Raw genomic sequence first — 57671 nt, forward strand, 5'->3', positions numbered from 1 at the left:
TAAAAACCGGCGTAGTGCCGCCACGCACTTGGCGCATACGCTCAATCAACGCAGGGAACAGGATTTGCTCAGCACCACGCCCCTGATGTGCAGGAACGGTTAATTTATAACCAAAAAAATGTTCAACCGCTTTACACAGATTGTAATAGTTGCGGCTACCTGCATAAGATTCGTCACCCAACATCAAGCCAGCCCACTGGTTATCGCTCATGGCGCCTGTACCAGAGTCAGTCAGCAGATCGATGTACACATCATCACTACGTAATAAGAAAGGGTTCAAACCAGCTTCCGCCAAAGCCTCTTCCCGGTCGGCCAAGGTTGTCATTTTGATCGGCTCAACCATCTTGATACGGAATGGTTCAGGAATACGCTTCATCGTTATTTTCCTTATAAGTCCTGACAGCGGGAACTAAATCTTGGACCTTAGTCACACCGCACACTGTTTTAACGCGGGTATAGTACAGAGGAAGGGGGAAATAGGCGAATGAGGAGCTCGCCATCACGGAAAACTATTCTTGTAGCCGGCTATCAGGCATAAATTATGTTCATTTTATATACCCGATACCGCCAGCTCTTTTCTGAATTAGCTCAAAGCAAATTCAATTTCCACGAGAACAGCTGCTAGCTTTAAAGCGCTTCCCCTTCTGCCCCACGGTTTGAGTTAGCCCCCAATTCCAGTAAACCCAAAACCCCAGTATAATTCAGCTTGGCAATAAGCTACATTAAAAGAGTCATACTTTCTGCTTCCAAGCTATATAAATCTATACTTTGTCTAACAAACAAACCTCTTTTTTTTCGTAAAATTATCAAAAAAAAATATTCAGCGTTCATAATCCAAGTTCATATTGAGTAAAATCCTTATCATTAATATCATTTAGGCTATTACAGTCAAAGAAAATAACCGCAAAATAAAAACCGGATTATCTAAAACTTTAAAATGGAGCGCCCGACTAGAGCATACCCATTGATCGACATGGGGTATCATCCTGCCAGTTATCTTGCTGCTAAAAAATGATAAATTCTAAGGAGAGTTTTAGATGTCCCCGAAAACTATTGGATTTTATGAGGAACTCTAAGGATAGAATAAGACAGAAGCGCAATAGCATTAAATATAATCGGAAATAATCTTCTGTAAAAGCCACCAAGATAACTAAAAAAGGAAATTATCGACTAGTTGAGAAAACAGCCTTCATCCCGCTCCTATCAACTGCCTATTTACCCTCGATCTATATTCTTGCATTCACCTCAATCTTAATTCCCACTGGATCAAAAAACACCAGCTGCCGCATATCTCGCCCCGGGATATCCATTTGCTTACTGTCGACTCCCAAAGAGTCCAACTTGGCCTTAATAGGTTGAAGATCATCCGTATGGAAAGCTACATGATCAAGATGCGGCTTAGCCGGTTGTTCACTAGCAACCTCTCCCTCAATCAAATGGAGAATAGGTTTCCCATTCCCATATAACCAAAACCCCTTACGATTGAAGTTCGGGCGCTCACCCTCGATCAGACCGAGAACCTCGGTATAGAAATCCCGCACGCGGATCAATTGCTCCATAGGTGCGGTAATGTTGAAGTGATCCAATTGCATAACGCTTCCCTGTATTAACCAGCTGACTGAAAAGCGGCGCAAAAATGCACCGCTTTGCTATGCGAGCCCCAATTCCGAAGGGTGTACTACCGGCCAATTAGGAGGCTCTACACAATCCCTTTTTGGCGCAGAGCACCAATCTGGTCTTCGTCTTTACCTAAGAAGTCCCTCAGAACTCCTTCAGTATGCTCACCCAATACGGGGGGGGCTTGCCGATAGTCGAGGGCAGTCTCAGAAAAGATAACCGGGTTACGCACGGTTTTTACCTTACCGGCTTCCGGATGATCCTGCTCAATCACCATGCCACGGGCTTGAACCTGAGGGTCGGTAAAGACCTCTTCCAATGTATTAATCGGTCCACAAGGTACATGATCATCGCTGAGTTTTTCGAGCCACCAGGCAGAGCTTTGCTGGCGAGTCGCCTCCTCTATTTGCGGTATCAGTTCCTCACGGGCAATCACTCGCGCAGAGTTGGTGGCATAGGCAGGATTATCTGCTAGCTGCTCAATGCCAGCGATCGTACAGAAGCGTTTGAACTGATCGTCGTTGCCTACCGCCAACATAAAATAGCCGTCTTTTGAGGGTACTGCTTGGTAAGGCACGATATTGGGGTGGCCAGTGCCCTGCCGCTCCGGGCTTTTACCAGAGGTGAGATAGTTTTGCGCTTGGTTGGCAAGCCAGGCCACCTGGGTATCCAATAAGGCCAAATCGATATGCTGTCCCACTCCGGTCTGTTGGCGATGCACCACCGCCGCTAGCACGGAGGACACGGCATACATACCAGTCATCAGGTCGGCAACCGCCACCCCCACTTTTTGCGGACCGGCACCAGGCTGGCCTTCCGGCACTCCGGTAATGCTCATCAGGCCACCCATACCCTGGATCATGGCATCATAACCAGCACGATTTTTGTAGGGGCCAGTCTGGCCGAAGCCGGTGATGGAGCAATAAATGACACCAGGGTTAATTTCCTTGATGGATTCATAATCCAGACCGTACTTTTTAAGTCCGCCAACTTTGTAGTTTTCCAGCAGGATATCGCAACGTGCTGCCATTTGCTTAATCAGCTCCTGGCCCTCTTCCGTGGTGATATCCACTGTGACGGATTTTTTGCCACGATTGGCGCTCAGGTAGTAAGCCGCATCGGCAGTATCATTACCCTGCCCATCTTTCAGGTAGGGAGGGCCCCAGTGACGGGTATCATCCCCTCGTTCAGGGCGCTCCACCTTGATCACTTCTGCGCCAAAATCGGCGAAAACCTGCCCCGCCCAGGGCCCAGCAAGAATCCGACTGAGATCAAGTACCTTTAAATGCGCGAGCGGACCTGCCATAACTTCCTCGTTTCGCTAATACAGGGAATAAACCGGAAAAATTTTTGCGGCAGCCTAACAGATATTTAACGCCCACGCCCAACTTGGAAGCTGGCAAAATTCGCCGTACACTGAGGTGCGCAATAAAAATAAGGAGGCGCAGCATGGCCGCTATAGAAGCCCAAAAATTTGGATCTTTTCGCGACTTTTATCCTTTCTACTTACAAGAACATAGCAATCTCACTTGCAGAAGGCTTCATTTCCTGGGCACCACCCTGGTTTTTGCAACCGTGATTGCAGCAATCATTTCCGCTAACCCTATGTGGTTCGCGGCTACCCCCATTGCAGGTTATGGATTTGCCTGGATCGGACATTTCTTTTTTGAGCACAACCGTCCAGCCACTTTTAAGTATCCCTTTTACAGCTTTTTGGGAGACTTTGTGATGTTTAAGGACATGCTCCTGGGCCGTATTGAGCGCTGACCTACGCTTATTTTTTGTCCGCCGACAAGCCATATTTACGCAGCTTGTTGGCTACAGCGGTGTGGGAGATTCCCAGTTCTTTGGCAAGCCTTCGTGTTGAAGGACGCCCGGCAATCAGCTCTCTGAGCAATGCTCGCTCCATGTGCTCCATCATTTCCTTATAGCTGAGTCCTCGCCCCCAGTCTTTCCAAGGCAACTGGGCTTGCACGGTCAAATCCGGCAAATGCGGCAAGGCGATGCTGTCCATACCGTGCCTCCGGCAATTCCCAGCAGCAGCCACAAAGTAATCACGTAATCCGTTGAAGTTATCCGGCCAGTCGTGGCGGCAAATCAAGTTCTCGACTTCTTGATCCAAAGCCAAGTCCGCCCCGTCCGGGCACTCCTGTCGCAGAAGTGTCTTGGCAAAACGTGAGATGGCGGGGCGCATATTACGTAGCGGCGGCAAAGTTATAGAAAGCGAAGAGAATAATTGAGCCAGGGCAGGATGCAGGGTTTTAGGGGTACAACAGGTGGCCACCAACCGAATGGAAGGAGGCAGAGAGCGCAGACGGCGCAAGAGTAAAACTTGTGCCTCACTGCTCAAACGATGAAGATCCTCAAGGATCAGAGTTCCACTGGAACGTAAGTGCAACGGGACTTCCATCCGGCCTTCTTGGGGGACAACCCGGTAGCAATCTGCTCGGGCAGCAGCTGGGGAGAGGTAATGTACCGCACCCGCAAAAGTGCTCTTGCCAGTACCCCGCTCGCCGGTGATCAATAACGGGGAGGCCAGCTCAGCAATATCTTGCAACTGCAGGCAACTGTCTCTGCGCAGGTCGAAATCCCATAAGGCCACAGGCCTGGGCAGCTCAGCATTAAACACACTCCTATCCCAGGATTGCATGCGCAATACTGCCCCCGCGAGGGAATCTACATCACTGGGACTATCCAACGCTAAAGGCGACCAGTCCACTCGAAAATTTTGCCCACGCACCACTACTGGCAGACCAAAGCGGGGAACGGCAAAATCCCTCAACAGCTCTGCCACCTGCATTAATGGAAGAAAGCGCTGTAACTGCAAACCAGGCACCTTATCCAGGCTTACGCCGAAAGCTCGTGCCGCTGCCAGATTTGCAGCCACCACCCTGCCCTCACGGTCCACACTCAAAACCGGGTCGGTCACATGTTGAAGCAGTGTATCAAGCTCAAAATAACGCCTTTCTAATGGCAGCAGTGAGATGCGGCGAACTCTCTGCACCCCTGGAACCCTGTAGAGGGACTTCTCTATGGTCTGGTACTGAGTGCCAAGCATCCCCGGCGCGAGCAGATACACCTTGTCGCCACTATCACCACCGAGCTCCCCAGAGGTAACGTTTATACGATATTCGCCGAATATTTGCATAATTTCATGCAAAATGCCGACTCGATTAGCACAAGTTATTTCAATCCTCACCGGTCCACCTGTAAAGATAACTTTACAAGAAGTGTAAATTGACTGCCACAAGCGGCGCAATACAGCCCTCTCCACTCTCCCCTCCAGGCATCTGCCTGACTAAAAATAGAGGAGAGACATAACAACAAGGTTCAGCGGCAGGGCCAGGCTTACCCGGTACTTATTGGGGACTGGTGGACCGCAGGAGACGAGCGCATGAAAAAAGAAGCAGCCAAGAAGGGCACCAAGTACGTAGCACGCGAACCCAATGAGCAGGGTTTTATCGAATATACGGATCTGGAACACCAGACCTGGCAGCGCCTGATAGAGCGCCAGTTGGAAGTACTGCCCGGTCGCGCCTGCGATGAATATATGCACGGCTTGGATCTCCTGGACCTTCCCCGCGATCGCATCCCCCAACTGGAGGAAGTTTCCAGCGTTTTACGCCGTGAAACTGGCTGGGAAGTGGCTCGGGTTCCCGCTTTGATCGGTTTTGAAACATTCTTTGGTCTGCTCGCCGACCGCAAATTCCCGGTAGCTACCTTTATTCGCACTCCGGAGGAGTTTGACTACCTGCAGGAGCCGGATATCTTCCATGAGATTTTCGGCCACTGCGCCATGCTCACCAATCCCGCATTCGCCAATTTCACTGAGAAATACGGGCAACTTGGGCTACAAGCCACTCCCAAAGAGCGCGCGTACTTAGCCCGTCTCTATTGGTTCACCGTAGAATTTGGACTACTCAATACCAAAGATGGCCTGCGGATTTACGGTGGCGGCATCCTGTCCTCCCCAAAAGAAACACTGTACGCGTTGAGTAATCAACCAGAGCGTTACGACTTCTCTGCGATTGATGCTCTGCGCACACCTTACCGGATCGACATCGTACAGCCGATTTATTACGTACTGGATGGCTTGCAACAGTTACAGGACCTCACAGAAATTGACCTGATGTCCAAGGTACGCGAAGCCATAGAGCTTGGCCTGTTCGAACCGCGCTTCCCGCCAAAAGACGCCGCCTAAGCACTACTTTACCGGGCTGTAAACTGCAGCCCGGTAAAGCCCTCCCCGCCCCGTTATTTCCTGCATATGGAAAATTTACTCAAACCACTCTCATAAACATTGCACTTGGGGAAAATTCCACTACCGGCACAATCGGCCTGAGCCTATCGTTACAGCAGGTTGTGTAGTGGGAGGCCAACTACCTTTCAGCTCTGCCTACACCCGGAACGCCAAACTAACATTCGGGGCGGCATGCCAGCGGACGGCTTTAAAAATCCGTGCAAGGACACAGAACCCCGTAGTTTTGGGAGCGCTGTAGCACTATGTCCTCACTTGACGCGATTGATAGACAACTTCTTGCTATCCTCCAATCCGACGTCAGCCTTTCAATTGAGGAGCTGGCGGAGCGTGTTGGTCTAACCAAAACCCCCTGCTGGCGCCGGGTGCAAAAGCTGGAGAAAAGCGGCATTATCCGCCGCAAAGTTGCATTGTTGAATGCGGAGATCCTGGGCCTACCTGTCTCGGTATTCGCCCAGGTAAAGACTGACCAGCACACACCGGAGTGGGCGGATGCTTTTGCCGAGCATGTGGCCCAACTGCCAGAGGTGGTAGACTGCTACCGAATGGCCGGTGATTACGATTACCTGCTCAGGGTAGTCGTCAGTGATATCGCCGCTTACGACCGCTTCTATAAGGAGCTGATCAGGCGTGTAGGTATCAGTGATATTATTTCGAACTTTGCCCTGGAGCAGATTAAGAGCACTACTGAACTGCCGATCCCTGCGGAAAACAAGGATTAATACACGGGAGATAATCGGCGAACACTACCGGCTGTCCACACAACTATGGATAATGATGGAATCTCGCTCACTCGCAAGGATGACATGTGGCGGACAGCTCTCTCTTCCAGTCTTTCTTTCTAATTTTTAGTGGCGCGGCGATATTCGCCACCCTGGCTCTCTTCGGCCGCCAGCCGCTATTGGTCGCCTATATCGCCCTGGGTGTACTGCTCGGGCCCTCCGGGCTTGCAGTGATTGATAACCTGCGTCTGCTTTCTGATATGTCCAGCGTGGGCATTATATTTTTGCTGTTCCTGCTTGGATTAGACATGCAGCCACAGGCCCTGATCTCAGTACTGCGCAAAGCTACCTTCGTTGGAATTGTGAGTTGCGCAATCTTTCTCGGACTGGGCTTTTGTATCGGTGAGCTATTTGGTTTTACCACCACAGAGAGCTGGGTAATCGGCATGGCCCTGATGTTTTCCAGCACCATTATCGGTATCAAGCTACTGCCCACAACAGTACTGCACCATAAACACTTGGGTGAGTTGATGGTGGGGCTGCTACTTTTCCAGGATTTTGTCGCCATCGTCTGCTTAATGATCCTGCTCAGCGACAGCACCGGGGATATGCATCTGGGACAAATTGCACTCTCTTTTGGCTCACTGCCTCTGATGGTGCTATTCGCCTGGGTAGTTGTGAAATATCTTTTACTACCGCTGTTCAGCCGTTTCGATCGATTCCACGAGTATATTTTCCTGATGGCCCTGGGCTGGTGCATGGGGATGGCTGAGCTGGGGGAGTCACTAGGGTTATCGCGAGAAATTGGTGCCTTTATTGCCGGTATTACTCTTGCTGCCAGCCGGATTTCCCAATATATCGCCCTAAACCTGAAACCATTACGGGACTTCTTTCTAATCCTATTCTTTTTCAGCCTTGGGGCTCAATTCAAACTGGCCATGCTGCCGGAAATCCTGGTGCCGGCAATAGTCACTGCTACGGTAGTTTTATTGGCAAAACCGGTGATTTTCCGCTATTTGCTGGGCAACCAGAGCGAGCTTAAAGTTCTGGCCTGGGATATTGGCTTCCGCCTGGGGCAAATCAGCGAGTTTTCCCTACTCATCGCCTTACTTGCCTATAGCCAGAACCTAATCGGCAGCGCTGCCTCTCACTTAATTCAGGCTACGGCAATTATTACCTTCCTGGTTTCCTCTTATATCGTGGTGATGAATTTTCCCAATCCCATCGCAATCAAAGACGAGCTGCGCAGGGATTAACCTTGAGCAGCTGGCTTGTATTTAATTTCCGGCTCGAGCAGTGCCAGTAAATGACTCAAGGGCGTTTTTCAGGGCGCTAAATAGACGGGGGATGTCTTTCCCAAACATCAGGTACAAGCAGGGCACCAATAAAAGTGAAATGGCCGTAGCTGCAAGGATTCCATAGCCCAGGGAAATGGCCATTGGAATCATAAATTTCGCCTGTACCGAGGTTTCAAAAATCATCGGCATTAAGCCACAGAAAGTGGTTACCGTGGTTAAAACAATCGGTCGGAAACGGCGCGCTGCCGCACGCTTGATTGCAGTCTCAACATCAACGCCTTCCTCTCGCAGGCGATTACTGTACTCGATCATTACCAGGGTATCGTTAATCACAACACCAGCAAGAGCGACCATCCCCAACAAGCTCACCATGCTCATGCCATACCCCATGACCAAGTGCCCCAGGATTGCACCAATAACCCCAAAGGGAATCGCCACCATCACAATTAATGGCTGCATATAGCTTTTCAAGGGAATTGCCAGCAACAGATAAAGCACAGCCATAGCCAGCAGGAATGTCAGGCCAAGGGAAGCGAGCCCTTCGCGCTCATCCGCCTGACGCCCTTCGTACGAAATAGTAAGACCGGGAAATTCTGCTTGCAGCTGCGGAATAACACTGCGATCCAGCTCATTGATGACCAATGCCGCCTGATCGCTGGGCTCTACATTGGCAGAGGCAGTCAGCACCCGGCGCCCAGCACGACGGTTAATAGTTGCATAAGCGCGCCCCTTATCGATAACCACGAGATCCGTAAGAGGCATCCATAGGCCGCTGCCCGCGCGAATCATAATGTTATTGACGTCATCCATACTGACACGCTCGCTCTCCGGCAAACGCACCATGACCTTGACCTGATCTCGGCCGCGCTGTTGCCGCAGCGCCTCATCACCATAGAGAGCCGCACGTATCTGCCGGCCAATCTCCTCAGCCGACAAGCCCAGACTCTTGGCGGTTTCAGTAAGCGTCAGGTCAAGCTGGGTTTTTCCCAGGGTAACGCCCGCATCGATATCGCTGACATTGGGAAATTTTGCCAGCTCGGCACCCAATCGCGCCGCCGCCTGATCCAGGACTGCTGTATCGATATGGCGCAGCTCAACCGTGAGAGAAGAACCTGCGCCGGGCCCTCCCCGATCGGAGGCCGTAGTCGCACTTAAAGCTCCGGCAATTACACCAACTTCTTTCCGCCAGGCACGGACAAACTCACCGGTGGAAAATTCTCGCTGATCCGATGGCACGAAGAAAAAGTCCACCTGGACTGAGTCATCTCCCATCAAACCGCGATTACCGAGAAATACAGCGTCGCGATCGTATTGCTCCAGAACCTTGTTGCCACCGGCAATAATCTGGGATCTGGCTTTCTCTAGCTGGTGTTGCGCTGTTCCCGTGGGGAAAGTCACCGCAAAGCGACCGGAATCCCGCTCTACCCTGGGCATCAACGTAAAGCCCATACGACCACTGGCGGCATAGCCACCAACTACCAGCAGCGTGGAAATGGCAATAGCGATAGTGGTGTATCGGTGTCGCACACAGGCTTCAAGCAACGGGCGGAATCGCTCCTGTACAAATCGATCCAGGCCACGAGCCAATCTCTCCTGGCGGGCTGCAAAACGTTGCGCCCGCGGACTTTTATAGCCTCGGCGCGAATGGGCCAGATGCGCGGGAAGAATAAACAGTGCTTCAACCCAGGAGATAATAAATACCGATCCCACAACGAAGGGAATAACGCCAAAGATTTTGCCCATAAATCCAGGCAGCGCCATCAACGGGATAAAAGCGACAATATTGGTGAGGATGGCGAATGTCAGGGGAACGGCCACCTGCCTGGCACCAGCAATTGCCGCCTGTAAATTGCTATAACCCTTCTGGCGCCACTCGTGAATATTTTCGCCGGCAATAATTGCATCATCCACCACAATACCCAGGGCGATGATAAAGGCGAACATACTCACCATACTGATAGAAATATCCAACCCGGGCAGGAAAAGCAACGCGCCGAGGAAACTAATTGGAATACCCAGTGTTACCCAGAAAGCCAGGCGCAATTCCAGGAAAGCCCCAAGTACAACAAAAACCAGCAACAAACCGATAAAGCCGTTTTTTAGTAACAGCGATAAGCGCTCCTTAAAAATCTCGGAATCATCATCGCGGATAGTGAGGCTCACTCCCTGCGGCAACGACGCCCGAACCTCATCAATAACTTCCCTTGCAGCATCGCTCACACTCAGTGGAGTCTGGTCTCCCACCCGATAAATTTTGATACCAACGGCCGGCTCACCGTTAAACACCATATTGCGGGCCTCATCCTCGAGGGCATCGCTGACAGTAGCGATATCACGCAAATAAACCGCGCCACCGCCACCACCCTGGGTAACAACAATATCGCCAAATTCCCGCGCCCAATCACGCCGTTCGGTAACCCGCACCAGAATTTCACCGGCATCGGTTTTAACACTACCGGTGGGAATATCCACTGCAGCGTTTTGAACAATTGTGGCCACCTGGGCCAGGGTCAGGTCATAGCGGCGCAGGTCGTCACGGCGTATTTCCACCGCCACTTCCAAATCGCGGACGCCCTGGGCCTCCAGCTGGGTTATGCCACTGTGGGCCTCCAATTTGTCATATACCTGCATGGCAAGTGCGCGCAGGCTCCGCTCATCCAGGTTGCCATGGAGGACCAGATCCAATACATCGCGCTTGCGTTCGGCCAGGTTCACCTGGGGCCGCTCAATATCGGCGGGAAATGTCGTTACCGAATCGATCGCCTGTTGGATATTTTGATAGACAAGATTGGCGTCGGCATCACCTTCCAGCTCCAGGTTGAGTACGGCAGAGCCTTCCCGGGCACTGCCACGCATCTCCTTAATACCCACCAAGCCCTGCACCGCCTGCTCGGCCGCTACCAGCACCCCGCGTTCAACTTCCTCCGGACTGGCGCCAGGATAAGAAATGGAAACGCTGACCAAGTCCAAACTGAATTCAGGAAAAACCTCTTTCTTGACGATCACGGAAAATATCAGCCCGCCGACAAGAAACACCAGCATCAGCAAATTTGCGGTGACATGATTTCGCGCCATCCAGGCGATGGCGCCCGTTTTGGTATCGATATCTCCGTCTTCCACTCTCAGCTCATTCATTCGCGCCTCCGCCACGAGGGCCTTTTCTAGTGGAATTTTCGGCTGAGGCCGCTGCATCTGCCGGTGGCAGGCGGGACAGGTTAATCTCTCCAGCGATCCGCACGGGCATTCCCTCGGTCACTGTAATCAGGCGCGTAGTCACCAGAGTTTCACCGCCACTGAGACCTTTCTCCAGTACTGCGTAATCCCCGCTGGTATAAGCCACTTCAACCGGCAAAACCGCAGTGCGGTTATTCCGCACTACCCATACGTTATCGCCGTCCTGTAGTGCGCTTAATGGAATCCGCACACGCTCCTGCGCACTTTGGGAAACAATCTCGACCCGCGCGAGATCATTCAGTAACAACTGGGGCTGCGATGGGTCCTGAACAGATAGCGGGTCGTCTAATTCCACCAACACACTGGCAAGCCTGCCCTGCTCTTCCAACACTGGAATCACGCGAACGAATTCACCACGACGATAAATACCTGCGGGCCATTGGCTGCCATAAATACGCACTTCAATATCACTGCTATTCAGGCGATACAGCTGAGAGGCTGGCACTTCCACAGCAATCTGGAAGCGATCGGCACTGGCCAGGCTATAAAGCGTATCCCCGGGAGATACCCGATCACCCACATCCACACTGCGACTCACTACAAGTGCATCGAAAGGCGCTCGGACCTGAGTGAGACGGAGGTTGCGCTGGGCAAGTGCGACATCGGCCTCTGCAGCCTCCACGCCAGCCTCGGCAGCGGCCTGCTGGGGTTCACGTAGCACCAGTGCGCGGTCGGCATCTGAGAGAGTTGTGCCAAGCAGCTCATATTCCTCCAAAGCCACCTGCTGCTGGCCACGCTCCTGCTGGAGTTCCGCTCGGCTTTTGGCAAGGGTACTTTGAGCAGTTTTTAGCGCCAGCTGATAGGGTTCCTGCTCTATACGAAGCAGCACCTTACCTTTTGGCAGAACCGCACCTGGCCCCAGATCGTAATCAAGCCATTCAACCTGTCCATCCACCTGCGGTTCCAGCTCCGCCTGTTCGCGCGCCGCCACTGTTCCCAGGGCACTCAGGGTAAAAGAAAAATGCCCCTGCTCTGCCAGGGCAACATCCACCGCCGGTGCTGACACCTTGCGCTCACCACGTCCCACGGTGGGTTTCTCACGGATCAACCAGCTGGAAAGCAAAAATGCCAAAACCAGCAAAACTACAGGCATCAGCAAGCGCCAATTGAATTTATTCAGCATTAAGAATTTCCCTCCAGGTACAGCTCCAGATCCACTGGCTCAGGTACGGGGAGGTCCTCCTGAGGAAGCCCCCCGGAAAGTGCGCGGTAAAGTGTCACTCGGTTTTCAATCAACTGGCGTTCAGCGGAAAGCACCTCACGCGCCAGATTTTGGTAATCGGTCGTCGCAGTTAGAACATTGAGGAAGTCCACAGTGCCATTGATATAGGCGCGACTGCGCCGCTGGGCAATCAATTCCGACAGGCGCTCACGCTCCCGCAGGTGCCCAAGCTCCTGTTCAATGGCGCGCTCGCGAATTAAGGCCTGTTCAACTTCTGATAGCGCTTCATTCACCGTACTGCGATACAGCGCCCAGCTCTCCTGCAAGACCGCACCCTGCTGATCTCGCTTGGAAGCCAGTGCCCCACCATCAAAAATGATACCCTCAATAGACGCGGCAATCGCAATCAGCCAGTTCTCGGTAATATCGCTTATCAGACTGGTGCCATTACTGGCGACAGCGGACAAACTGAGCACAGGAAGCCGATCCGCCCAGGACTGGTCCGCCAAGTGGTAATCCTGAAGCAGGTTGCGCTGGGCCTCACGCACATCCGGGCGGCGCAACAATAACTGGGAGGGAATACCGGTATCCGGCAGTCCTGGCAATACAGGCAAGCTTGCCACCTCTTGGATATAGCCTTCCAATTGGGGCTCATTGGTCCCAAGCAGAGCAGCTAACTGTACCTTGAGCGTTTCGATATCGGATTCGGTCTGTTCCAGTTCCTGCTCAGACCCCTGAACAAGCTGGCGTTGCTGCAACACATCGGCAGCATCTGTGACACCGCGACCAAATCGCAACTCCAATACCTTCAAACTCTTGCGATTGGTCTCAAGTTGCTGCTCCAGCAAATCGCGCTGCCCCCACTGCTCGCGCAGCTGTAACCAGGTAGCAGACACTTCAGAAGCCAAACTGAGAGCCGCAGTCTGAAGGTTTTGTTCCTGTGCCAGGAAGCCCGCCTCAGCAGCACTGGCACCGGAGCGTACGCGCCCCCACAAATCCACTTCATAACTGGCAGCGATACGGGTGCTCCAGCTGTTGCCCTCGTTAGACGGGTCAGTAAATTCCCCGGATGAATAGCGCTGCTCGGTATTTTCCACCTGGGCGGTCACACTGGGCCAGAATCCCGAGCGCGCTCCCCGGGCCGCGGCGGCAGCTTGCTCAAGGCGCCAGTAACTGGCCTGCAGGCTCGGATTGTCCTGCAGGGCCAAGTGAACCAGTTGATCTAATTGGGGGTCATTAAAACTACGCCACCAGCGCGATTCCGGAGCCACACTGCCGGAAGCACCAAAAGTTTGCGGCAGCCCTAAAATTTCCTGCGATTGAGGGGGTTCGACAGGTTGCGAAGAACAGCTGGCAAGCAAGGGAATACAAATTGCCAAAACGCGGTAAAAGCACAAGGAATATCACCGAAAAAGAGTTTTAAGCCATTAAAAGTAGAGATTTATTGCGTGCATTATCTCCCCGAAAAAATGCCCGGCAAGGCGTTTTACTCTTGTTTACAAACCGCGGGGAAAATCCTGTGAAATTTTGCCGTCCGTAAGAGTGCCCCAACGCAACTACTTAGGTATGATGCGCCACACTAAACTGAATGGTCACCGGGATTTGCCGCGGGATTCTTCGATAGTCCCCATGACAATCGGTGTTGGCCAGGCATCCATTAAGCCTGACCAGCTGGACATCCGGTGCAGATTAATAACGGAAGTAGAAGAGACAAGCCATGAGTAAACATCAGCCCCTCGCCCATTGGGACGACATTTTGCTGCTGGACCAGCAGCTGACCGACGAAGAGCGTATGGTGCGCGACGCCGCGCGCGAGTACTGCCAGGACAAGCTGATGCCCAGAGTCCTCGAGGCAAACCGCCACGAAATCTTTGACCGGGAAATCATGAGCGAAATGGGTCAACTTGGTCTGCTCGGTTCCACGATCGAGGGCTACGGCTGTGCCGGTCTCAACTACGTTTCCTACGGCCTGGTAGCGCGCGAAGTAGAGCGCGTGGACTCCGGTTACCGCTCCGCCATGAGCGTACAGTCCAGCCTGGTTATGCACCCCATCTACGCCTATGGCAGCGAAGAGCAAAAGCAAAAGTACCTGCCCAAGCTGGCCACCGGTGAATGGGTTGGCTGCTTTGGCCTGACCGAGCCGGATGCAGGCTCCGATCCCGGCGGCATGAAAACCCGCGCCAAGAAGGTTGACGGCGGCTACCGCCTGAGCGGTTCCAAGATGTGGATCACCAACAGCCCGATTGCCGATGTATTCGTAGTCTGGGCAAAAGACGATGAAGACATCATCCGCGGCTTCGTACTGGAAAAAGGTATGGAAGGCCTGTCGGCTCCTAAAATCGAAGGCAAGTTCTCCCTGCGGGCCTCCATCACTGGTGAAATCGTGATGGATAATGTTTTTGTACCGGAAGAAAACAAATTCCCGGAAATCGGCGGCCTGCGCGGCCCCTTCGGCTGTCTGAACCGCGCCCGTTACGGTATTTCCTGGGGCGCCATGGGTGCCGGTGAGTTCTGCTGGCACGCCGCTCGCCAGTACGGCCTGGATCGTAAACAGTTCAACCGTCCGCTGGCTCAAACCCAACTGTTCCAGAAGAAACTGGCAGACATGCAAACTGAGATCACCCTGGGCTTGCAGGCCTCCCTGCGCGTTGGCCGCATCATGGACGAGAATAAGCAATTCGACCCCACCATGATCTCCCTGGTGAAGCGCAACAACTGTGGCAAGGCCCTGGAAATCGCCCGTATCTCCCGCGATATGCACGGCGGCAATGGTATCTCCGACGAGTTCCACGTAATTCGCCACGTGATGAACCTGGAAGCGGTAAACACCTACGAGGGCACCCACGACGTACACGCCCTGATCCTCGGTCGCGCCCAGACCGGGCTACAGGCTTTCGTTTAAGGCCCGCATACAGGCGCCCCCCAGCACTTGCCGGCGGGTGCGCCAATACCCGTTTCTCTGCTCTTTCCCGCTTTTTAGCTCGGTATCTCAATATTCGATTTCAATACGGTTCTCTCTGCGTACCAGTTGATTCTGTCACACACTGTCGACCCCTCTCTCCCCATGCCAAATAAGGAGTGCTATTCTCCCCTGCTTTGCGAGTCTGTGGATTTAAAGACACTATGGATCAACTGCTGCATTGGTTCGACCTGATCGGCATAGCGGTATTTGCCTTCAGCGGAGTGCTTGCCGCGGGACACAAACAAATGGACCTGTTCGGCGCCGTAGTACTCGCCTGCGTCACCTCGACGGGTGGAGGCACCATCCGCGACATCATTCTCAACATCCCGGTTTTCTGGCTACAGGAACCTTACTACCTGTGGATTGCCGTAATCACCGGTGTGGTCAGCTTTTACCTGATACGCTATTTACAGGTACCCATGCGCCTACTGATGTTTGCCGATGCTATTGGCCTTGCAGTATTTGTGGTGATCGGTACCCAGAAGGGCCTCGAAATGGGTTATTCCGCCACTATCGCCATAGTAATGGGAATGATGACAGGCACCTTTGGTGGTGTTATCCGCGACGTGCTGTCCGGGGATATTCCCTTGCTGTTGCGCAGGGAAATATATGCTACTGCAGCCCTCACTGGCGCAGCCGTTTTGGTTGCTTTAGATGCCAATGGCAAACTACCAGGCGATTTGGTGGTGGCCATTGCAGTGCTTGTCACCCTGTCTATCAGGCTGGCTGCCATACGCTGGAATCTTTCCGCCCCCATAGCCCGGTTTGGTAATCATTGACTTTGGCCAACTCCGAAACCCAAACATCAGTATTCGACACTGCTCACAGGAATAGACCCAGTGCGTAACTTTCGCCCGCTCTCCGCCCTACTTTGCTTTCTCTGCCTGGTGCTGAGCGCCTGTGAGCGATCAGACCCGGACGCGAAACCAGGTAAAGACAAGGAGTCCAAGAGCCATACTCGCTTGATCTCCAAGCCCTGCTGGTTTGAAACCGACGACAGCTGGCCCTTTACCCAATGCTTTATGATGGAAGTCCCAGAGGATTATGCCCATCCAACACGGCGGAAAATCCGTTTTCCGGTTATCCGTTTCCGCGCCAAAGAGCCCGATGCCAGCAAACCGCCCCTCCTTCACTTAGGAGCCGGCGGCCCCGGCGCAAGCATGGGCCTGGAACCAGAGAATGCCAGCGACTGGCTATGGCTAAACTACGCCGCCATGACGGTCGAAGACGGCCGGGATCTTATTGTGATCGACCCCCGGGGCACCGGCATGGCGCGGCCACGCCTCACTTGCAGTGAATTTATTGATGATGCCCAGACCGCTTTCCAGCGCAAGCTTTCACCGGAGGAGGAGGCGCGTGTTTTCGCTTTCAGTATGGAGCGTTGCTACAGTCGCCTGAGTAAAGGCGCCGATATGGCCCAATATAACAGTACAGTGGTAGCGCGGGATGTGGATGAGCTGCGCAAGCTACTGAAGCTCAATGAACTCGACCTATACGGTGTTTCTTATTCAACCCGGTACGCACTCACCTATGCCCGGGATTACCCTGAGTCTGTACGCGCACTGGTACTTAACAGCGCGGTATTTCCCAACATCGCCTACACCCAGCAGCTAGCCCAGGATTCGCTAGCAGCTTATGAGCGCGGCCTCAAACATTGTACTGAGGATAAAAAATGCAATAGCCGCTACCCGGATCTCCGTCGCAGACTGGAAAACCTGGTGCAAACCCTCGATGAGGAGCCCCGCACCATCCATATCAAACACCGCTATTCAAAACAGACCTACCCGTTCGTTCTGAACGGACAGCGTTTGCTGCGAGTGCTTTTCCAGGCACTGTACAACGAGAATTTCTACAGTGAACTGCCAAAAATGATCGAAGGACTGGAGAGCAGTGGCGATGAAGGACTTAAACCTGCACAAAAAGCCATCGGTCACTTTATGGAAATTGTGCTTGACCCCTATTTTGGAGATGCTGCCGGAGTCAGCCATTTCTGCTATGAAGAAGCGCCTTTCGTGGATTTTGACCAAGCCCGCGCCAGTGCCGAAAATACCGGAATCCTTGGTGGCGCCGTACGCTCAGACCTGAGCCTGCTACAGCTGCAGTGCCGTATTTGGGCGATTCCCTCAGCACCACTACTGGAATCTGAGGCCATTGAAACTCCCGCACCGGTAATGGTGCTGCACGGAGGTCTCGACCCGGTATTGGCTGCGGAGGATGTAGATGCTGCACGCAAAGCCCTACCCAATCATCAGTGGCTACTTTTCCCCAAATTGGCACACGATATTATTTCCGCCAGCAGCTGCGCCGAGAAAGCTGCCGGCCGCTTCCTGGACAATCCACTAAAAGATCAAACTCAGGCCACCATGACTTGCCGTGAGCAGGAACTCGCCGAGCAGGAGGCAAATAAAGAAGAGGACCAGCAGGCAGAATCCAGTGAGGCTGAAAACCAGACTTCCGAACCCCCGGTGGCATCGCCAACACAACCACCAGCAGCCTCGGAAAGTGGCCAGCTGAATTAACAACAGCATGGCTTTCCACCTACTCAACCAGCCAGGCTTGTACATACTCAGAACAGCTGGCAAAAACCAAGAATACAGGCTGAGCTAATTTGCCAACCTGGAGTCAGGCAAACCAAGGGAATTGAGCAGATGCAAACGGATGACAATACTGCACTGATTGAAGTAGCTGACCTGGTAACACTTCAAAAAAGTTCTGACCCCGTAATCCTTGACTGCCGTTATGAGCTGGCTGACCCGGAGAGTGGTGCTCGAGATTACGCTGCGGGACATATTCCTGGGGCCCACTACGCCAGCCTACACCGGGATCTCTCAGCCCCAACGCAACGTTTTGGCGGGCGGCATCCCATGCCCACCAGCGGCCAGTTCCAGGAATATGCCCGCAGCCTTGGTATCAATGACGATACACCTGTCATCGTCTATGATGACAACCGGCTGGGTTTCGCCGCGCGAGCCTGGTTCCTGTTTTATTTTTTTGGTCACAAGCCTGTCAGCATCCTAAATGGGGGGCTGAAGGCTTGGCTTGAAGCTGGAGAGGCGCTTAGTACCATTGAACCCATTGCCCCGAAATCTGGAACCTTTACTGCAAGACCCAAAGAAAATCTGTTGGTGCACTATGAGGCGGTCAAGGAAGGTTTAAACGGCGCGTCATGGCAGCTTGTTGATGCGCGGGATAGCCAGCGTTTCAACGGGATTCAGGAGCCCATTGATCCTATAGCCGGTCATATCCCTTCAGCTATCAATCAACCCTGGCAGAATGTCACGGACAAAAATACCGGGAAAGTAAAGTCAACTCAGGAACTGCAAGCTCAGTTTGGCAGTCTGGGAGAAGGTAAACCGCTGCTTAACTATTGTGGTTCCGGTGTCACTGCCTGCGTGAATGTCTTTGGGCAATACCTGGCCGGTCGAAAAGATTCTCTGCTCTATCCCGGCAGCTGGAGCGACTGGTGTGCGCACCAATAATGAGTGAGTCGTTCTTGTTTACCTATCCGGTCCAGGTGCGAAGGAAGGCGGTAAATGGGGACTCTAGTCCCTGAGTGTTGCCGGAAAATACATTGCTGTGAGGGCAGCTATATCTACCCTCACACCTATTCAATGACAGCAATCACTCAATGCGTCACCACACCCTGTTGATGTAGGCATCAACAGACCAATCACTACGAAATTGTATCCAACCACGCATATAGGCATGCCGGTAATACGCATCGAAAAAGTTAAGGAAGTCTCCTTTTGTCGCAAAGCGGTACTCTCCATAGTTTGGATCGAAAAAGAGCGCACCTATATCAGAGTTCACCCTGTCATCTGCAACCCAGGCTGCAACAGCGTGCCCTGCTCTGCGGCCAGAGAAAGTAATATATCCATACGCATCTCGTAAACTGCGCAGCGCATTTACCAGGCTCGTATTAATTGGCGGAATTGGCTGAACTGGAGGTACTGGCTGGCCCGGTTGAATAACAACCATATTGTTCAATGCAACAGCAATTGCACTTGAACTCCAGCGATCTTCTTTATGCAAACCCTGATTTATTAGCCAGTTTTCGATATTTAATCCCTGTCTACCACCTCCATAAGTCCAGGTACGAAAATCCCGCCCCACCTTTATTAGCTCGCCAATATTTAGGGACCGATATGTGCGAAAACTAAAAGCACCAGCATTATGGACCCGGGGAGTTAAGCCTAATTTATCCGGCAAACTTTTATCGTCCAGTGCGTTGGTCTTTATCCAGTGCGCAGCTAGAGATGCGCAAATTCCAAACTTACCAAATCTGAAATAATGAATATAAGCCCGTGGTGAGGACTGGGAGAAGCCCCAGGTTTTTACACCATTGTTACGCCTGGCTATACGATCAACCCCCATAACAGTATTCCTCCTGAATGGATAGTTTATTAATCATGACAAACACGAGTGATACACCTACCTTCCAGTGGAGATGAGGCTCTCTTGTAGCTCATGTCATGAGCCAGACTTTACGAGAGCGCATAGCCTTCTGCTTTAGATCCTGAGCGTATTTTTTTAGGTTTTGGTCTTAATTGATTTTTTAAGGAAAGTACTGGCAGTATTTGAGCGCCGGAACGTTTATTGGGAGGGTTTTTATAAAGGCAGGGAAATGAGGGGGGACGTAAATCACATCAAAAAATAGGCGGCACTTTTCATGCCACCTATTACTGATTCAATATGAGGTCTAATCGTGCATGGGATTGCGCAGGATCGGACAAATCGCTTCCTTATTTTTCGCCATATACTGCTGGTGATACTCCTCAGCGTAATAAAACGGCTGCGCCATGCTGATCTCAGTAGTCACCTCGCCACGCTGTTTTTCATCCAGCGCCGCCTGCACGGCATCCCTGCTGGCCTCTGCTTCTTTCTTCTGCTCTTCACTGGTGCAGAATATGCATGACCGATACTGGGAACCAATGTCATTACCCTGGCGCATACCCTGGGTTGGATCATGCATGTCCCAAAACAGCTTTAGAAGCTCCGCATAGCTGACAACCTTGGGATCGTAAACCACCTTAACCACTTCAGCGTGCCCGGTGCGCCCGCTGCATACCTCGTCGTAATTCGGGTTTTCTGTCGCCCCGTCGGAGTAACCGACGGCGGTGGCAAAAACACCATCAGTTTCCCAGAATATACGTTCGGCGCCCCAGAAACAGCCCATACCAAACATGGCAACTTCCATATCTTCAGGGAACGGCTCTTTGATTGAGTTACCATTAACGAAGTGGACGCCAGTGATTTCCATCGGCTGCGGCCGACCAGGCAAAATCTGATCCGCATCCGGTATCTGGAATTTGTCGTATTGCATACTGTTATCTCAAGTGCTGAAATTTTCTTCAAACAGGATAGCCATAAGCTGCTAATCCGCCCAGAGCCATACTTAGGCCAGTTTAACTCAGTGATCAAACAGGTCAGAGAGATATTTGATCACTGGGTTAAAAATTGGCAGATCAACAATAAAAGGAGTCGCCATTGGCACGCTTAATCTTACTACTGCTTATCTTGATTGGAGTCTGGTATGCATGGCAGAAAATCAAGGCCAGCTCACCTGAAAACAAGCGCAAGCAGATTTTTCTGGCCACAGTTTTAGCGGCTGCGGTAGTCGTCGTTTTACTCGCACTGAGTGGCCGTCTGCACTGGGTTGGCGCCGCTGTGCTTCTGATCCTGCCGGTGCTCGGCCGCCTGCTTAACCAACTCACCCGTTTATTGCCCTGGATGGCGCCGTTCTTTGAGCGATATTCCCGCAACCGACAGCAACAAAATCAACAACAGGGCGAGGAAAACTGGCAGGGGCAAAGAGCAGCTCAAAAGGATCAGGGCCCACCTCTCACCGAGCATGAAGCCCGGCGAATCCTGGGAGTGAGCGCCAATGCGGGAAAAGATGAAATTATTGGCGCACACCGTAAGCTGATTCAGAAATTACACCCGGATCGTGGCGGCAATGACTACTTGGCATCCCGGGTAAACGCCGCCAAAGAGTTATTGTTGCGTATTTTGTAATCAGGGCACCCTGCAGAGGAGGTGTATATAGCGAGCCAGCTGCCGATATGGGTCGAGCTGAGAGTACTCCAGCTCCTTTTGCACAATCGCCGCCGCTGGCAATTTTTCTCGAATTGAGGGCGTCATAAAATCGTGGAAACAGCGAATGCCACTGTGACACTTAATATCAAAGCCAACTTCTCCCAACCATCCTTCCACCCACTCTGGTAACAAGGGGGTATGCGGGGTGAGACTGCCCGGATGCCCTCCCCAGTAGTCCTCTCCAATGTTGCGTTCAAGCTGGCGAAAGCTACCGCGCTGCAGCAGACGAAACTCCAGCGCACGGCGATTGTAAAATGTCAGTGACAGGTATCCGCCGGGCTTCAGCAATCGGCGCAAATGCTGCAGCGCCTGCTGCGGTTCTTCCAGCCACTCCAGCACTGCATGGCAGATCACCAGATCCGCCTCGCGCAGCTCTGCCTGTTCAGGCAATGCCTGTAACGGCTTATGCAGGAGTGTCACCTGCTTTTGCAGTTGTCGCTCTTCGACCTCAGCTGCGGCATGCTCTAGCATCTGTGCAGAAATATCGGCCAGGAAAACCCTGTGTCCGGCCTGCGCCAGATCCATAGCGAAATGCCCCTGGCCACCACCGGCATCCACCACTTTTAAAGAGTCTGACCTTCCATTGAGCAGCGGCGCCAGATCCCTGTTCAGCACCGCCAGGCGAATATCCCCCTTGAGCCCCCCATAGATACGGTTGCGAAAACGGTGTGCCAGGTCATCAAAGTTGCGATCGCTAAAACGACTAGCGCTCATCGGCTTCCTCATTACACAAAGCTATCTCACAGCGGCGATGATTCTCATCAATTTTGTTGCGTAGGGCGGCATCCAAATCCACCCCCAATACCGCAGCCAGCTTGATGAGATACATCTGGATGTCCGCAAGCTCCGCGGCGATCCCCATCGAATCTTCAGTTTGCATCAGAGCCTGTATTTCGCTGTTATCTTTCCACTGAAAATATCGCCCAAGCTCAGCAACCTCTACCGACAGTGCCATTGCCAGGTTTTTAGGAGAATGTAACGGTTGCCAACCGCGCGCTTCGGCCACTGCGTCGAAGGCCGCCAGGATTTCACGATGGGTCATCAAATTTCTTCCTCTGCTGACGTTCCAGACCGCCCTCACGCGCTGCCAAAATGGAGTTCAGTGCCTTGGACAAGAACTCACGCCGATACAGTACGCAGACCACAAAGAGGTAACTCGCAATAAAGAGCAGCGGATGGATAAACCAGCTCAACACTGACATAGAAAAGTAATAGGAGCGCAGGCCGTAATTGTAACTGTGGCCCGCGTGGTCGATCACCTTGGCAATGCTGATCGCAAATCTGCGGCGCTCTTCCTCAGAGAGATCACCGGTTTCCGGCGGCGGCGCAGCGCCAATCAGGACGTTGGCAAAGGAGTACTGGCGCAAAGACCAGGTGAAATTAAAAAAGGCATAGATAAAAATTAGGATCAGCAGCATCACCTTGAGCTCAAACTGCTCGACGGAGGTTGGCTCAGCAAAAGGCAGGCTCGTAATCACTTCGATAGCGGCCTTATTTGCGGTTAGGGCTGTTACCAAACCCGCCAGGATCAGGATACTGGTAGAAGCGAAGAAGCCAATCACCCGCTCCAGGTTACTCATGATCGCCGTGTCGGCCATACGCATATCCCTGTCAAGCATGCGCAGCATCCACTCCACCCGGTACCATTGCAGCGAGGACGTCAGGCACCAGGTTTCCTTGGCTTTTTTTCGCGCAAATATGGTGTAGCCGACCCAAGTAATAAAAAAGCCAGTGACGCTGGCGATATCCAACCAGGACAACCTCTATCTCCCTGTTCGTCTACATTTATGCCGGGGCTTTGGAAGGCGAAGTCTTCGCCTTGCTGGCATCCTTGTCAACACTGTCTTTCCGGTGTGTGCAAGCGGTAGAATAGCGCCCTTTCGCCAGCGACAGAGGCTGGCTAGAAAATTTCCTATAACTCCAGGGAGCTGTCTTTTGAGCAACTCACATCCTGCATTCAAACTGGTTACCAGCGCAGAAATCGATTCTCTCGGCGTGCGAGTCGAGGAATACCGCCACAATACTACCGGTGCACAGCACTTACATATCGCCGCAGACAACCCGGAAAATGTTTTCCTGGTCGCCTTGCGCACTGTGCCGGAAGACTCCACCGGTGTGGCACATATCCTTGAGCACACCGCATTGTGCGGCAGTGACAAGTACCCGGTGCGGGACCCGTTCTTTATGATGATCCGGCGTTCGCTCAACACGTTTATGAACGCCTTTACCAGTTCCGACTGGACCGCCTACCCCTTTGCCAGCCAGAACCGCAAGGATTTTGACAATCTACTGGATGTCTACCTGGATGCTGTATTTTTTGCGCGCCTGGACCCACTGGATTTTGCCCAGGAGGGACATCGCCTGGAGTTTGCCGAGGCAGATAATCCCAAAAGTGAACTTGTTTACAAGGGCGTAGTGTTTAATGAAATGAAAGGCGCCATGAGCTCTGTCAGTTCACAGCTGTGGCATACGCTGAGTAAATACCTGTTCCCTACTTCCACTTACCACTATAACTCCGGTGGTGAACCTACTGATATTCCCAAGCTCAGTTACGAGCAGCTGGTGGCCTTTTACCGCAGCCATTATCACCCGAGCAATGCCATCTTTATGACCTTTGGCGATATTCCCGCCGCAGAGCACCAGGCAGCGTTCGAAGAAAAGGCCCTGCACAAGTTCGACCAGCTGGAAAAAACGATTGCCGTTGGGCGCGAGGACCGTTACCAGGCGCCGCTCAAAGTTGAGGAGCACTATCCGCTGAACGGAGAGGCACTGCAGGGTAAAACCCATATTGTCCTGAGCTGGCTGCTGGGTGACGTCACCGACTTGGAAGAAGCCCTTACTGCTCATCTACTTGCAGGAGTGCTACTGGACAATAGCGCCTCCCCACTGATGAAGCTGCTGGAAACTACCGACCTGGGTACTTCCCCATCCCCGCTTGTAGGCCTGGACGATTCCCAACGCGAGCTGGTCTTTGTCTGCGGTATTGAAGGCAGCGAGCGCGACAGCGCCGACGAACTGGAAAAGCAAGTACTGGCAGTGCTGCAGGAAGTTGCGGAAAAAGGGATTCCCTACGAACAGGTTGCCGCCAGCCTGCACCAACTGGAGCTGCAACAGCGCGAGATTGGTGGCGACGGCTACCCCTACGGCCTGCAGCTAATCCTCACGGCCCTCACTGGCGCCACCCACCGCGGCGACCCCATCGGCCTGTTAAACATTGATGCCACTTTGGAAAAACTGCGCGAGCAGATTAAAGATCCCAGGTTTATCGCCGACAAAACCCGCGAACTGCTGCTGGATAATCAACACCGTGTGCGTCTGGTAATGAGCCCTGACGACCAACTGGCTGAACGCCGGGAGCAGGCGGAAAAAGACCGGCTGGCGCAGATCAAATCCCGCCTCAATGAAAAAGACAGGGAGCAAATTGTCGAAACCGCCAAGGCCCTGGCCGACCGGCAAAATCGTGAAGACGACGCCTCTATTCTGCCAAAAGTCGGCATCGAGGATATTCCGGCGGAACTGCCAGATGTAGAGGGAGAAAAAACCTCTCTCGGCAACCAGACATTAACCCGCTACAGCGCCGGCACCAATGGCCTGGTCTACCAACAGATGGTCAGCGCACTGCCGGAGTTCACTGAAGAAGAAAAACAGTTACTGCCTTACTACTGCCAAGTACTGAGTGAAGTTGGCCTGGGAGACAAGGACTATCTGGAAGTACAACAGTGGCAGACACGCGTAGCCGGAGCCTTACATGGTTTCACCAGCAGCCGCACTGCCATTGATAACCTCGATCATCTTTCCGGCCACTTTATCCTGTCCGGCAAGGCGTTATCGCGCAACCAGGAGGAACTGACTGAACTGATGCAGGCCACTATGGAGCAGGTCCGCTTCGACGAGCATGCCCGCATCAAGGAATTATTACTACAGACCCTGGCCCGCCGCGAGCAGGGCGTAGTTGGTAATGGTCATGCCCTGGCAATGGCCGCAGCGAGTGCCGGCTTTAACCGCGCCGCCTGGGAAAGTCATGCCACAGGCGGCCTGCTGGGCCTGCGCGACTTAAAAGCACTGGTCGCCAACCTGGACAAAGAGGAAGGCCTGCAGAAACTTACCGCGCAGTTCCAGGCTATTCACCAAAAGATCCTGGCTGCACCACGTCAATTCCTGCTGGTAGGTGAAGAAGATAAAATTGACAGCTTCAGCCAAGCGCTGTCGCCGCTCACTTCCAACCCCAGTACCACCGCGGCAAATCCGGAAGCACCTTTCGAACAAAAGCGGGTTGAGGAACTTTGGATTGCCAACAGCCAGGTGAATTTCTGTGCCAAGGCCTACCCAACTGTGCCCATGTCACACCCGGACGCGGCACCACTGTCTGTTCTGAGTGGCTTCCTCCGCAATGGCTTCCTGCACCGCACCATCCGCGAACAGGGCGGCGCCTACGGCGGCGGCGCGGCACACGACAGCAATATTGGAGTGTTTCGCTTTTATTCCTATCGCGATCCACGTATGGGAGAAACTCTGCAAGACTTCGATGCCTCTCTACAGTGGCTGGCTGAAGAAAAACACAAGGAAGAACAGGTTGAAGAAGCCGTTCTCGGTGTCGTCGGCGGACTGGACAAGCCAGGCTCCCCCGCCGGCGAAGCCAAGAAGAACTTCCACTCGGGCCTTTACGGTCGAACCCACGCAGTACGCCAGCAATTCCGCAAACAGGTAACAGAAGTGACCCTGCAGGATCTTCAGCGAGTGGGCGCCACTTATCTGGACCAGAGCAAGGCGAGTACCGCTGTAGTGACAGGTCCCCAAGGCCAGGCTGCCGCAGCAAACCTCAACTTGCAGGAAGAAAAACTCTGACAGAGTCCTGTGCTCTATCCCCGGTAAAGTTATTGCCGGGGATAGATCCCGCAGCCGACGCGCATCCGGCAGGCCCCAAGCCTGCCTGTTAATCGCAGTAACCCTTCAGCGAAATTCAGATGAGTAAACACGACAATATTTACGCGAGTCCTCTGGGCCAGGTAGCCGGTTTTGAGTTCGATCGCCAGGTAGTGCAAGTATTTCCCGATATGATTAAGCGCTCGGTTCCGGGCTATACCACCATCGTCGCCATGATCGGCACCTTGGCTGAGCGCTATGCCCAGGCAGGCAGCCGCTGTTACGATCTCGGCAGCTCTTTATGCGCCGCAACCTTAGCCATGCGTCACCGCATCCCCGCAGCAGATTGCGAAATTATTGCCGTAGATAACTCCAAAGCCATGACAGATCAGGCGCGCACCGTGCTCGAAGCCGATAGCGGCGAAATACCTGTACAGCTTATCTGCGACAACCTGCAAAACGTCACTATTGAAAACGCATCTGTAGTCGTACTCAATTTCACCTTGCAGTTTATACCGGTGGAAGAGCGCGAGGAGATCCTAAGAAAAATTCACGATGGTCTACGCCCCGGCGGCATCCTGATTATTTCAGAAAAAGTGGACTTCGCCGATAAAGCCCATAATGAATTAATGATTGAACTGCATCATTCCTTCAAGGCTGCCAACGGTTACAGTGCATTGGAAATTGCCCAAAAGCGCTCAGCCCTGGAAAATGTGCTGATCCCCGAAACCCTGGATACCCATCGCAAGCGGCTAAAGAACGTCGGCTTTACCAGTGTTGATGTATGGTTCCAGTGTTTTAATTTCGCCTCACTCATTGCCATTAAAGGCAGCCCCGAAAAGTAAGTACCCGTGATCGACTACTCCCAACTCTACCAAGGCCTGCAACATATCCCTGATCTGCGCTCCTGGCTCGCGCAGCTACCCGATCAGGTGGCCGAAAACCTGAGCCCCCATCGCTGGGGTGACCTGCCCGACTGGCGCGCAGCCATGGAAGCCTTACCGGATATCAAACCCTCAAATATAGAGCTTGCGCAAAGCGTTCGCATTGGCAGCGCCAGTGATGCAAGCTCTGAACAACTGCAGTTGCTGGAACAGGAACTGAGAAAACTACACCCCTGGCGCAAGGGCCCATGGGAAATTTTTGGCCTGCCTATTGATACCGAGTGGCGCTCAGATTGGAAATGGGATCGCGTATTACCCCACCTGGCCCCTATGGAAAATAGATTGGTACTGGATGTGGGATGCGGCAATGGCTACCACTGCTGGCGCTCTTATGGTGCTGGCGCCCGGCGTGTGATCGGCATAGATCCATCGGCAAAATTTGTTGCCCAGTTTTATGCCCTGAAAAAATACCTCGGCAAAGAAAAACCGGTAGACCTGTTGCCCCTGGGTATTGAAGCCCTGCCATCCAATTTACGAGCCTTCGATACCACTTTCTCTATGGGCGTGCTCTATCACCGCCGCTCACCCATGGACCACCTGCGCGAGCTCCGGGAAACCTTGCGCCCCGGAGGCCAGTTAGTTTTGGAAACTCTGGTGATCGATGGTGGCCTGGGGGATTGCCTAGTGCCGGAGGGCCGCTATGCAAAAATGCGCAATGTTTGGTTTTTCCCCAGTTGCGCCACCCTGGAAAGCTGGTTGTGCAAATGCGGATTCCGCAATCCAAGAACAGTGGACCTAAATGTCACCAACCAGGAGGAACAGCGCCGCACTGACTGGATGCATTTTGAATCGCTGGAGGATTTCCTGGACCCACAATCACCAGATAAAACCATCGAAGGTCACCCCGCGCCCAAACGTGCCGTTCTGGTCGCGGAAGCGCCGTAGCTTCTCTTACGCTACGAATCAGGAAGATCATAAATTCCGCAAAATCCGTAACAAATAGAATTTTGTACGGAATGCTGGCTGCCACCTTGATTGTTGCGCCTTGTAAGGCAAAGTGCGCCCCCAATTGGTGCAACTATATCCTTAAGGGAGGGCTGTGAAAGTAGACAGCCCAGCGCAGAGAAAATTTATGAGCATTAGTGTTTTTGAACTCTTCAAAATTGGTGTCGGCCCTTCCAGTTCCCACACTGTGGGCCCTATGGTCGCCGCCCGCCAGTTTGTGCAGGATCTGCGCTCTCGCTCCCAGCTAGCCAACACTGATCGTGTACAGGTGCACCTGTATGGCTCCCTGGCGCTAACCGGTGTGGGCCATGGTACTGATATGGCCGTACTGATGGGCCTTCTGGGGCAGGCTCCAGATACGATTGATGTGGATAGCATCGAAGACAAGATGGCTGCGATACAAAGTGATCGCACCCTTGTGCTAAACAATGACCACAATATCGAATTCGTTCGCGAACGTGACCTGGTCTTCCATATGGAAGAGTTCCTGCCGCAACACTCAAACGGGATGACCTGCCAGGCATATTCCGGATCTGAACTACTGTTCGAGCGCAGCTATTTTTCCATTGGCGGTGGCTTTGTACTGTCCGAGGAAGACTTTGCTCACAAAGAAGAGATAGCCACCCTGCTTCCCTATGATTTCAGCAATGCTGAGCAATTAATGGAAACCTGCGAGCAGCACGGCTGGACCATTGCCGAACTGGCAATGGAAAACGAGAAAGCCTTTCGCAGTGAGCAGGAAGTAAAAGATCGCCTGTGGAATATCTGGAAAGTCATGGACGCTTCTATCAAGCGAGGCTGCCACCAGGACGGAATCCTACCCGGAGGCCTGAATGTACGCCGCCGTGCAGCCGAACTCTATCGTGAATTGAATAAGCAGAGCCCGGAAGAACGCAACCACGGCCTCGCTATCCTCGATTGGGTCAGCCTGTTCGCCCTGGCCGTAAACGAAGAGAATGCTGCACGCGGACGTATCGTGACCGCCCCCACTAACGGAGCTGCCGGTGTTATTCCCGCGGTAATTGCCTATTACGTAGAGTTCGTACACAACCCGGATATTCACGGAGAGCTGAAAGACCAGGTAGTAAAATTCCTGCTCACCGCTGGCGCCATTGGCATGCTATTTAAAAAGAATGCTTCTATTTCCGCTGCTGAAGTCGGCTGCCAGGGAGAGATCGGCGTAGCCTGCTCCATGGCATCTGCAGGGCTGGCAGCAGTAGAAGGCGGTACTAATCAGCAAATTGAAAACGCCGCCGAGATCGGTATGGAGCACAACTTAGGGCTCACCTGCGACCCTATTGGCGGACTGGTACAAGTACCCTGTATTGAGCGCAATACCATGGGTGCAGTAAAAGCCATCAATGGTGCACGCCTGGCTCTGCGCGGTGATGGTGCCCATATAGTTCCACTCGACAGTGTGATTGAAACCATGCGCCAGACCGGTATCGATATGCAAAGCAAATACAAGGAAACCTCTCTCGGAGGGCTCGCTGTAAACGCGGTTAACTGCTGAGTTTTTAAGGCCGGGGCAAGTAACTGCCTCGGCCACAACACAACTCCCCCTACATCAGCTCTTAGCCCATTGCTCCCACCTAGAAACAAGGGATTTTGATAACTCTCGCACGGTGCATTTGCTACTTGTTAAATATCAGTGAACGATGTGCAGCGACACCAGCCATAGTACCGGACGCGATCGCAAATGTTCCGCTCTGCATTGGGTTGGACAGGTCCCCCGCAACAAACACCCCATTAACAGAACTTTCTTTAAAAGCATCAACTTTCACAATACTGCCAACTAGAGAGTCTTCCAGTGCTAAATCCAGCATTCTTATAAGCGGCGAAGCCAGCATAACCTTTGGAGAAACATAAAGACCCTCTAGAGGTATTTCCCTCCCATCAGCTAACAAGACAGCTTGCAACTGCCCTTTTGCTCCCAGCAAATTGGTAATCGGTGTCTCCTCTAGTACTACACCTCGATCAATCAAGTGCCCCAGTACTTCTCCCTCTGGGTTGAATTGCCCCTGAGTAAAAAGGGTTGTCGCCCCCCAATCTGGAATCATTGCCGCCTGATGAAAAGACAATTCACTGGTCGCAAACACACCCAAGGGGCGATCACTTAGCTCATAACCATGGCAATAGGGGCAGTGGATAACGCTTTTACCCCAGAACTCTTTTACACCTGGAAGATCTGGCAACTGGTCTGTGATACCACTGGCAAGAATCAGTTTCTTTGCGCGGTAAACGGCATCACTCTCTGCCGCTACCTCAAACCCGCCTCGCAATTTCTCAACACCTACAGCCGCATCCTCAACCAGCTGAAAACCGGGATAGAGCGCAAGCTGGGATAGTGCGGTAGCCCGAATCTCGGCAGGGCTTTTTCCATCCAAACCAAATACACCGTGAGACGCACGAGCAAAGCGATTGCGTGGTTGGTTTGTATCCAACACCACTACTTTACGCCGCCCACGAACAAGCTGCATCGCGGCAGACAAACCTGCAAAACTACCGCCAACAATCAAAACATCGATATCCATGGTCACCTCCCAATCATCATGTAACTTTAATTGTTACACAATATTTTTAGAAATGGCAACACACGTAACACCAAATGTTTCATGATATACTACGAGTTCAATGACTAAGGTGAACTATGCGAAAGGACAGTCGGCTTTCCCGGGTGCTACATGTACTCATCCATCTTGAAATGGCTGATCAGCCAGTCACATCAGATAAAATGGCTGAAATGCTTTCCACCAATCCAGTAGTGGTTAGGCGTACCATGGCTCTGTTACGCGATCGGGGATATGTACGGTCGAGCAAGGGGCATAACGGAGGTTGGTCACTGGCCAAGCCCCTAGATGAAATCACACTATTGGATATCCATAAGGCTCTGGGTGAAGCATCGGTTTTCACTATTGGGCTAACTGACGAGCATACCAACTGCCCCATTGAGCATGCGGTAAACGCCTCCTTAAAAGACGTTATGAATGAAGCTGAGAAACTGATGCTGAAGCGTTTCGGAGAAATCACTTTGGATTTACTAGGAGCGGAATTTAAGACCTGAACTTTTCCATACTGCGCGCTATTTCTTCTTGGCCCAAGATCGAATTCGCCATAATGATCGAACGCCCAATTCCTGAGCCGCCGAAACAGATCTGGATGCGCAGGGTTAGTGCATCCAGATCCTCAATTACATTATTTACGATACAAATTTAACGGCCGACTTCTTCACCCCGTAGGCCACCTTCCCGCTCTTTTCCTAACAGCAAAAGGTCCGAATTTACGGATGCTATTTTTGAGTACCTGCTTATTCAGAAGCTGCGAGCGATTTCCTGCTCCCAAACAGAAGCCACTACAGTGCAGAGACTAATTCACAGATTTAGACTCACGCTGGATACCCCGCCACCTCCTTTTGAACGCAACCGATAGAGAGCCACTCAATGAGCGACCTGCGTCCGAAGCATAGAACCCTGCTCCCAATACTACGGCAGCACCAAGTAGCGTGAGTCCATCGGGTAGATCACCAAAGATAATAAAACCAATCACGATGGCCCAAAACAACAAGGCATAGCTGAAGGGCTGTAAAACTGTTGCGGGCGCATAGGAAAGGGCCTTGATGAGCAAATAGTGACCCATTGCACCCAGTAGTCCATTCAACATCAATAATTGCCAACCTGTTGAGGTCGGTTCTACCCAGTAAAAGGGTGCTAATCCACCGAAGACAATCAGACCAATGAAAGCCGTATAGAAGGCCGTTGTACTGGAGCTATCGAACTGCGCGACACGGCGTGAAAGAATTTGATATGCAGCCCACAGAATTGCCCCAGCTATCGGTATCAAAGTGTGCCAACTCATTACTCCCAATCCAGGCCGAATGATAATCAGAGCACCTATAAAGCCTATAGCAACACCCACCCAACTCCTCGTATCTATCTCTTCACCCAGGTACCATCCCGCCATCAATATTGCAAACAGCGGTGCCGTTGCAGCGATTGCATGGACATCAGCTAACGGCATCATACTGAATGCAAAGATAAATACTGTCACCTCGATCAAAAGCACAAGAGATCGAAGTATTTGGGTACCGAGAATCTTACTTCGAACTTGTTTGAGCTTGCCTGTTAATCCAGCCGTGACGATCACGATGAAAAAAAACATCGCAAAGCGGACTGCCATAATTTGAACAATGGGATAGGTTTGGACGAGTAGCTTACCGGTTGCATCCATACCGGCTAAACAAAGCATCGCCGTAATGCTCAAAAGTATTCCGCGACCACTTTTTACATTCAATTTTTTAGTTCCTGAAGATAGAGCCCGGCCAACCCTGGGTCCTGGTAAAACCATTATGATCAGGTAAGGAACACCTTATGCAATCTGGCTTCCCAACCTGCATTCAGGGGGTGAAAGAAGAATAAATACAATAGAGATTTAACCAACTTCGCTGAGAATAACGCTCAACGTTATTAAGAAGCCTCTTCCACTGGCCACTTGACGAATGCAAGCACCCACACCAAGACTATATTGACAACAGGAACTATAAGTAACAAGCCCCACCATCTGGAAAAGCCAGCCTTCTTAGCTACAGAGCCAAAGATTAGCAGCGGGCCGAGAAGGATTACAAAAATGATGATGAGTTGCCAAAGACTAATTCCGCCAACGCCCATCATTGTACCTCCTCAGTTTTGGTGCTGACACTCCACCTAGATGCAGCCAAAACAGCACCAGCTACCAGAAACCCTAAAACTGGTATGAACAACGTAAGACTATAAATTGGATTCAGTCCAGCACGCTTAAATATTCGCCACACTGGGTATAAGAGAAACAAGGCCACAACTAACGCTTCCACCACAAAGCTACCCATGAACTCTCCTTTTGATGAAGCCCAATCCCAAGATCAGTAGAGCACTAAACTAATGGCATTATGAGTCAACAGTACTCTCTGGTTAGGCGGGCAAGTCTATGCGCGGTATCGCCCAACGCACAACCCCCGCAACCCAAATAAATCCAATAAGACCTCCAAGATAAACATTCATAGTTCCACCTGGGGCTATAAAGCCACTGTATCCGAATACAGTGATAGTTTCGATTGCCTGCTCAAGAAAGAAAATAACACTGAGCGACTTTAGCCAGCGTGGGACCTCAACAGATGTGCCAGGCCCTATAGCTAAAAACGCTACCGCCATCGCTGTTGTTGACCCATTCACCAGAGGCCCCCAATAAGAAGATATGCCGAAGATTGTGCGAGCAACTGCTGGCTCCAGCCCTTCTGGATGAAGTGCTAACCCCGCCCATAGCCAAGCTTGAACCTGGGCTGTGATGGCAAATCCAAGCACGCCTGCAAGAAAAATATACCGACTCGGTTTCGGTAACAATGTAGAAATCTGCCCACCAAAGATGGCGAGGCCAAGTGAGAAAAAAGCCGCTGTCCAAGCATAAAACCGGGCGCTCAGTTCGTTAATTGAAAACCAATGAACAATCTGCTCGCCACTTGAATCGATAGTTGGATACGAACTGCCTAGTGCGACAAAACCGGCCACATAAAATGCAGCAGTCATCAGAATATTTATTAATAAAATTCGTGATGGTTTTATGCTCATACGAGGCAAACCTTTATGAAGCTTTCAGCACCACTTAATGTAGACCTAGGTGGTTGGTATTTCACATCTCTATCTGAACTTGCCAGGGTATCCCGATATTAGAAATACTAAGCAAACAGCTGTAGCTAAGCACAAGAAACTCTCCCTCGGGGAAGGACAACTACAGCTTAAAATATCAAGATTCTCCGGGAAGATGAATCTCTTTCAAGCTTAAGCCACAAGGTTCGCAGGTAGCGACATAGCTAAACTTAAAGTTAACAAACTTTCCAAAGAATACGTATACTTTATGCCCAATACGGTAATACCAGTACCCAACTACTAATAGGCTTGGCAGCCCAATAAAGACTATTTGAGTCATACCTTCAAAAGCAAATACTTCCTCTAAGAAATATTCAGGATATAGGGTTATAATGCATAAGTATGTCATGAAGCCTATAGGGGCCATTAAAGCGACAGACAAAAAAATAAAACCGATTGGATCTTCACCTGCAACCCAAAGCTTGATCTTAGACTTTCCTCTTTTTCCACATCTATCACAAATATACATTCTCAGTAGTTACCTATAATATAGCCTAATAGAAGATGCACCCTAAACTGGGGTTGTCACCTTCCAAATTTTTACGCACCCAAAGATTACATCTTTCACCATTTTAAAGGGTCCATGATATCTTCTAGAAATGCTTATCTTTGGCCATTCTGCCGTCGAGCAAGCCAAAGTCTACGAAAACAAGAAAAATGTGCGACTCCTCATCTCACTTTAATACTTCAATGCCTCAATGCTTGGATGAAATGTAGCCATGAAGAGGAGCCCCTAAGCGGAGACACTAGTCGAATTACCAGGAGACTTAACTCTAATGATTATATTGTAACTGCTCAGTAGTCAGGTACTTGATCATGAAGTAAATATTAAGCGTTTTCTCTTAAGTTAAGCTCAGCAGTCATGGCAAGCTAAATTAATAAAGTCCGGTGAAGACTGCTAGCTAGGACATACTACAACCCTTTATCAGCATGTCGCATGGGCCTGCAAATCCTCATTATATTTTTCAATTCGTCTGGATGCAGCAGCTATCCCATTTTCGTACCTATTGATATCCCCCTTCTGCTCACCCCACTCTTTCAAATTAGCTATACGCTGCTCCTCGCGATCAATCAGCGCTGTAATTGCTGCTACCTTTGCAGTTTTCAACTGTTCTTCGATACTTTTATTTATAATTTCTATTTGTTTAGACTGTTGATCAAGAGCAGTTAAAGTATACTTTTCAAACTGATCATTTTGCTTCTGTTGCAACACCATAGAATAAATTGCTAAGGCCAGAGCAAAGCTGGAAAACAGAGATGAGATGGCACCAAAACTTTCTCCAAAGTTACTCGCCTGATCCAGGCTCTCAAAACCATAAAATGCAATAATTCCTGAAATAACCCACAATACGATCGATATGAATATCAAAATTCCCAGCCTCATACTCCCTCCCTAGATTAATGCTAAAGCTAAAAGCAATACTATGCATTCAATGCATTGGATTATTAAGCCAACCGCTTATCCTTCTATGCGTTTAATTAATGTATAAACTCCACTCAGGCTTAAACCATTCATGACGAAAACGATATTCATAAAACTTCAAATAGAGAAGCTTTTCCTCTACAGCATCATATTACACCATTTATACTAACAATACGTTACTAGCGTGTCACTGCCGCAGTCACCAACCATCCATAGCCGAATACAGCCAAACTATAAATAACTAAAAGTACTGGAATCACAACTGCAGACAACTTACTGAACCGTTCCATTTCTATAAATGCATTTTTTGGGGAGCTGGGCATTACACGCACCGCCACGCTTCCCCCCTCTTTATATCGACTCAGTAGATCATGCTCGATATTGTTATTTTTAAACAATTGGGGGGACCTGAGTAATGGAGTATCTGAACTATACTTGACGCCCATGTACTCATACTCAAACTCGATTTGTGCCTCGTATACCCTTTGCCCCTCCGCATTCGTAAAATTTTTTAATTTTGAGGTTTTTATTTTTGCATCAACTACAGGGAGAGAATTCCATTTTTTCTTTACTCTTTGATAAACAAAGGTTTGACTAAACCCCAAACTTACGATTATCACAAGTCCAATATACTTCAAAATTCCAAACATCGTATTTTCTCACTAGATAACTTAATCCCCGTTAAAGAGGCTATCGATACTACCCATTTATCATGCAAACTGAGAGCACAGAAATCAAACAAAGCGTAAGGTGTTCTGCCCGGAGCTGCACTATCTATCTTTATTATGTCAATTTACTTTATGGAGCCGCCCTATAAATACCAGGCCCATTGATTAATACGCCATTAGATAACATGTATACAAAAACCACCACAGATAAAACTACTACAGCCCAATGAAATATGACAGCTAAACTTATATATTTTGAAAAATAGCTCATACTATTTTCTGAGCCCGCCACTGCAGCAGCAAATGGCAAGAGTACAATTACTGCAAGCCCTGCCAGGAAAAAATAAGAGAGGTATTCCTCATAGTAGTAGGAAAACCATGACTCATAAAATGCCGAAAACGTAAGAAAATATGCAGCAACCGCAAAAAAGAACGAGACAAAGTATATTAATAATTTCTTCAATTTAGACACCAAAACTTTTAACGTATGCGCAAAGCTTCAAAGGAAAGTCAATCAGCTTATTTAAGTGTGCTAACGACTTGACGTAGCATCAAGTTTCTTACTTTCTTGTTTAGAGCATTTTGTTGCTACTTAAGGATAAGCCCTGTTAACAAGTTCACATTCAGGCCAATATGACGGACGCTCCGATAGCGATCAAAAACGCGATCCAGTACCAAGCTCCAGCCCCCTCAAGATGATCAAGCAGCTTGAATACACCTAACGCGGTGACAAATGAAATTACGGTGCCAATGAGTACATTCAAATGGAAACCACCAAAAATAAAGTTCAACGAAAGTACACCGGCACCCCAAAAATTGCCGAATAAAGCTAATTTGATGAACGTGCGAAGTATGTCAGCACAGCGATAAGCAGGACTACTTTTAAAATCACTTACTAATTCTCACTGAATACTGCCAGTAGAGTCAGTAAATTTTGATTGCATTTTGCGCAAAAATGGGATCAATAAGTTCCGCGCAAATGCAGTATGCATAAAAAATAAATTTTAAGGCGGGTTAGCACCTACAAAGTAATCTTTGCAAAAAGCTAGAAATAAAAGAATTAAACTCTCCAAACAACGGGCAGATTACTACCCGTTGACTAACAAATAAAGAGCTATCCCAGCCAATCATCTGGCTACCCAACTTCAAAAAGTACGGCCAAGGATACGTTTAGCGGCATCTATCGCAAAGTCTTTATAATCTGCCTCTATTTGTGCCATTTCTAACTCATATTGAAATTGCTCTTTACGCGGCAATGCCTTCCAGTCTTTTAGAATTGGGATATGACTGGTTTTCTCTGCGATAGTATAAAAAGCAACAAACTCTTCACGTACTTTGTCTTCCACCTGAAGCGCATCCAATAGAACGCGAATACGAATCGAAGCTTCGGTAAGCCCTACTCCATCATCCAACAGGGTGCGGGCAATAATCTGGATGCTGTCGTTTACTCTTTCGCGCTGATCTTCGGCAGCTTGCTCTAATTCCGCCAGTTGTTCGGCCTGTTTCTTTTGCGCTACTGATAGTTTGCGCAGATAGTAGCCAGCCACAATAGCGAGAGCAAAAATGATTACTGCTGCAAGAATAAGCAACCAGGTTGGGAAAACGGTCATTAAAAGTACACCTTAAGCAATGCCAGCCCGATACTGGCAGTAACAACAGAAAGCAATGTGCTGAGCCCCACAATATTGGCCGTAAGCTGGCTGTTCCCACCCATAGCATGGGCCATTACAAAGGCCGAGATCGCACAGGGAGCACCCGTCATCAGGATCAGGTATCCCAAGTATTCAGGGCTCATGCCCAATGCCAAACCAATCAGCAGGCAGACAATCGGAGCAACAACCAGTTTAAGTAATGAGGCCGCCAGCGCCGTGGGGGAACTGCGCATCAGTGTTCGCATTTTCATGCTGGCACCAATACAGATAAGTCCCAGTGGCAGGCCCACAGATGCAAGATACTGAATGGTATCGTGCAGTACTTCCGGCAGCCTTACAGCCAATAAACGGCACACAATGGCTGCAATGACACCGAGGATTAGAGGGTTCTTGACCAGCTCCCACAGCATCATCCGCCAGCCAAATTTTCTGTCCTTATTGTAAAGCACGAAAAGAGCGACGGCGATAACATTAAACTGAATCGTGAGTGCCGCGACCAACCCTGCGGAATTGGAAACACCCTCGCTTCCGTAGGCTTTTTCGATCCAGGCAAGGCCGACAATCGCCACATTTCCACGAAAAGCCCCCTGGATAAAAGCGCTGCGATCCATTGGCGATACCGGCCGCGCCAGCAACCATGCCAAAGGGAGCATCACAAAAGTGCCGAGAACCCCTGCTACAAGCAGGTCTATTTCTTGCGCGGGGTTGGCATCCGAGGAATAGATATTAATAAAAAGCAGTGCTGGTAATGCCACGTGGAAAACAAGCCTGGAGGCATCATCAATAAAGCTGTCTCGTACTATCCCTTTATACTTGAGCAGGTATCCGCCAATAATCATCAGGAAAATCGGCCCTGTGACTGATAGCGCGAATACAAGATTTTCCATAAAAAATTATTCTTCCGTGGCGGCTTCCTCAGCCTGTGGCAGTCCCTTTACCTCAGGCTGATCCGCTCGTTCCCTTAAATCCGCAGAGATCTGCTTACGGGTTTTAGCACCCAGCTTACGCAGACTATCAATCCGCTTCACCGCGTTGCCACGGCCTGTCGCCAGTCGTTTGTAGGTCTGCTGGTAAGCGTCATCTGCCTGACGCAGGCGATCACCAAGAACATCCAGTGACTCCAGCACCATAGCAAACTGATCGTGCAGCTTGCCGGCCTCGTCGGCGATTTTTTCCGCGTTCTTGTTTTGTTTCTCGTAGCGCCAGATATTCTCGACTGTGCGCAGAGTCGCCATCAGGCTGGTAGGGCTTACCAGGACAATTTGCTTCTCATAAGCAAAACGGAACAAATCCGGGTCCGCCTGCATAGCCAACATATACGCAGCCTCAATGGGCACGAAAATAAAGACGAAATCCAGGGTGCGCACACCCTCCAGCTGTTCGTAGGCCTTCTTGTTAAGGCCGGTGATATGGGCGCGCAGGGAATTCACATGCTGTTTCAGGGCTTGGGTGCGCTCCTCATCGGTTTCCGCCGAGCTATAGCGCTCGTAGTCCACCAGGGAGACCTTGGAATCGATAATCAGGTCTTTGTTTTCCGGCAGGCGCACAATCACATCTGGCTGGCGCCTGCGGCCATCGCTCGTCAGGGTTACCTGGGTTTCGTACTCGCGCCCCTTCTGCAGGCCGGATTCCTCCAGCAAACGCTCCAGCACCACTTCACCCCAGTTACCCTGAATCTTGCGGTCACCTTTTAGGGCCGAAGTCAGGTTCAGGGCCTCATCACTGATGCGCTGGGTTTGCTCGCGCAACGCTTTAATCTGCCCCAGCAGGCTGTTGCGCTCAGCATTTTCGCGATCGTAGACATGCTCTACTCGCTTGCGGAAATCCCCCAACTGGCGCTCAAGCGGATCGAGACTTTTGCGCAGGCTGTCTTCACTGCGGCGCACGAAGCTCTGCTGCTTCTCTTCAAAAATCCGGTTGGCCAGATTCTCGAACTGCTCACCCATGGCAATACGCATTTGCTCCATCAGCTTGCGCTGCTCCGCCAGGGCCGCCTCCCCTTTTTCTACCAGCACCTGACTACGCGTGAGCTGCTGCAACTTGTCCGCCAGCTCGGTACGCAGGGATTCCACCTCAACCCCAAGCTGGGATTCCCGCTCGCGGCTGCTATCGATCCGCGCCTGAGCCACCTGTAAAGCGGCTTGGCTCTGCAATAAAGCGCGGCGGCTACTGGCTCGCGCCAACCAAAACACCAAGCCCAACAGAAACAAGATGGCAACAGCCGCCATCACCGCATGATCGGCATTCAATTGCAGCGGGAACGCTGGCATAGAGTGGTACTCCCAGACCCGGAAAGAGATGGATAAATCAGGATTTTGCCAGGGGCCTATCCCCAATGGCTTGCCTAGATAGAGGCGAAACCACCATTCTACCAGTTTGACTATGGAAAGTGCGTCCGCCAGAGGATGCTATTGCTCCCTGATACCTGCAATGGGAATTTTCGTGGAGTTTTGAGGTATTCTTGGAGGATTGGTTTCGATGTTGGTACTCCAGAACGCATGCACAAACACAGCGCCCACCCAGATAGCTCAGCTCCCAGCGCCCTGATCTTTGATTCCGGCGTGGGCGCCATCAGCATTGCGCGGGAGATCCGCCGCCTGATGCCGGGCCTGACCTTGCACCTGGGTGTGGACAACGGCTTTTACCCCTACGGCAATAAAAGCGAAGAGGAGCTGCGCCCCCGCATCGTCCAGCAGGCCCAGGCCATGATGGAACACTGCGGGGCCGATATTTTAGTGGTGGGCTGCAATACTGCCAGCACCCTGGCCTTGCCCCAACTGCGCGAATCCCTGAAGAAACCCGTAGTGGGCGTTGTGCCCGCGGTGAAACCCGCCGCTGCCGCCAGCCGTTCCCGCACTATTGCCCTGATTGCCACCGAAGGCACCGTAAACCGCCGCTACACCCGCGAACTGATCGAGCAATTTGCCAACGGCAACCGGGTAATTAATGTGCCCGCACCGGAGTTGGTGCATCTGGCGGAAAGCAAACTGCGCGGCGAAGCCATCACCGCAGAAGATTTGGAGCCGGTATTACACCGCGTATTCCACACCGCCGGCGGCGACCAAGTGGATATTGCCGTATTGGCCTGCACTCACTTTCCCCTGCTGCGAGAAGAACTGGACCAGTTTGCCCCCCGCTCAATCCAATGGCTGGATTCCGGTGAAGCCATCGCCCGGCGAGTGCGCTGGTGGCTGGAAGAACTTGAGCTGATGCTGCCGGACGCCCCAAATACTGGCCGCCTGATCACCAGCACGGTTGACCTAACCGGCAATATAGAACGGGCCTTCAGCGAGTTCGCCCCAGTTGCCGAACCCCTCGAATCCAACTCTTAGGATCATCAAAATAGTGACAACTGCTCGTCAAGGTTGACAGCTCCGTCACAAACCGCGACCGTTCCCCGAATAACAAGCCCTAACCGGTACCCGAATTCATGCTGAAGCCGGCATTTCCCGCTCTCGAAATATTTGCGCAGCTGCCTCCCGGAGGACTGCTGCTCACCCCCAACAACCGTTTGCGCAACCGCTGCCAACAGGTGTTTGCCGGGCAGCAGTCGCCCGGTGCCTGCTGGATGCCGCCGCCGGTGGAATCCCTGCGCAGCTGGCTGGACAAACTCTGGTTCCAACTGCAACAGCGCAACTGGCAGCCCGCCTTGCAGCAGGTATTGAATCGCGAGCAACGGCAATTACTCTGGCAGCGCGCCCTGGATGAATCCCTGGACCGGCAACTGCTCAACAGCCAGCAGTTGTGCCGGGATGCCGATAGCGCCCTGGCGCAGCTACTCCAATGGCAGCTGATTTCCGATCTCTCGCAAATAGATGAAGCGCTAACTCCCTTACTAGAGCAGTTCGCACTCTCTATGCGCAGCGACGAACTGCCGCTATGCGCCATGATCAAGGCCTTTGCCACTGAACTTCAGGCCCACAGCGCCATCACACCCGACCAGCGCGATCAATTGATCCTGCGCGCATTCCAGGAAGGCATTCTGGAACCCATCGCGCAAATTGATACCGCCGGCTTTGCCCAGATTTCGCCTCTCGCCAATGCCCTGATTCACGCAGGTGCAACAGCCGTTATTGAAAGACCGGGACTCACCCAGCAGAGTGAATTATCCGTAGCCGCCTGCGCCGATTTGGATGAAGAACTCTATCAGGCAGCCCTTTGGGCCGGGCAAAAGCTCGCCGAAAACCCCGGCCACAGCGTTGGCATAGTGGTGAATAATCTGGGCCAGTGCCGCGCCCAGGTGGAAGCGGTATTTTCCCGTGTGCTCGAACCCCAATACCTGGACCCGCAGCAACCGCGCTACACACTGCCGTTTAACTTCTCCGCCGGTACGCCCCTGGCGCAGACACCGGTCGGCAGCGCCGCCTTACAATTGCTATCGCTACTGCAGGACGAATGGGATTACCCCCAATTGCAAAATATCCTGTTCAGCCCCTTCTGGGGTGACGACAGTGAAACCTGGCTGCGCAGTGCCCTATTCCGCCGTTTACAAAAACTGGAGCTGCGCCGTATCGACGGCGCAACCCTGCGCTACTGGGCCGAGCGCACCGCAGAAGTCCTCCACTTGGAATCGCCGCAACTGCCCCGCCAGCTGGAGCAAATGGCCGAACGCGCCCGGCGCTGGCAGCGAGCCCCTGCAGAAATTTGGGCCGCGCGCTTTTCCGAAACACTTAGCGCATTAAATTGGCCCGGCAACCGCAACCCGGACAGCCAGGAATACCAGCAGCTGATGCAGTGGGAATCCATCCTGGAAGAGTTCGCCGCACTCAGTGCCTGCGGTGGCAACCTTACTCTCACCCAGGCCCTGCAATTGCTGCGTCAGATTGCCAGCCGCACCCCCTTCCAGGCGGAAACCCGCGATGGCCCCTTACAAATTCTCGGAGTACTGGAAGCCGGCGGCCTCGCTTTCGATCACCTGCGCCTGGTCGGCTTCGGCCAACAGCAGTGGCCGCCGGCACCGGCGCCCAATCCGCTGTTGCCGATTCAATGGCAAAAACACTGGAAGATGCCCCGCGCCAGTGCCGAGCGGGAATTGGAACTGGCCCGCGAACTCACCGCCGACCTGCTCAATGCCAGCGGCGATATCGTCGTGAGTTACACCTGTGAAGAAGACGGCGTTCAGCAAGGACTGAGCAGCTTGTTTGAAAGCCCGCAACAAGCCCAACACTTTGCCGAAGGCGCCCTGCACAATCACTACAGCCAACTGGCGCAAGCCTGCCAACTGGAAAAAGTCGAAGACAAAAAGCTACCGCCACTCACCCCCGCCGAATGCGAACGGGTGCGCGGCGGTGCCTCGGTGCTCAAGGCCCAAGCCCTGTCCCCGTTAAATGCGCAATTGCGCTTCCGCCTCGGCGCCAGCAGTTTTACCCAACCAGATATCGGCCTCGGCCCCGCCGAGCGCGGCAATGTGGTGCACCAGGTGCTGGCGGAATTCTGGCAACAGTGCGGCACCCTCGCACAACTGCAAGCCATGGACGACGAGCAACGCCAAGCGCAAATCGAGCGCGCGGTGGAACGGTCCCTCGGCAGTGTGCGCAAAAAATACAATCACCTACCAATTGGATTTTGGGCCATGGAAAAGCAGCGCCTGGAGCACCTGTTGCAACAATGGCTGTCCGTCGAACTGGACAGGCCCAATTTCTCCGTAGAAAAAGTCGAATGGGAACAAGCCGTGGAAATCGGCGGGCTGCACTTTAACCTGCGCCTAGACCGACTGGACCAACTCGCCAGCGGCGAGCAACTGGTAATCGATTACAAAACCGGCGTCCCCAGTATTCGCGACTGGCTTACCCAGCGCATCCGCGAACCCCAACTGCCGCTCTACGCCCTTTTCCAACCGGACGCCCACGCCATCGCCTTCGGCCAGGTGCGCAACGGCGACTGCAAATGGAATGGTTGCGGAGACCTGGAGCACCCCATTACCGGCATTAAAGCCGTGGGCGATACCGAAAAGGAATCCCCCTACGGTACCTGGAGCAATCTGGTGGAGCACTGGCGCTACAGCCTGGAATCCCTCGCCACCGAATATCGCAGTGGTGTAGCCACCCTCGCCTTTGATCGCCCCACCGACAACAACAGTGAACTCTGGCCCCTAAACCGCTGGCCGGAAAGGGAGCAAATAACCGAATGAACGAAGTCGTGACCACTCCCGCCCTGCGCCAGCCCATCGATGCCGACGCCCGTAGCCAAGCCCTGGATATCAGTCGCAGCTTTGCCGTATCTGCCCCGGCGGGCTCCGGTAAAACCGGCCTGCTCACCCAGCGCGTATTAAAGTTGCTCGCCGCCTGCCAGCAACCGGAAGAAGTGTTGGCCATTACCTTCACCCGCAAAGCCGCCGGTGAAATGCGCGAGCGCCTCATCGACGCCCTGCACAGCGCCCGCGACCAAGCCCGGCCAGGCAACCCCCACGATGCCATCACCTGGGATTTAGCCCGCGCCCTGCTGGAGCGGGATCGCGAACTGGAATGGGAACTGCTGCAAACACCCCAGCGCCTGCGCATTCAAACCATCGACGGCCTCTGCCGCAGCCTCGCCAGCCAACTGCCAATCGAAAGCGGCCTTGGCGCACCGGGTGAACCCCTGGAGCGCACTCAAATTGCCTTTGAGCTAGCGGTGGTGAACCTGCTCAAACACCTCGATAGCGAAACCCCAGACGCAGATCTACAGCAGCTACTGCTCCACCTGGACAACGATCTCGGCCAACTCAATAAGCTGCTGCGTATTTTGTTGGACAAGCGCGAGCAATGGCTCGGCCCACTCTTGAGCGTCAACTTCGACGGCGCCCAGGACTATTTCCATTTTGTTATCGATGAACTAGTGGCAGAAAAGCTGCAAGATCTCACCACAGCCCTCGGCAGTTATGCCGGGGAACTGCTGGAGCTGGCCAGTTATGCAGGCAGCAATTTACAAAAGGAAAACCCCAGCCACGGCCTGTGCCTCTTCGCCGAACTGGACGATTTCCCCAGCACAGGCAGCAGCGGCCTGCCCGCCTGGCTCGCCCTCGGCAGCCTGCTCCTCACCAACACCGGTGATCTGCGCAAAGGCGGCGGCATCAATAAAAAACTCGGTTTTGCCCTGCCGGATAAAAAAGATCCCGAGCGCCCCATCGCCGAAGAATACAAACAGCGCATGAAAGACCTGCTGGCGGAACTGGCCGGCAACGAACCGCTGTTATCCGCACTGCGGGAAGTGGGCAAGCTCCCCAGCGGACTGCAACAGAGCCAGTGGCAACTGCTGCAAGGGCTCGCCCAGGTACTGCCCAAATTGGTCGCAGAATTAAAACTAGTATTCCAGCAGCTGGGCGCCACCGACTATACGGAAGTGGCCCAAGCTGCACTGATCGCCCTGGGCGATAGCGATAACCCCACAGACCTGGCGCTGAAACTGGACCTGCAAACCCAGCATATTCTTGTGGACGAGTTCCAGGACACCTCCCATACCCAGCTACAACTGCTGGAAAAACTCACTGCCGGCTGGCAGCAGGGAGACGGCCGCACCCTATTTATTGTCGGCGATGGCATGCAATCCTGTTACGGCTTCCGCAATGCCAACGTGGGTATTTTCCTGGATGCGCGCAAACGCGGTATCGGTGAAGTCCCCTTAGAAGCCCTCGACCTCCAGGTTAATTTCCGCTCCGAAAGCGCAGTGGTGAACTGGGTCAACGAGACTTTCCAAAGGGCCTTTCCGCAAGCAGATAATATCGGGCGCGGCGCCGTGCGCTACCTGCAATCCGAAGCGTTTAAAGGCAGCAAATGGGCCGAGCCCTCGGTGAATTTTTACGGTTGCATCGATGACGAAGACCGCAACCGCGAAGCCACCCAAGCGGTTGAACTGGTGCAGCAATTACAAGCGCAAGACCCTGAAAGCCGTATCGCCATTCTGGTGCGCAAGAAAAAGCATCTGCAAAAGATTTTGCCAGCCCTAAGCGCCGCCAATATCGCCTTCCAGGCCCCAGAGCTGGCGCCACTCGCCAGTAAAATGGTGGTGCTGGATTTACTCAGCCTCACCCGCGCCCTGCTCGACCCCAGCGACCGTATCAGCTGGCTGGCCGTACTCCGCGCCCCCTGGTGCGGACTGCAACTGCCAGACCTTTACACCCTGGCCAACTGGGGCAATGGGGATATCACCGTAACCGATACCAGCGCACGCCCATTATTAATGGCCTTGCAGGAAGTAGACGATATCGCCCTGCTCAGTGACGAAGGGCGCACGCGCCTGGCCCAAGTGGCCCCCAAACTGCTGCACGCCTGGCAACAGCGCGGCCGCAAACCCCTGCGCACCTGGATTGAAGGCCTCTGGCTGGAACTGGGCGGCCCCGCCACCGTTGCACAAAAATCTGACCTGAATAATGTGCAGGATTTTCTGCAATTATTAGAAGCCTTCGATACCGGCGGCGCTATTACCGACTGGCAACAGTTCAGCCTGGCCCTGGAACAGCTCTACGCCCGCCCCGCCCAGGATGCCAAAGTGCAGGTGATGACCATTCACAAATCCAAAGGGCTGGAATTCGAACATGTACTGATCCCAGGCCTGGACCAAGGCGGCAAACCTGGCAGTGATCAACTGCTGCGTTGGAGCGAATGGCTCAACCGCGAAGGCGAAAGCCGCTTCCTGCTCGCCCCCAAAAATGCACGCGGCGGCCGCGACCCGGTTTTTGAATACCTGAAGCACGACAACAGCGAGCGCGAACGCCTGGAAGGCACGCGCCTGTTGTATGTAGGCTGCACCCGCGCCATCCGCTCGCTGCATCTTTTGGCCTGCATCAACCGGGATGAAAAAAAGGGCCACCTAAAAGCTCCCGGCAGCGCCGCCCTACTCGCCGGCATCTGGCCCAGTGTTTTGCACCATCAGGACAGCGACTGGTGTCACTGGCTCGAAGCGGAAGAACCCCTACTCAACCAGAATGAAGCCAGCAGAGATCACGACTACCTGCTGCGCCTGCCCAACCAATGGCAACCCCAAGCCATGCCCCGGCAGGAATGGTTGGCCCAATACCGCATGCCAGACTACCAACCCAAAACAGAGGGAGAAGACAATATTCCCGAACTGGGCCAGGTAACCTTGCGCTGGCTCAAACACGCCGGCACCGTAGCCCACGAAACCCTCGCCACCATTGCCGAGACCAATATCAGCGACTGGACACCCAGTAAACTGGAAGCCCAACGCCCCCTATGGCAACTGCGCCTGAAACAATTGGGGCTATCCGCCACCAGCCTGGACCGCGCCGCCGAGAAAGTGGAAATCGCCGTACGCAACAGCCTCAACTGCCCCACCGGCCGCTGGCTATTGGATGGCTCACTAAAGGAATCTGCCTGCGAGCTTGAACTCCACAGCGGTGGCCGACAGCTAAGACGCTCCATTGTGGACCGCACCTTTATCGATAACGAAGGTACCCGCTGGATTGTCGATTACAAAACGGCTGAGCCCAGTGGTGAGGAAAGCCAGGAAGAGTTTATTGCGGCTCAGCTGGAGCAGTACCGGAATCAGCTGGAGAATTACCGCAAGCTCTTTTATGCGCGGGGGGAGCGGAATATTCGGTGTGCTTTGTATTTTCCGTTAATGCAGAGGTTTGTGGAGTTGGATTAAGGGACGCTAAGCATGGTGCAGGGCTGGTACCTGCACTTTTTATAAAATGGTAAGAGGTAGGGCATCCCAAAAACTACGCTTATTGGTTTTGCATGAGAGAGACTTAAAGTTCGAGATACAGCTTAATGCCCGTAGCAGGTGAGTCATATTGCATCTGCAAGTTTTATCAATCTTCCTCACCTCTACTAGAGAAACACTAATAAAGCTTTAGAACAAAAAGCAGGGAGTCAAATTGATGACCATAAATTCCCTAAGGATGGAGACTACACTTAAGCCTCCATCCATCTAGTGCCTGATTCTTATCAGGCAACGTAACATCGATTTTTACGTTAAGACTTTAAACCTGAGAAAAAGCACAGAAAAGCGGCTAATTTTGGACCACACTTCAACTTATTAACTTTTCCCAATTAATTCTATGTAGTCGTCATACTTTGGATAAACTGAATAGTCGGGCTTTTTGTCCTCATACATTTTTTTAAGTTTTTTGGCCAAATTTTCAGTCTGAATTACAATTTCACCAGCATTATTTCGTGTTTCTTCGTCTTCAGACTCTAATTCTTCATATATTTTTTGTAACTCGAGTTCGTTCAATCGTACCAAGTTTAAAATATCGGCTATATCAAGCATGTTCATACCTTCTGTAAACATTCTGCTAGGTTGTCTAGTAACATACAAAATTTGGTTACAGGCATATCCCAATTTGGTCGAATTGTGTAATGAAAACACTTAAATCTCTTATGCCAATCATCTTTTGTAATCACTAAACCCTTAGGGATTTTGGTATTATCAAATGAAAGCAAGAAGTATTCCCAAGACTTAACTGGACACCCCTTAGCATCAAATAGTGATATTCCACCAGATTTACAGTCAACCCATAACTCTCCATCCTTCCTATAAGTCTTGATGTCTTCATTTCGAACACGGCCATTAGATAGAAGAAATGACTTCAAAATTGGATACAGGATTGGATCGCTATTGTTAGGGTTTCTTCCTCTAAATAGATTCACATTCAGATCAAAGCTAGAGTCAAATAGCTCCCCTAGCTCTCGTTTATCAACAAAAAATTGATCTTCCTTCTCATCTTCTTTCATTGATTAAAACTCTCCTTGTGTTCTTAAGCTTTCGCTTTACTTCGCCCTCTCCGCTTTGCGCTAGTAATAAAGTGCAATACATGGAGGACAGAGCGCAAAGACGACCCTGCGCATTCAGCAAATTAAAGTATAAATCTTCGAGAGATTTGACTAAAGAAGAAAGTCACAAAACACCGGCCACACAATAGAAATTTGATAGCTCTTAAACGAACACATAGAAAAATATAGGCGTCAAAATTATCTTATTGAAATTTATTAGGTTTTTCTAAGTATCAATTCTGCGTAGAATTGACTGATAACTATCATATTTTAGGGCAGTGAGTAGGTAAATTCTGTAAGGCCCACCCTAAAGATAGACCCAGGAATTTTCTAAAAAGAGTCACCTCTTCAACAGGAGAACGGCAGCGTGAAGTAACAATAGAGAAAAGGCGCTGACCCAAGGTGCTGCAACACCAGGGGCCAGCTAACCAAATTGATAAACACGATATCAAGATGGCTGTATGCATACTACGCTAGAAACCCGCTCGTCTTCAATAAAGTGGAGCACAATCAGCAGCTTGGAGCGACTCCCCAAGCTCTGGGAGCCTAGCGCCCGCCTTTTCCTATTCTGCGCCCACCGCCCCCGCGCCCCACCTCACTCTTCCACCAATTATCACTTACCAAACTTCCCCACCAAGGAATGCCCACCCACAGCTTGAGTATCGCTAGGAAACAAACATGTTGATCCTAAAGCGCCGAACCGGCGAGAACCTAAGAATTGGAACGAATGTCTCGATCACAGTGTTGGAAGTGAAGGGAAATCAAGTAAAGATAGGCATCCGCGCCCCTAAATCTCTTCCCGTCCACCGGGAAGAGATCTATGTGCGCATTGAAAAAGAACGAAAAGTAGGTAATGAAAGGCGCTGAGGACTCACCCTCCAAGGAGGGAGGCCAAGGACTCTTTACTTCGTGCCCCAGAGCTTCATACAAATTCTTAAATATGAGTCAAGGGACGAGGTACACGCTTTACTTGTACGTATTTCACTCAAAAAAAATGCTCTTCATTGCATCACCTCTGGCTTCTGACCATCATCACCACTTTCTAGGCGAAGACTTTTTTCCGTAAAATTCGTGTTTGAATCATAGCGCTATCGATGCTGAATTGTTGCACTCTAACTAGGTTTTTCTTGCGGGTCGTTTCTACAACTCCCATGCAAAGCACAGGCATAACCGAATGATCCAGTAGCCGATCTAGGCTTTACCTGAATACAAGGTAACCCAATACTGAATCACGAATCAGAAGCTCAACGAAACAGAGAAATAACAATTAGTGATTCATTAGACCTGTCAATCGCCTCTCAGTGCGAAAAGTGTACAGAGCCTGAAAACCGGGTCCTCAATAAGTATTCAGACGGGATAAATTTATGTCTGTACAAACAGTATATTGAACCCAACTGCCAATCTATATTTAGTTGGAAAATTAAAGAGAGTCTGGGTCTCGCATAGGAGAATTATTTAGAAAAGAAAAATTCTGAGCTAATTTTTTAAATACAAACTCCAGAGTAAAATCTGTACCGCAGATTATACGTAAAGAATCTAGAGTCTATCTTTATAAATATGACACTCTACCAACGTCCATATCCAAGTGGACATATTACAAAAGCCTCTTAGAATACACAACTCATGTTCGACAGGCCTATGGTTCAAGCCTGCGAGCCCGCCATTTACTTTAAATATTAATAAGTATGAAAGTATCGAACTTATCAAGCGCTCATATATCATAAAGCACTCTAAAACCTATAAAACCATCAGCCTGGAAAACTTAAAAATCACATCAATGAGTAGGAATTTTCAAAGTTATAAAATTTTTAAAATTAAAATCAAGACCAATTACAATCAGTAATTGGCCTGATAGTTAACTTAGGCACTTTCACCTAAGGCACTCAAGACTTCACGAAAGCTGTTCAGCCCAGCTTCCATATTATCGATAATCTCTTCCGCCAATACATCAGGCTCGGGAAGGTTATCCAGGTCAGCAAGTGATTTATCTTTTAACCAAAAGATATCGAGACTAGTTTTATCGCGCGCCAAAATTTCTTTGTGGGTATATTTACGCCAGCGACCTTCAGGGTTGCGCTTTTTCGTCCATGTAGCCTTTCGCTCAAAGCGATTGTCGGGATTGTAACAGTTAATAAAGTCCTGCAAATGCTCCAGGCGCATCGGCTTTTTCTTTAGCGTGTGATGTACATTAGTTCGATAATCATAGAACCAGATCTCTTTAGTCCACGGGTCTTTCTGAGCAGGTTTATTATCAAAGAACAACACATTCGCCTTTACTCCGTTGGCGTAAAAGATACCCGTGGGTAAACGCAAAATAGTGTGCAGATCGGTATTTTCCATCAGTCGCTTGCGAACCGTTTCACCCGCACCGCCTTCAAACAACACATTATCTGGCACCACCACTGCCGCGCGGCCGGTGGATTTGAGCATAGTGCGAATATGCTGCACAAAGTTAAGCTGCTTGTTTGAGGTCGTATCCCAAAAGTCCTGGCGATTGTAGGTCAGCTCGTCCTTCTCCTGCTCACCCTCTTCATTGGTAAATGTCATACTGCTCTTTTTACCGAACGGAGGATTGGCAAGCACCATATCAACGGTTTGAGTCGGTGGCGCTACAAGCGCATCATTGCCACTCACCGCACTGTCGCCATCGATTTCACCGATATTGTGCAGGAACATATTCATCAAACACAGACGGCGGGTATTGGCGACGATCTCGTTACCGTGAAAAGTATCGTGTTTTAAAAATGCTTTTTGCTTTTTATTGAGTTTGTGGTGTTCGAGCAGATAGTCGTAAGCTGACAGGAAGAAACCACCAGTGCCACAAGCTGGGTCAGCAATAGTTTGATTCGGCTCTGGCTGCATACATTCCACTATTGCCTGGATCAATGAACGTGGGGTGAAATATTGACCCGCCCCGGACTTGGTGTCTTCGGCATTCTTCTCTAGCAGGCCTTCATAGATAGTACCCTTAGTATCGGCGCCCATCATTACCCAGTCGGTGTCATTGACCATCTCGACTAATCGAGAGAGTTTGGCGGGGTCCTGAATTTTATTTTGTGCCTTAGTGAAGATCTGCCCCAACATGCCTTTCTTGCCACCGAGCTCACGAAGCAAAGTAACGTAATGCACCTCCAGCTCAGCCCCTTTTTTAGTACGCAGGCTTTTCCAGTTGTATTTGCTGGGTACACCCACATCACGATTGTATGGCGCCTTACTGTATTCATCCGCCATCTTTAGGAAGATTAAATAGGTAAGCTGCTCAAGATAATCCCCATAACCCACACCGTCATCGCGTAGAGTGGTACAGAAACTCCAGACTTTGGAGACGATTGATTCGGCATTCATTAGGTTTTTTCCTTGGACTTTGCATGGGGCTTTTTAGGCTTGGCTTTCTTAGCTGCAGCTTTAGCAGCCTTCGCAGCGGCTTCTATTTCAGCCTTTTCTTCGGCGATTCGTTTTAATAACTCTGAGGCAGGCTCATCCTTGGGGTCTTGCGGGACTAACAGACCGGAAAAAGCCTTTTTTAAGATGGATTGGCGAAGCATATTTGATTTATTCAATGCATCAGATATTTCAGCTTCATTTCGTGATAAAACTGATAACTGCAAATCCAGAATACGAGAGATCTCGACCTGCTCATAAATCGAACAAAGAGGGAAATGGTATTTCTTAACACTATTGGCAGAAAGATTTGGCTGGGCAGATCCGTTGTCAAAACGTTGGAGCTGATTCTTTCCTAAGGGACTAATCAGATAGGTATAAATATACTTGGCCATACTCGAAAGCACTGGCCGTACTATCATTAATGATGATGCAATAGCCCCCTCTTCATATGGGTGTACGAAAGCTGTTTTCCCGAAAGTTGCTCCTCTAAGACAATATACAAGATCCCCTTTTTCTATCTTGCCACTACGCAAAGAAACGAATTTGTCACGTGTTATATAGTTCATTCTATCTGAAGACAGCGAACCATCCGGTTCAATATGACCAGTATTAATCCATGGTAACCCCTTATTGACATATTCCGAGCGATTGGGATAGTTCTTTCCTCGGTCACCATTTTCAAAATAACATATAGAATCAAAATTAACCCAAGACCAGCCTTTTGGTAGTTCAACTAACCCATCAAGCTCTCCCCCCCCCAAATGAGTTAAAGCACTCGTCGAGCGGGGCTTTGTGGGCCTTCCTTCTCGAGAATCACTCTTGCTCCATGATTCAACTGCACTTTTCCAATCTTCCAGCCGCTGCTGATAACGCTCTTCGCGCTCATACTGAATACGAGCCAATAATTCATCGGCAGATTCCAACTTATCAGCATTGTCTTTACGCCATTGCTCGGTGAGCCTTCCTTCAAAGGCATGTTTTAACAGTGACTGGCGGTAGACCTTGAGTTGTTCACGGGCGGTTTTTAGGCTTTCGATACCGTTATCTAGCTCGGAGAAAAGCTCCTCGAGCTTATCAATGATGCGCCGCTGTTCGAATAAGGGTGGGACCCCAAACCGTAATCCTTCAATATACTGTTTATTTATTGCAGAAAATGTTGATCCTGTTCCATCCTGAGAGATTACGCGCTCTATACTCCGCAATAGATAGAAAACAAATTTTGTATCAACTCCCCCAAGTGGTGAAAAGGCGGCTAAACCCCGCCCAATACAACATTTAAATTCATTGATATTTGTAGGACCTACCGGCGCTCTAACCGACATTAAAACAGAATTAGCATCAGCTATTTTGTTCGGAGCAGAGCAGTACTTGGCAATTTCAGGATGAACTTCACCAAATTCGGCTTTACCCTGGAAAAATGGTATTCCTTTTCCTGTAGTATTGTAGGTATCAGAGGACGGGGACTGCCCCATAACCAATTTACACAAATCCAGTATTGATGCTCTTTCCCACCCACTAGGCAGGTCTCCTTTTATATTAATCATTTCATTCCAAAAATCAGAAGAGCAGGTTTAAGCAACCAACTCTTCATTTAATTCATTAATCAGCTGATCCATATCAGCCCCAAACAATTGATACATTTTTCCTAGGCCACCCCGCGCATCAAAAGGCGCCATCTCCAAGTCATCCCGCTCAAAATGGAAAGAGCTAATAATATGATCGCGTATCATCTGCAGCCACTGCATTTGCTCTTCATTAAATTTATCCCCACCACCGGCGTGGGTTTTCATTATCCAGTTCTGGAAGTTTTTACGCACCGAGGCATAATAGGTAGAAAGCTGCCCATCAATGCCACACACACGCCGGATTAATGCCACCAGAGCCGTTAACTCATTAATAGGCTGCTGCCCCTGGTAGTTTTCCAACTGTCCATAAGCCTGCCATATTCTCAGCGGCGCGAGCTGGGGTTTATCGGCTTTCAGTTTTTTCATTACCTCACTGATCATCTCGAAGGTCAACTCGCGGCGGCGGTGCGGCTGATCAAAGAATATTTCTAGCGCATCAATTTCATTTTTATTATTTTGCAGATATTGTGAAAATTCTTTCGCCACATCCTGCGCTTTATCGATCGACTCTTTATCCCACTCTGCCCTTATGATCTCATCGAGGTTTTCATGATCAATCTTCTGATCTTTTTCCCGGCGGATATTGTCAATTAACTCCACCAAGTCACCGTTAAATACATTAGCAGCCTGGCTCACCAGCTCGGCCTGCGCCTCATTGCGCTTGTCATCACCAGGATTAGTGCCTGGCGGCTGACCGGCTAGTTCACAGGCCCTATCCTCTACCTTGTCTGCATCGATGGCTGAGAACAGGTCGCTGACTATTTGTGTTAACCTCTTACCGCCAGATTCCTTTTCAATACGGATTTTATCCTCTTCATCCAGCTGCTTGTCCAACCTTGCTAGCCTACCTGCCAGCGAGCTCACCGTATCGGTATCACTCGCTCCCATCATCACACCCATGGCTAAATCTTTGAGGGGTATGGAAGGTTTCGTAATTAGTGGCGAGCTGGCAGTTTTAAGAGACTTGGTGACACCGATAGCATCAACAATGACATAGTGAGTCTTTGCGCTTTTTGCTGATGGAGTTACCTTTTTAAGGTCATCATAATCTTGCGTTCGAGTACCACGACCTTTCATTTGCTCGAAATAGTTACGGCTTTTAACATCCCGCATAAATACCAAGCACTCCAGCGACTTCACATCGGTGCCGGTGGCGATCATGTCAACTGTTACAGCGATACGTGGGTTATAGTCATTTCTAAACTGCGAGAGTACTGATTTTGGATCTTCTCCAGCCTCGATGACATTCCCTTCCTTGTCTTTTCGATCTTTAGCCACTTTATAAGTGACCTTTTTGCAAAAGGCGTTACCTTCAGCAAACTCTTCACGGACCGTCTGAATAATGTCATCGGCGTGACTATCGGACTTAGCAAAGATAAGAGTCTTGGGAACCTCTTTTCGGCCTGGAAAGATCTCAGACAAACTCATTTTAAAGGACTTAATGACAGTTCGAATTTGATCGGGATTTACGATATCTCGATCTAGCTGCTTGCCTGAGTAGGCCTCATCCTCATCCTGCTGTTCCCAACGGCGCTTGCGAGTTACCTTTTCACGACGCTCAATTTGCTGCTTTGCCTTTAAAACCTCACCATCCTTGGTGATTTTAGTTTCGATGGTGAAGACTTCATTACCAACATTAACACCATCTGAAACAGCCTTTTCATGGTCATAGTTACTGACTACGTTCTTTTTGAAAAAACCATAAGTGCGATTATCTGGCGTAGCAGTCAAACCAATTAAATAAGCATCAAAATAATCCAGCACTTGCTGCCACAGGTTGTAAATAGAGCGATGGCACTCATCAATAAAAATGAAGTCGAAAAACTCTAGCGGTACTTTGGGGTTATAAGCAACGGGAACGGGCTCTTTGGGTTTGATCAACTGTTCAGCGGGGTTAGTTTCCTCAATCCCCTCGTCCAATTCTTCATCTTTGAGAATGGAGTACATTCGCTGAATAGTACTAATGCAAACCTCCGCATCTTTTGGCACATAGCGCGACTTTAGCCGCTGCACCGTATAGAGCTCAGTAAATTTCCGAGTATCATCACTGGGTGTATAATTGAGCATTTCCTGCTCAGCCTGCTCGCCCAGGTTTTTAGTATCTACTAAAAACAGAATGCGCTTACCCTTGGCATGTTTAAGAATCCGGTACATTGCCGTAATGGCGGTATAGGTTTTACCGGCACCGGTTGCCATTTGAATCAAGGCGCGAGGGCGATCATCTTTAAGTGACTGCTCCAGGTTGGTGATTGCGATTTCCTGACAGTCTCGCAGGCCTAATTCGTGAGCAGGCAACTTTTGAGGATTAAGTGGTGGAATGTCCTGTAGGCGCTGACGTAAAGAATTACCCTGTTCCAGCCATTCCCGCATGGTTTCCGGGCGGTGAAATCTGTACACCTCTCTCGAACGAGGCTTAGGGTCGCGCCCATCAGTAAATCGAGTAATAATACCCGTGCTCTCATAGAGAAACGGCAAAGGCTCTTTATTTTTCACCCATTTCAGTGTGGCATTCGCATAACCTTCGGTTTGAGATTCTACTTCGGTTATTTTTTGCCCAGCTTCTTCTCTCTTTGCCTCAATAACACCTACCGCTCTCTTATCAACAAATAGCACATAGTCTGCGGGCCCAGCATCTGTTTGATACTCCCTTACTGCCTGCCCCTCACCTTCCCCAAAATTGATTTTCTTATTGCTCTGCACAACCCAGCCCGCAGTCTCGAGCATTTGATCGATTTTGTCGCGAGCAATTTGCTCTGGATTTTGGTTAACCATGGCTATCCCTACTTCCTATTGGCTATCATAAAAGGTGCACACATCGTCATTTATTTGTTAGCTTTTCTCGCTTAAACAGCCATCAATAAATGTATTCGATCGCCCCTTATTCCACTTATAATCCCTATCGACTTGCTCGCACATTTCCCCAACAAGCAAATCCACTGCAAACTATCATGCCCACTATTAAAGAGCTCTGCGATAACATCATAAATCTGGCATTAAACAATCGACTCTGCATCCAGACATAACTCATAAGCGCTCACTTGCACCACATTTCATCAAACCCTAACCTCCGGAAAGATGACTATTGACAAAATATATTTTTGACGATAGGCGACAGTGGCTACCATGGGCATCCATCAAATAAAAGTATAAACCGCCAAGACTATGGACTGAAGAGGAGGGGTAAACAAAACACCTTAAAACCCGCTAGCTTAGCTCATATAGACACCATAAGGTGAGGTATATGGAATCAGATCAGATCAGATCGGCCATCCAAGCACTTGGAGCTTAGTTTCCATTTCACCTTCCAGTGCGCCTACTACCCAACCCAATCAACCAACAAGTATCACTAACAAAGTTGCCCCATCAGGAATACTCACCCGCAACGTGAGCATCAGTAGGTAACAAGCCTGATAACCCTAGTGTACCGAGCCGACGAAAACCAAAGAATTAGAACAAATGCTTAAATCACGACACAGAAAATGAATGGCAATCAAGTAAAAATAGCCACCCACGCCCCAAATCCCACTCCACCTAATATGGGAAGGTTTAAGTACGCATGAAAAGAGAACAAAAAGTAAGCAATGGAGAGGATTAAGAGCAGATTCTCGATGTAAGGAAACCCAACAGAGCTCCCTTTTACATATTCTAATCTTTAAAATAGACAGAGGGATACGCTAAGCTTCGAACCTTTCGCTAAGCCCGTAATCAGACTTGATCAACTTTGTACATTTTTTGTGCAAAAATGGCAGCGCAGCATTGCATAAAAAGTGTGCAAAGTTAGGCGTCGACTACATTGCCTGATTAGGATTTCTTTCCAAGACCTGGTGACCCACCCTGAACAAAATGTATGGTTTTACTACGTATTTTAGAAATGCTGTGTATACGTTCTTTCTCCCGTTCAATTCTCCTATTAACAGATTTCATTGCTTTTTTCATCTCCGCATTTTTTGCTTTTCTTTCTTCCTGTATTATTTTTTTAATCTTTTTCTTTTCTAAACGCTCTTTTTTCTGAATCGGCTTCAATTCTACTTTGGCATTTTCTAATTCAAGTTCAGCTTTCTTCAGCATTGCCAGCAGAATTTCTTCTTCATAACTATTCAAACTCAATATGCGTGTTGACTCCCTCAGCCCATGAGTCGCGACGGATAACGAGGCTATTTTTTTCTTAAATTATCGCCTTCTCCACTCATGAATGAACCCTAACAGTAAATTATATAACAATATCTATATCACGGTTCTTTACAATATTAAAGCTCATCAGCCCCATGATAAAAAAACATACAGATAATCAAGAAGGTACCACTAACTGGCAGAGCTATTAAAAAAATATAGATCAAAGTCTATAAAACACTGCACTTCCCAGGAGCAATTCTGGACACACACGAGACAGAATAGCTAGCAGAGTAACAGCAGCCAGAAGGGAGAGTT

General features: G+C 50.6%; 47 protein-coding genes (1 of these 47 running past the window's edge). 18 read left to right on the forward strand and 29 right to left on the reverse strand.

Annotated features, from left to right (window positions below; translation table 11 throughout):
• From G367_RS0110050 to G367_RS0110060, 3 genes are all read right to left on the reverse strand, one after another.
• Positions 1-376, reverse strand: partial view of a tryptophanase gene (locus tag G367_RS0110050; protein WP_020412999.1) — the 5' end (the start) only. 1022 nt of this gene lie to the left of the window's left edge; 376 of the gene's 1398 nt are visible here — the first part of the coding sequence; its start codon is at positions 374-376; its stop codon lies beyond the left edge, outside the window.
• Between the two features lie 850 nt (positions 377-1226).
• Positions 1227-1592, reverse strand: a complete 366-nt coding sequence (locus tag G367_RS0110055) for a VOC family protein (protein WP_020413000.1) — start codon at positions 1590-1592, stop codon at positions 1227-1229.
• A gap of 107 nt (positions 1593-1699) precedes the next feature.
• Positions 1700-2923 (reverse strand): CaiB/BaiF CoA transferase family protein, encoded by a 1224-nt coding sequence (locus tag G367_RS0110060; protein WP_020413001.1) that lies wholly within the window; start codon positions 2921-2923, stop codon positions 1700-1702.
• A 143-nt stretch (positions 2924-3066) separates the two neighbouring features.
• On the opposite strand from G367_RS0110060, the gene G367_RS0110065 reads away from it, so the two are divergent.
• A complete protein-coding gene (locus G367_RS0110065; RefSeq protein ID WP_020413002.1) occupies positions 3067-3384 on the forward strand; it encodes an Mpo1-like protein in 318 nt (105 codons plus the stop codon).
• 7 nt (positions 3385-3391) lie between these two features.
• Here the strand turns inward: G367_RS0110065 and G367_RS0110070 are convergent, their stop codons facing one another.
• Positions 3392-4816: a TyrR/PhhR family helix-turn-helix DNA-binding protein gene (locus G367_RS0110070; RefSeq protein ID WP_157533449.1), complete on the reverse strand. Its 1425-nt coding sequence runs from the start codon at positions 4814-4816 to the stop codon at positions 3392-3394.
• A 195-nt stretch (positions 4817-5011) separates the two neighbouring features.
• On the opposite strand from G367_RS0110070, the gene phhA reads away from it, so the two are divergent.
• The 3 genes from phhA (at position 5012) to G367_RS0110085 (ending at position 7853) form a co-directional block, all read left to right on the forward strand.
• Complete coding sequence (phhA, locus tag G367_RS0110075; RefSeq protein WP_020413004.1) at positions 5012-5818, forward strand: phenylalanine 4-monooxygenase; 807 nt, start codon at positions 5012-5014, stop codon at positions 5816-5818.
• Positions 5819-6120: 302 nt separating this feature from the next.
• The gene (locus tag G367_RS0110080) at positions 6121-6597 is read left to right on the forward strand and encodes an Lrp/AsnC family transcriptional regulator (protein ID WP_020413005.1); all 477 of its coding nucleotides are present in this window, start codon (positions 6121-6123) and stop codon (positions 6595-6597) included.
• An 86-nt stretch (positions 6598-6683) separates the two neighbouring features.
• Positions 6684-7853, forward strand: coding sequence for a cation:proton antiporter (locus G367_RS0110085; protein ID WP_020413006.1), 1170 nt, complete (start codon positions 6684-6686; stop codon positions 7851-7853).
• 21 nt (positions 7854-7874) lie between these two features.
• Here G367_RS0110085 and G367_RS0110090 read toward each other — a convergent pair whose 3' ends face one another.
• The 3 genes from G367_RS0110090 to G367_RS0110100 are packed head-to-tail and all read right to left on the reverse strand — an operon-like array spanning position 7875 to position 13688.
• Entirely contained in the window at positions 7875-11030 is a 3156-nt protein-coding gene (locus tag G367_RS0110090; RefSeq protein WP_020413007.1) for an efflux RND transporter permease subunit, read from the reverse strand.
• Entirely contained in the window at positions 11023-12252 is a 1230-nt protein-coding gene (locus tag G367_RS0110095) for an efflux RND transporter periplasmic adaptor subunit (RefSeq protein ID WP_020413008.1), read from the reverse strand. Before G367_RS0110095 ends, G367_RS0110090 begins: the two co-directional genes overlap by 8 nt.
• Positions 12252-13688, reverse strand: coding sequence for an efflux transporter outer membrane subunit (locus tag G367_RS0110100; protein ID WP_020413009.1), 1437 nt, complete (start codon positions 13686-13688; stop codon positions 12252-12254). The genes G367_RS0110095 and G367_RS0110100 overlap by 1 nt, the downstream gene beginning before the upstream one ends.
• Positions 13689-14008: 320 nt before the next feature.
• Here G367_RS0110100 and G367_RS0110105 point away from each other — a divergent pair, with 320 nt between their 5' ends.
• The 4 genes from G367_RS0110105 (at position 14009) to G367_RS0110120 (ending at position 18732) form a co-directional block, all read left to right on the forward strand.
• Complete coding sequence (locus G367_RS0110105) at positions 14009-15193, forward strand: acyl-CoA dehydrogenase (protein ID WP_020413010.1); 1185 nt, start codon at positions 14009-14011, stop codon at positions 15191-15193.
• A gap of 221 nt (positions 15194-15414) precedes the next feature.
• Entirely contained in the window at positions 15415-16032 is a 618-nt protein-coding gene (locus tag G367_RS0110110) for a trimeric intracellular cation channel family protein (RefSeq protein WP_020413011.1), read from the forward strand.
• 60 nt (positions 16033-16092) lie between these two features.
• On the forward strand, positions 16093-17772 hold the full coding sequence (locus G367_RS0110115) for an alpha/beta hydrolase (protein ID WP_020413012.1): 1680 nt from the start codon (positions 16093-16095) through the stop codon (positions 17770-17772).
• A 129-nt stretch (positions 17773-17901) separates the two neighbouring features.
• Complete coding sequence (locus tag G367_RS0110120) at positions 17902-18732, forward strand: sulfurtransferase (RefSeq protein WP_020413013.1); 831 nt, start codon at positions 17902-17904, stop codon at positions 18730-18732.
• 154 nt (positions 18733-18886) lie between these two features.
• On the opposite strand, the gene G367_RS0110125 is transcribed toward G367_RS0110120, so the two are convergent.
• Both G367_RS0110125 and msrA read right to left on the reverse strand, forming a co-directional pair.
• On the reverse strand, positions 18887-19627 hold the full coding sequence (locus tag G367_RS0110125) for a YopT-type cysteine protease domain-containing protein (RefSeq protein ID WP_020413014.1): 741 nt from the start codon (positions 19625-19627) through the stop codon (positions 18887-18889).
• A gap of 325 nt (positions 19628-19952) precedes the next feature.
• On the reverse strand, positions 19953-20576 hold the full coding sequence (gene msrA / locus G367_RS0110130) for a peptide-methionine (S)-S-oxide reductase MsrA (RefSeq protein WP_020413015.1): 624 nt from the start codon (positions 20574-20576) through the stop codon (positions 19953-19955).
• Positions 20577-20740: 164 nt separating this feature from the next.
• On the opposite strand from msrA, the gene G367_RS0110140 reads away from it, so the two are divergent.
• Positions 20741-21268 carry a DnaJ domain-containing protein gene (locus G367_RS0110140; RefSeq protein ID WP_020413017.1) on the forward strand — a complete coding sequence of 176 codons (528 nt, stop codon included), beginning with the start codon at positions 20741-20743 and terminating at the stop codon, positions 21266-21268.
• Here G367_RS0110140 and G367_RS0110145 read toward each other — a convergent pair whose 3' ends face one another.
• The 3 genes from G367_RS0110145 to G367_RS0110155 are packed head-to-tail and all read right to left on the reverse strand — an operon-like array spanning position 21269 to position 23109.
• Positions 21269-22063, reverse strand: coding sequence for a methyltransferase domain-containing protein (locus G367_RS0110145; RefSeq protein WP_020413018.1), 795 nt, complete (start codon positions 22061-22063; stop codon positions 21269-21271).
• The gene (locus tag G367_RS23555) at positions 22053-22391 is read right to left on the reverse strand and encodes a nucleotide pyrophosphohydrolase (protein WP_020413019.1); all 339 of its coding nucleotides are present in this window, start codon (positions 22389-22391) and stop codon (positions 22053-22055) included. The genes G367_RS0110145 and G367_RS23555 overlap by 11 nt, the downstream gene beginning before the upstream one ends.
• Positions 22378-23109 (reverse strand): DUF599 domain-containing protein, encoded by a 732-nt coding sequence (locus tag G367_RS0110155; RefSeq protein ID WP_020413020.1) that lies wholly within the window; start codon positions 23107-23109, stop codon positions 22378-22380. Before G367_RS0110155 ends, G367_RS23555 begins: the two co-directional genes overlap by 14 nt.
• Positions 23110-23284: 175 nt before the next feature.
• Between G367_RS0110155 and G367_RS0110160 the strand changes: the two genes are divergently transcribed.
• The 4 genes from G367_RS0110160 (at position 23285) to G367_RS0110175 (ending at position 29614) form a co-directional block, all read left to right on the forward strand.
• Positions 23285-26194: an insulinase family protein gene (locus G367_RS0110160; protein ID WP_020413021.1), complete on the forward strand. Its 2910-nt coding sequence runs from the start codon at positions 23285-23287 to the stop codon at positions 26192-26194.
• Positions 26195-26313: 119 nt separating this feature from the next.
• Positions 26314-27057, forward strand: coding sequence for a carboxy-S-adenosyl-L-methionine synthase CmoA (gene cmoA, locus G367_RS0110165; protein ID WP_020413022.1), 744 nt, complete (start codon positions 26314-26316; stop codon positions 27055-27057).
• Between the two features lie 6 nt (positions 27058-27063).
• A complete protein-coding gene (cmoB, locus tag G367_RS0110170; protein ID WP_020413023.1) occupies positions 27064-28041 on the forward strand; it encodes a tRNA 5-methoxyuridine(34)/uridine 5-oxyacetic acid(34) synthase CmoB in 978 nt (325 codons plus the stop codon).
• Between the two features lie 187 nt (positions 28042-28228).
• Positions 28229-29614 (forward strand): L-serine ammonia-lyase, encoded by a 1386-nt coding sequence (locus G367_RS0110175; RefSeq protein ID WP_020413024.1) that lies wholly within the window; start codon positions 28229-28231, stop codon positions 29612-29614.
• Between the two features lie 121 nt (positions 29615-29735).
• Here G367_RS0110175 and G367_RS0110180 read toward each other — a convergent pair whose 3' ends face one another.
• Positions 29736-30635, reverse strand: coding sequence for an NAD(P)/FAD-dependent oxidoreductase (locus G367_RS0110180; RefSeq protein ID WP_020413025.1), 900 nt, complete (start codon positions 30633-30635; stop codon positions 29736-29738).
• Positions 30636-30751: 116 nt separating this feature from the next.
• On the opposite strand from G367_RS0110180, the gene G367_RS0110185 reads away from it, so the two are divergent.
• Entirely contained in the window at positions 30752-31165 is a 414-nt protein-coding gene (locus G367_RS0110185) for an Rrf2 family transcriptional regulator (RefSeq protein WP_020413026.1), read from the forward strand.
• Positions 31166-31467: 302 nt separating this feature from the next.
• On the opposite strand, the gene G367_RS23560 is transcribed toward G367_RS0110185, so the two are convergent.
• The 10 genes from G367_RS23560 to G367_RS0110240 all read right to left on the reverse strand — a co-directional run bounded on the left by G367_RS23560 (position 31468) and on the right by G367_RS0110240 (position 39789).
• Positions 31468-32391 carry a DMT family transporter gene (locus tag G367_RS23560; RefSeq protein WP_020413027.1) on the reverse strand — a complete coding sequence of 308 codons (924 nt, stop codon included), beginning with the start codon at positions 32389-32391 and terminating at the stop codon, positions 31468-31470.
• 173 nt (positions 32392-32564) lie between these two features.
• Positions 32565-32768: a Sec-independent protein translocase family protein gene (locus tag G367_RS0110195; RefSeq protein WP_020413028.1), complete on the reverse strand. Its 204-nt coding sequence runs from the start codon at positions 32766-32768 to the stop codon at positions 32565-32567.
• A 276-nt stretch (positions 32769-33044) separates the two neighbouring features.
• On the reverse strand, positions 33045-33698 hold the full coding sequence (locus tag G367_RS25085) for a hypothetical protein (RefSeq protein WP_020413030.1): 654 nt from the start codon (positions 33696-33698) through the stop codon (positions 33045-33047).
• A gap of 175 nt (positions 33699-33873) precedes the next feature.
• Positions 33874-34245 (reverse strand): hypothetical protein, encoded by a 372-nt coding sequence (locus G367_RS0110210; RefSeq protein WP_020413031.1) that lies wholly within the window; start codon positions 34243-34245, stop codon positions 33874-33876.
• 456 nt (positions 34246-34701) lie between these two features.
• Entirely contained in the window at positions 34702-35160 is a 459-nt protein-coding gene (locus tag G367_RS0110215; protein ID WP_020413032.1) for a hypothetical protein, read from the reverse strand.
• A 218-nt stretch (positions 35161-35378) separates the two neighbouring features.
• Positions 35379-35849 carry a DUF3592 domain-containing protein gene (locus G367_RS0110220; RefSeq protein ID WP_020413033.1) on the reverse strand — a complete coding sequence of 157 codons (471 nt, stop codon included), beginning with the start codon at positions 35847-35849 and terminating at the stop codon, positions 35379-35381.
• Positions 35850-35997: 148 nt separating this feature from the next.
• Complete coding sequence (locus tag G367_RS0110225; RefSeq protein ID WP_020413034.1) at positions 35998-36330, reverse strand: hypothetical protein; 333 nt, start codon at positions 36328-36330, stop codon at positions 35998-36000.
• Between the two features lie 682 nt (positions 36331-37012).
• Complete coding sequence (locus G367_RS0110230; RefSeq protein ID WP_020413035.1) at positions 37013-37477, reverse strand: DUF2489 domain-containing protein; 465 nt, start codon at positions 37475-37477, stop codon at positions 37013-37015.
• Positions 37477-38406, reverse strand: coding sequence for an AEC family transporter (locus G367_RS0110235; protein ID WP_020413036.1), 930 nt, complete (start codon positions 38404-38406; stop codon positions 37477-37479). Before G367_RS0110235 ends, G367_RS0110230 begins: the two co-directional genes overlap by 1 nt.
• A gap of 6 nt (positions 38407-38412) precedes the next feature.
• On the reverse strand, positions 38413-39789 hold the full coding sequence (locus G367_RS0110240) for a DNA recombination protein RmuC (protein WP_020413037.1): 1377 nt from the start codon (positions 39787-39789) through the stop codon (positions 38413-38415).
• Between the two features lie 228 nt (positions 39790-40017).
• On the opposite strand from G367_RS0110240, the gene murI reads away from it, so the two are divergent.
• The 3 genes from murI to G367_RS0110255 all read left to right on the forward strand — a co-directional run bounded on the left by murI (position 40018) and on the right by G367_RS0110255 (position 47104).
• Complete coding sequence (murI, locus tag G367_RS0110245; RefSeq protein WP_020413038.1) at positions 40018-40851, forward strand: glutamate racemase; 834 nt, start codon at positions 40018-40020, stop codon at positions 40849-40851.
• 98 nt (positions 40852-40949) lie between these two features.
• Entirely contained in the window at positions 40950-43649 is a 2700-nt protein-coding gene (locus tag G367_RS0110250; RefSeq protein WP_020413039.1) for a PD-(D/E)XK nuclease family protein, read from the forward strand.
• A complete protein-coding gene (locus G367_RS0110255) occupies positions 43646-47104 on the forward strand; it encodes a UvrD-helicase domain-containing protein (RefSeq protein ID WP_020413040.1) in 3459 nt (1152 codons plus the stop codon). The genes G367_RS0110250 and G367_RS0110255 overlap by 4 nt, the downstream gene beginning before the upstream one ends.
• A 393-nt stretch (positions 47105-47497) precedes the next feature.
• On the opposite strand, the gene G367_RS0110260 is transcribed toward G367_RS0110255, so the two are convergent.
• Complete coding sequence (locus tag G367_RS0110260; RefSeq protein ID WP_157533450.1) at positions 47498-47731, reverse strand: hypothetical protein; 234 nt, start codon at positions 47729-47731, stop codon at positions 47498-47500.
• 2 nt (positions 47732-47733) lie between these two features.
• Positions 47734-48195: a Tse2 family ADP-ribosyltransferase toxin gene (locus tag G367_RS0110265; RefSeq protein WP_020413042.1), complete on the reverse strand. Its 462-nt coding sequence runs from the start codon at positions 48193-48195 to the stop codon at positions 47734-47736.
• A gap of 717 nt (positions 48196-48912) precedes the next feature.
• Between G367_RS0110265 and csrA the strand changes: the two genes are divergently transcribed.
• On the forward strand, positions 48913-49101 hold the full coding sequence (csrA, locus tag G367_RS0110270; RefSeq protein ID WP_020413043.1) for a carbon storage regulator CsrA: 189 nt from the start codon (positions 48913-48915) through the stop codon (positions 49099-49101).
• Positions 49102-50094: 993 nt separating this feature from the next.
• Here csrA and G367_RS0110275 read toward each other — a convergent pair.
• The 4 genes from G367_RS0110275 to G367_RS0110290 all read right to left on the reverse strand — a co-directional run bounded on the left by G367_RS0110275 (position 50095) and on the right by G367_RS0110290 (position 57350).
• A complete protein-coding gene (locus G367_RS0110275) occupies positions 50095-51579 on the reverse strand; it encodes a class I SAM-dependent DNA methyltransferase (RefSeq protein WP_020413044.1) in 1485 nt (494 codons plus the stop codon).
• Positions 51579-53162 (reverse strand): restriction endonuclease subunit S, encoded by a 1584-nt coding sequence (locus G367_RS26625; protein ID WP_020413045.1) that lies wholly within the window; start codon positions 53160-53162, stop codon positions 51579-51581. Before G367_RS26625 ends, G367_RS0110275 begins: the two co-directional genes overlap by 1 nt.
• 27 nt (positions 53163-53189) lie before the next feature.
• Positions 53190-56015: a type I restriction endonuclease subunit R gene (locus G367_RS0110285; RefSeq protein WP_020413046.1), complete on the reverse strand. Its 2826-nt coding sequence runs from the start codon at positions 56013-56015 to the stop codon at positions 53190-53192.
• A 1029-nt stretch (positions 56016-57044) separates the two neighbouring features.
• Entirely contained in the window at positions 57045-57350 is a 306-nt protein-coding gene (locus G367_RS0110290) for a hypothetical protein (protein ID WP_157533452.1), read from the reverse strand.
• Positions 57351-57671: the final 321 nt, after the last annotated feature.

The sequence above is a fragment of the Microbulbifer variabilis ATCC 700307 genome (assembly GCF_000380565.1).
GTDB classification, from domain to species: Bacteria; Pseudomonadota; Gammaproteobacteria; order Pseudomonadales; family Cellvibrionaceae; genus Microbulbifer; species Microbulbifer variabilis.

Excerpts from the sequence above, each read along its gene's own strand:
- G367_RS0110055 (WP_020413000.1), bottom strand. The coding sequence starts at position 1,592 with ATGCAATTGGATCACTTCAACATTACCGCACCTATGGAGCAATTGATC.
- G367_RS0110060 (WP_020413001.1), bottom strand. The coding sequence starts at position 2,923 with ATGGCAGGTCCGCTCGCGCATTTAAAGGTACTTGATCTCAGTCGGATT.
- G367_RS0110065 (WP_020413002.1), top strand. The coding sequence starts at position 3,067 with ATGGCCGCTATAGAAGCCCAAAAATTTGGATCTTTTCGCGACTTTTAT.
- phhA (WP_020413004.1), top strand. The coding sequence starts at position 5,012 with ATGAAAAAAGAAGCAGCCAAGAAGGGCACCAAGTACGTAGCACGCGAA.
- G367_RS0110080 (WP_020413005.1), top strand. The coding sequence starts at position 6,121 with ATGTCCTCACTTGACGCGATTGATAGACAACTTCTTGCTATCCTCCAA.
- G367_RS0110090 (WP_020413007.1), bottom strand. The coding sequence starts at position 11,030 with ATGAATGAGCTGAGAGTGGAAGACGGAGATATCGATACCAAAACGGGC.
- G367_RS0110095 (WP_020413008.1), bottom strand. The coding sequence starts at position 12,252 with ATGCTGAATAAATTCAATTGGCGCTTGCTGATGCCTGTAGTTTTGCTG.
- G367_RS0110105 (WP_020413010.1), top strand. The coding sequence starts at position 14,009 with ATGAGTAAACATCAGCCCCTCGCCCATTGGGACGACATTTTGCTGCTG.
- G367_RS0110110 (WP_020413011.1), top strand. The coding sequence starts at position 15,415 with ATGGATCAACTGCTGCATTGGTTCGACCTGATCGGCATAGCGGTATTT.
- G367_RS0110120 (WP_020413013.1), top strand. The coding sequence starts at position 17,902 with ATGCAAACGGATGACAATACTGCACTGATTGAAGTAGCTGACCTGGTA.
- G367_RS0110125 (WP_020413014.1), bottom strand. The coding sequence starts at position 19,627 with ATGGGGGTTGATCGTATAGCCAGGCGTAACAATGGTGTAAAAACCTGG.
- msrA (WP_020413015.1), bottom strand. The coding sequence starts at position 20,576 with ATGCAATACGACAAATTCCAGATACCGGATGCGGATCAGATTTTGCCT.
- G367_RS0110145 (WP_020413018.1), bottom strand. The coding sequence starts at position 22,063 with ATGAGCGCTAGTCGTTTTAGCGATCGCAACTTTGATGACCTGGCACAC.
- G367_RS23555 (WP_020413019.1), bottom strand. The coding sequence starts at position 22,391 with ATGACCCATCGTGAAATCCTGGCGGCCTTCGACGCAGTGGCCGAAGCG.
- cmoA (WP_020413022.1), top strand. The coding sequence starts at position 26,314 with ATGAGTAAACACGACAATATTTACGCGAGTCCTCTGGGCCAGGTAGCC.
- G367_RS0110175 (WP_020413024.1), top strand. The coding sequence starts at position 28,229 with ATGAGCATTAGTGTTTTTGAACTCTTCAAAATTGGTGTCGGCCCTTCC.
- G367_RS0110180 (WP_020413025.1), bottom strand. The coding sequence starts at position 30,635 with ATGGATATCGATGTTTTGATTGTTGGCGGTAGTTTTGCAGGTTTGTCT.
- G367_RS0110185 (WP_020413026.1), top strand. The coding sequence starts at position 30,752 with ATGCGAAAGGACAGTCGGCTTTCCCGGGTGCTACATGTACTCATCCAT.
- G367_RS0110195 (WP_020413028.1), bottom strand. The coding sequence starts at position 32,768 with ATGATGGGCGTTGGCGGAATTAGTCTTTGGCAACTCATCATCATTTTT.
- G367_RS25085 (WP_020413030.1), bottom strand. The coding sequence starts at position 33,698 with ATGAGCATAAAACCATCACGAATTTTATTAATAAATATTCTGATGACT.
- G367_RS0110210 (WP_020413031.1), bottom strand. The coding sequence starts at position 34,245 with ATGTATATTTGTGATAGATGTGGAAAAAGAGGAAAGTCTAAGATCAAG.
- G367_RS0110215 (WP_020413032.1), bottom strand. The coding sequence starts at position 35,160 with ATGAGGCTGGGAATTTTGATATTCATATCGATCGTATTGTGGGTTATT.
- G367_RS0110220 (WP_020413033.1), bottom strand. The coding sequence starts at position 35,849 with ATGTTTGGAATTTTGAAGTATATTGGACTTGTGATAATCGTAAGTTTG.
- G367_RS0110230 (WP_020413035.1), bottom strand. The coding sequence starts at position 37,477 with ATGACCGTTTTCCCAACCTGGTTGCTTATTCTTGCAGCAGTAATCATT.
- G367_RS0110235 (WP_020413036.1), bottom strand. The coding sequence starts at position 38,406 with ATGGAAAATCTTGTATTCGCGCTATCAGTCACAGGGCCGATTTTCCTG.
- G367_RS0110240 (WP_020413037.1), bottom strand. The coding sequence starts at position 39,789 with ATGCCAGCGTTCCCGCTGCAATTGAATGCCGATCATGCGGTGATGGCG.
- murI (WP_020413038.1), top strand. The coding sequence starts at position 40,018 with ATGCACAAACACAGCGCCCACCCAGATAGCTCAGCTCCCAGCGCCCTG.
- G367_RS0110250 (WP_020413039.1), top strand. The coding sequence starts at position 40,950 with ATGCTGAAGCCGGCATTTCCCGCTCTCGAAATATTTGCGCAGCTGCCT.
- G367_RS0110255 (WP_020413040.1), top strand. The coding sequence starts at position 43,646 with ATGAACGAAGTCGTGACCACTCCCGCCCTGCGCCAGCCCATCGATGCC.
- G367_RS0110260 (WP_157533450.1), bottom strand. The coding sequence starts at position 47,731 with ATGCTTGATATAGCCGATATTTTAAACTTGGTACGATTGAACGAACTC.
- G367_RS0110265 (WP_020413042.1), bottom strand. The coding sequence starts at position 48,195 with ATGAAAGAAGATGAGAAGGAAGATCAATTTTTTGTTGATAAACGAGAG.
- csrA (WP_020413043.1), top strand. The coding sequence starts at position 48,913 with ATGTTGATCCTAAAGCGCCGAACCGGCGAGAACCTAAGAATTGGAACG.
- G367_RS0110275 (WP_020413044.1), bottom strand. The coding sequence starts at position 51,579 with ATGAATGCCGAATCAATCGTCTCCAAAGTCTGGAGTTTCTGTACCACT.
- G367_RS26625 (WP_020413045.1), bottom strand. The coding sequence starts at position 53,162 with ATGATTAATATAAAAGGAGACCTGCCTAGTGGGTGGGAAAGAGCATCA.
- G367_RS0110285 (WP_020413046.1), bottom strand. The coding sequence starts at position 56,015 with ATGGTTAACCAAAATCCAGAGCAAATTGCTCGCGACAAAATCGATCAA.